This window comes from Paenibacillus hemerocallicola (genome assembly GCF_006265175.1).
Taxonomy (GTDB): domain Bacteria; phylum Bacillota; class Bacilli; order Paenibacillales; family NBRC-103111; genus Paenibacillus_AB; species Paenibacillus_AB hemerocallicola.
This window is the reverse complement of the sequence record NZ_VDCQ01000012.1, coordinates 57672-114456: the sequence shown is the minus strand read 5'-3', so window position 1 is coordinate 114456 and position 56785 is coordinate 57672. Positions and strand designations below refer to the sequence as shown.

The 56785-nt window shown below is 53.7% G+C and carries 62 protein-coding genes, 1 pseudogene and 1 riboswitch (2 of these 64 only partly in view); of the genes and pseudogenes, 16 read left to right on the top strand and 47 right to left on the bottom strand.

Annotated features, from left to right (window positions below):
- Positions 1–648 carry the 5' portion of a Cof-type HAD-IIB family hydrolase gene (locus FE784_RS11330; RefSeq protein ID WP_139602311.1) on the bottom strand. 126 nt of this gene lie to the left of the window's left edge, so only the first 648 of its 774 coding nucleotides appear in the window; it begins with the start codon at positions 646–648; the stop codon falls past the left edge of the window.
- 227 nt (positions 649–875) lie between these two features.
- On the opposite strand from FE784_RS11330, the gene FE784_RS11325 reads away from it, so the two are divergent.
- Complete coding sequence (locus FE784_RS11325) at positions 876–2030, top strand: RluA family pseudouridine synthase (RefSeq protein ID WP_246131988.1); 1155 nt, start codon at positions 876–878, stop codon at positions 2028–2030.
- Between the two features lie 71 nt (positions 2031–2101).
- Here FE784_RS11325 and FE784_RS11320 read toward each other — a convergent pair whose 3' ends face one another.
- The 14 genes from FE784_RS11320 to FE784_RS11255 form a co-directional block, all read right to left on the bottom strand.
- On the bottom strand, positions 2102–2467 hold the full coding sequence (locus tag FE784_RS11320) for a hypothetical protein (RefSeq protein WP_139602309.1): 366 nt from the start codon (positions 2465–2467) through the stop codon (positions 2102–2104).
- Between the two features lie 130 nt (positions 2468–2597).
- Positions 2598–4190, bottom strand: a complete 1593-nt coding sequence (locus FE784_RS11315) for a response regulator transcription factor (protein ID WP_139602308.1) — start codon at positions 4188–4190, stop codon at positions 2598–2600.
- Between the two features lie 32 nt (positions 4191–4222).
- Entirely contained in the window at positions 4223–6001 is a 1779-nt protein-coding gene (locus FE784_RS11310; RefSeq protein ID WP_139602307.1) for a cache domain-containing sensor histidine kinase, read from the bottom strand.
- A gap of 126 nt (positions 6002–6127) precedes the next feature.
- Positions 6128–6955 carry a carbohydrate ABC transporter permease gene (locus FE784_RS11305; protein ID WP_139602306.1) on the bottom strand — a complete coding sequence of 276 codons (828 nt, stop codon included), beginning with the start codon at positions 6953–6955 and terminating at the stop codon, positions 6128–6130.
- A gap of 9 nt (positions 6956–6964) precedes the next feature.
- On the bottom strand, positions 6965–7855 hold the full coding sequence (locus tag FE784_RS11300; protein ID WP_139602305.1) for a carbohydrate ABC transporter permease: 891 nt from the start codon (positions 7853–7855) through the stop codon (positions 6965–6967).
- Between the two features lie 15 nt (positions 7856–7870).
- Positions 7871–9052, bottom strand: coding sequence for an MFS transporter (locus FE784_RS11295; protein WP_139602304.1), 1182 nt, complete (start codon positions 9050–9052; stop codon positions 7871–7873).
- The gene (locus FE784_RS11290) at positions 9049–10179 is read right to left on the bottom strand and encodes a Gfo/Idh/MocA family protein (protein WP_139602303.1); all 1131 of its coding nucleotides are present in this window, start codon (positions 10177–10179) and stop codon (positions 9049–9051) included. The genes FE784_RS11295 and FE784_RS11290 overlap by 4 nt, the downstream gene beginning before the upstream one ends.
- A 68-nt stretch (positions 10180–10247) precedes the next feature.
- Positions 10248–11033 carry a sugar phosphate isomerase/epimerase family protein gene (locus FE784_RS11285; protein ID WP_139602302.1) on the bottom strand — a complete coding sequence of 262 codons (786 nt, stop codon included), beginning with the start codon at positions 11031–11033 and terminating at the stop codon, positions 10248–10250.
- A 92-nt stretch (positions 11034–11125) separates the two neighbouring features.
- Positions 11126–12466: an extracellular solute-binding protein gene (locus tag FE784_RS11280; RefSeq protein ID WP_139602301.1), complete on the bottom strand. Its 1341-nt coding sequence runs from the start codon at positions 12464–12466 to the stop codon at positions 11126–11128.
- Positions 12467–12763: 297 nt separating this feature from the next.
- On the bottom strand, positions 12764–13345 hold the full coding sequence (locus tag FE784_RS11275) for a nitroreductase family protein (RefSeq protein ID WP_139602300.1): 582 nt from the start codon (positions 13343–13345) through the stop codon (positions 12764–12766).
- A gap of 458 nt (positions 13346–13803) precedes the next feature.
- On the bottom strand, positions 13804–14859 hold the full coding sequence (locus tag FE784_RS11270) for a metallophosphoesterase family protein (RefSeq protein WP_139602299.1): 1056 nt from the start codon (positions 14857–14859) through the stop codon (positions 13804–13806).
- Between the two features lie 182 nt (positions 14860–15041).
- Complete coding sequence (locus tag FE784_RS11265; protein WP_139602298.1) at positions 15042–16103, bottom strand: M20/M25/M40 family metallo-hydrolase; 1062 nt, start codon at positions 16101–16103, stop codon at positions 15042–15044.
- Between the two features lie 209 nt (positions 16104–16312).
- Positions 16313–17338, bottom strand: coding sequence for an ABC transporter substrate-binding protein (locus FE784_RS11260; RefSeq protein ID WP_139602297.1), 1026 nt, complete (start codon positions 17336–17338; stop codon positions 16313–16315).
- A gap of 106 nt (positions 17339–17444) precedes the next feature.
- A complete protein-coding gene (locus FE784_RS11255) occupies positions 17445–18284 on the bottom strand; it encodes a helix-turn-helix transcriptional regulator (protein ID WP_246131987.1) in 840 nt (279 codons plus the stop codon).
- A 186-nt stretch (positions 18285–18470) separates the two neighbouring features.
- On the opposite strand from FE784_RS11255, the gene FE784_RS11250 reads away from it, so the two are divergent.
- From FE784_RS11250 to FE784_RS11235, 4 genes are all read left to right on the top strand, one after another.
- On the top strand, positions 18471–18764 hold the full coding sequence (locus FE784_RS11250; RefSeq protein ID WP_139602295.1) for a hypothetical protein: 294 nt from the start codon (positions 18471–18473) through the stop codon (positions 18762–18764).
- A 105-nt stretch (positions 18765–18869) separates the two neighbouring features.
- Positions 18870–19349, top strand: coding sequence for an Hsp20/alpha crystallin family protein (locus tag FE784_RS11245; RefSeq protein ID WP_139602294.1), 480 nt, complete (start codon positions 18870–18872; stop codon positions 19347–19349).
- A 14-nt stretch (positions 19350–19363) separates the two neighbouring features.
- Positions 19364–19570 carry a hypothetical protein gene (locus tag FE784_RS11240; RefSeq protein WP_139602293.1) on the top strand — a complete coding sequence of 69 codons (207 nt, stop codon included), beginning with the start codon at positions 19364–19366 and terminating at the stop codon, positions 19568–19570.
- A gap of 5 nt (positions 19571–19575) precedes the next feature.
- On the top strand, positions 19576–19893 hold the full coding sequence (locus tag FE784_RS11235) for a hypothetical protein (RefSeq protein WP_139602292.1): 318 nt from the start codon (positions 19576–19578) through the stop codon (positions 19891–19893).
- 18 nt (positions 19894–19911) lie between these two features.
- On the opposite strand, the gene FE784_RS11230 is transcribed toward FE784_RS11235, so the two are convergent.
- The 4 genes from FE784_RS11230 to FE784_RS11215 form a co-directional block, all read right to left on the bottom strand.
- The gene (locus FE784_RS11230) at positions 19912–20130 is read right to left on the bottom strand and encodes a double zinc ribbon domain-containing protein (RefSeq protein WP_139602291.1); all 219 of its coding nucleotides are present in this window, start codon (positions 20128–20130) and stop codon (positions 19912–19914) included.
- Between the two features lie 219 nt (positions 20131–20349).
- Positions 20350–20958, bottom strand: a complete 609-nt coding sequence (locus FE784_RS11225; RefSeq protein WP_139602290.1) for an Hsp20/alpha crystallin family protein — start codon at positions 20956–20958, stop codon at positions 20350–20352.
- 47 nt (positions 20959–21005) lie between these two features.
- Entirely contained in the window at positions 21006–21266 is a 261-nt protein-coding gene (locus FE784_RS11220; RefSeq protein ID WP_139602289.1) for a hypothetical protein, read from the bottom strand.
- A gap of 17 nt (positions 21267–21283) precedes the next feature.
- Positions 21284–21541 (bottom strand): hypothetical protein, encoded by a 258-nt coding sequence (locus tag FE784_RS11215; protein WP_139602288.1) that lies wholly within the window; start codon positions 21539–21541, stop codon positions 21284–21286.
- 151 nt (positions 21542–21692) lie between these two features.
- Here FE784_RS11215 and FE784_RS11210 point away from each other — a divergent pair, with 151 nt between their 5' ends.
- Together FE784_RS11210 and FE784_RS11205 are read left to right on the top strand one after the other, a co-directional pair.
- The gene (locus FE784_RS11210) at positions 21693–22169 is read left to right on the top strand and encodes a hypothetical protein (RefSeq protein WP_139602287.1); all 477 of its coding nucleotides are present in this window, start codon (positions 21693–21695) and stop codon (positions 22167–22169) included.
- Positions 22170–22221: 52 nt separating this feature from the next.
- On the top strand, positions 22222–22521 hold the full coding sequence (locus FE784_RS11205) for a hypothetical protein (RefSeq protein ID WP_139602286.1): 300 nt from the start codon (positions 22222–22224) through the stop codon (positions 22519–22521).
- 235 nt (positions 22522–22756) lie between these two features.
- On the opposite strand, the gene tatA is transcribed toward FE784_RS11205, so the two are convergent.
- The 5 genes from tatA to FE784_RS11180 all read right to left on the bottom strand — a co-directional run bounded on the left by tatA (position 22757) and on the right by FE784_RS11180 (position 26674).
- Positions 22757–22966, bottom strand: coding sequence for a twin-arginine translocase TatA/TatE family subunit (gene tatA / locus FE784_RS11200; RefSeq protein WP_139602285.1), 210 nt, complete (start codon positions 22964–22966; stop codon positions 22757–22759).
- 130 nt (positions 22967–23096) lie between these two features.
- Positions 23097–24122 carry a Gfo/Idh/MocA family protein gene (locus FE784_RS11195; RefSeq protein WP_139602284.1) on the bottom strand — a complete coding sequence of 342 codons (1026 nt, stop codon included), beginning with the start codon at positions 24120–24122 and terminating at the stop codon, positions 23097–23099.
- Between the two features lie 37 nt (positions 24123–24159).
- Positions 24160–24864, bottom strand: a complete 705-nt coding sequence (locus tag FE784_RS11190; protein ID WP_139602283.1) for a PIG-L deacetylase family protein — start codon at positions 24862–24864, stop codon at positions 24160–24162.
- Between the two features lie 21 nt (positions 24865–24885).
- Positions 24886–25836 (bottom strand): sugar phosphate isomerase family, encoded by a 951-nt coding sequence (locus tag FE784_RS11185; RefSeq protein ID WP_139602282.1) that lies wholly within the window; start codon positions 25834–25836, stop codon positions 24886–24888.
- 25 nt (positions 25837–25861) lie between these two features.
- Positions 25862–26674, bottom strand: a complete 813-nt coding sequence (locus tag FE784_RS11180; RefSeq protein ID WP_139602281.1) for a sugar phosphate isomerase/epimerase family protein — start codon at positions 26672–26674, stop codon at positions 25862–25864.
- Between the two features lie 231 nt (positions 26675–26905).
- On the opposite strand from FE784_RS11180, the gene FE784_RS11175 reads away from it, so the two are divergent.
- The 4 genes from FE784_RS11175 to FE784_RS11160 all read left to right on the top strand — a co-directional run bounded on the left by FE784_RS11175 (position 26906) and on the right by FE784_RS11160 (position 30704).
- Positions 26906–27802 carry an AraC family transcriptional regulator gene (locus FE784_RS11175; protein ID WP_176706117.1) on the top strand — a complete coding sequence of 299 codons (897 nt, stop codon included), beginning with the start codon at positions 26906–26908 and terminating at the stop codon, positions 27800–27802.
- Between the two features lie 38 nt (positions 27803–27840).
- Positions 27841–28737 carry an AraC family transcriptional regulator gene (locus FE784_RS11170; RefSeq protein ID WP_176706116.1) on the top strand — a complete coding sequence of 299 codons (897 nt, stop codon included), beginning with the start codon at positions 27841–27843 and terminating at the stop codon, positions 28735–28737.
- Between the two features lie 254 nt (positions 28738–28991).
- Entirely contained in the window at positions 28992–29486 is a 495-nt protein-coding gene (locus tag FE784_RS11165) for a cation:proton antiporter regulatory subunit (RefSeq protein WP_246131986.1), read from the top strand.
- Positions 29487–29489: 3 nt separating this feature from the next.
- Entirely contained in the window at positions 29490–30704 is a 1215-nt protein-coding gene (locus tag FE784_RS11160) for a cation:proton antiporter (protein WP_139602277.1), read from the top strand.
- Between the two features lie 59 nt (positions 30705–30763).
- On the opposite strand, the gene FE784_RS11155 is transcribed toward FE784_RS11160, so the two are convergent.
- The 8 genes from FE784_RS11155 to speD all read right to left on the bottom strand — a co-directional run bounded on the left by FE784_RS11155 (position 30764) and on the right by speD (position 36987).
- Entirely contained in the window at positions 30764–31765 is a 1002-nt protein-coding gene (locus tag FE784_RS11155) for a Gfo/Idh/MocA family protein (protein ID WP_139602276.1), read from the bottom strand.
- 16 nt (positions 31766–31781) lie between these two features.
- Positions 31782–31994: a hypothetical protein gene (locus FE784_RS11150; RefSeq protein ID WP_139602275.1), complete on the bottom strand. Its 213-nt coding sequence runs from the start codon at positions 31992–31994 to the stop codon at positions 31782–31784.
- A gap of 419 nt (positions 31995–32413) precedes the next feature.
- Entirely contained in the window at positions 32414–32989 is a 576-nt protein-coding gene (locus FE784_RS11145) for a class I SAM-dependent methyltransferase (RefSeq protein ID WP_139602274.1), read from the bottom strand.
- A complete protein-coding gene (locus FE784_RS11140; RefSeq protein ID WP_176706115.1) occupies positions 32986–33660 on the bottom strand; it encodes an ABC transporter permease in 675 nt (224 codons plus the stop codon). The genes FE784_RS11145 and FE784_RS11140 overlap by 4 nt, the downstream gene beginning before the upstream one ends.
- A complete protein-coding gene (locus FE784_RS11135; RefSeq protein WP_139602272.1) occupies positions 33647–34348 on the bottom strand; it encodes an ABC transporter ATP-binding protein in 702 nt (233 codons plus the stop codon). The genes FE784_RS11140 and FE784_RS11135 overlap by 14 nt, the downstream gene beginning before the upstream one ends.
- A complete protein-coding gene (locus tag FE784_RS11130) occupies positions 34345–34713 on the bottom strand; it encodes a GntR family transcriptional regulator (RefSeq protein WP_139602271.1) in 369 nt (122 codons plus the stop codon). The genes FE784_RS11135 and FE784_RS11130 overlap by 4 nt, the downstream gene beginning before the upstream one ends.
- A 727-nt stretch (positions 34714–35440) precedes the next feature.
- Positions 35441–36058, bottom strand: a complete 618-nt coding sequence (locus FE784_RS11125) for an NADPH-dependent FMN reductase (RefSeq protein ID WP_139602353.1) — start codon at positions 36056–36058, stop codon at positions 35441–35443.
- 113 nt (positions 36059–36171) lie between these two features.
- Positions 36172–36987: an adenosylmethionine decarboxylase gene (speD, locus tag FE784_RS11120; protein ID WP_139602270.1), complete on the bottom strand. Its 816-nt coding sequence runs from the start codon at positions 36985–36987 to the stop codon at positions 36172–36174.
- A gap of 309 nt (positions 36988–37296) precedes the next feature.
- On the opposite strand from speD, the gene FE784_RS11115 reads away from it, so the two are divergent.
- The gene (locus FE784_RS11115) at positions 37297–38439 is read left to right on the top strand and encodes a response regulator (RefSeq protein ID WP_139602269.1); all 1143 of its coding nucleotides are present in this window, start codon (positions 37297–37299) and stop codon (positions 38437–38439) included.
- Between the two features lie 955 nt (positions 38440–39394).
- Here the strand turns inward: FE784_RS11115 and FE784_RS11110 are convergent.
- From FE784_RS11110 to FE784_RS11090, 5 genes are all read right to left on the bottom strand, one after another.
- Positions 39395–40540, bottom strand: a complete 1146-nt coding sequence (locus tag FE784_RS11110) for a response regulator (protein ID WP_139602268.1) — start codon at positions 40538–40540, stop codon at positions 39395–39397.
- Positions 40541–40697: 157 nt separating this feature from the next.
- Positions 40698–41093: a hypothetical protein gene (locus FE784_RS11105; protein ID WP_139602267.1), complete on the bottom strand. Its 396-nt coding sequence runs from the start codon at positions 41091–41093 to the stop codon at positions 40698–40700.
- A 25-nt stretch (positions 41094–41118) separates the two neighbouring features.
- Positions 41119–42459, bottom strand: a complete 1341-nt coding sequence (locus FE784_RS11100) for an MFS transporter (protein WP_139602266.1) — start codon at positions 42457–42459, stop codon at positions 41119–41121.
- Positions 42460–42501: 42 nt separating this feature from the next.
- Entirely contained in the window at positions 42502–43113 is a 612-nt protein-coding gene (locus FE784_RS11095) for a GNAT family N-acetyltransferase (RefSeq protein ID WP_246131985.1), read from the bottom strand.
- A 13-nt stretch (positions 43114–43126) separates the two neighbouring features.
- Positions 43127–43876 carry a glucose 1-dehydrogenase gene (locus FE784_RS11090; protein ID WP_139602265.1) on the bottom strand — a complete coding sequence of 250 codons (750 nt, stop codon included), beginning with the start codon at positions 43874–43876 and terminating at the stop codon, positions 43127–43129.
- 70 nt (positions 43877–43946) lie between these two features.
- Between FE784_RS11090 and yiaK the strand changes: the two genes are divergently transcribed.
- A complete protein-coding gene (gene yiaK, locus FE784_RS11085) occupies positions 43947–44951 on the top strand; it encodes a 3-dehydro-L-gulonate 2-dehydrogenase (RefSeq protein ID WP_139602264.1) in 1005 nt (334 codons plus the stop codon).
- Between the two features lie 17 nt (positions 44952–44968).
- Here yiaK and FE784_RS11080 read toward each other — a convergent pair whose 3' ends face one another.
- The 7 genes from FE784_RS11080 to FE784_RS11050 all read right to left on the bottom strand — a co-directional run bounded on the left by FE784_RS11080 (position 44969) and on the right by FE784_RS11050 (position 50133).
- Positions 44969–45325 (bottom strand): hypothetical protein, encoded by a 357-nt coding sequence (locus tag FE784_RS11080; RefSeq protein ID WP_246131984.1) that lies wholly within the window; start codon positions 45323–45325, stop codon positions 44969–44971.
- Positions 45326–45414: 89 nt separating this feature from the next.
- Complete coding sequence (locus FE784_RS11075; RefSeq protein ID WP_139602262.1) at positions 45415–46221, bottom strand: protein phosphatase 2C domain-containing protein; 807 nt, start codon at positions 46219–46221, stop codon at positions 45415–45417.
- Between the two features lie 28 nt (positions 46222–46249).
- A complete protein-coding gene (locus tag FE784_RS11070; RefSeq protein WP_139602261.1) occupies positions 46250–46753 on the bottom strand; it encodes a metallophosphoesterase family protein in 504 nt (167 codons plus the stop codon).
- Positions 46750–47283, bottom strand: coding sequence for a mismatch-specific DNA-glycosylase (locus FE784_RS11065; protein ID WP_139602260.1), 534 nt, complete (start codon positions 47281–47283; stop codon positions 46750–46752). The genes FE784_RS11070 and FE784_RS11065 overlap by 4 nt, the downstream gene beginning before the upstream one ends.
- 177 nt (positions 47284–47460) lie before the next feature.
- Complete coding sequence (locus FE784_RS11060; RefSeq protein ID WP_139602259.1) at positions 47461–48558, bottom strand: tetratricopeptide repeat-containing glycosyltransferase family 2 protein; 1098 nt, start codon at positions 48556–48558, stop codon at positions 47461–47463.
- Entirely contained in the window at positions 48555–49418 is an 864-nt protein-coding gene (locus tag FE784_RS11055) for a glycosyltransferase family 2 protein (RefSeq protein WP_139602258.1), read from the bottom strand. The genes FE784_RS11060 and FE784_RS11055 overlap by 4 nt, the downstream gene beginning before the upstream one ends.
- A 16-nt stretch (positions 49419–49434) precedes the next feature.
- Positions 49435–50133 carry a class I SAM-dependent methyltransferase gene (locus tag FE784_RS11050; protein ID WP_139602257.1) on the bottom strand — a complete coding sequence of 233 codons (699 nt, stop codon included), beginning with the start codon at positions 50131–50133 and terminating at the stop codon, positions 49435–49437.
- A 110-nt stretch (positions 50134–50243) separates the two neighbouring features.
- A riboswitch (guanidine-I (ykkC/yxkD leader) is annotated at positions 50244–50347 on the top strand.
- A gap of 86 nt (positions 50348–50433) precedes the next feature.
- On the opposite strand from FE784_RS11050, the gene FE784_RS11045 reads away from it, so the two are divergent.
- On the top strand, positions 50434–50772 hold the full coding sequence (locus tag FE784_RS11045; RefSeq protein WP_139602256.1) for a DMT family transporter: 339 nt from the start codon (positions 50434–50436) through the stop codon (positions 50770–50772).
- Positions 50773–50774: 2 nt separating this feature from the next.
- Positions 50775–51089 carry a DMT family transporter gene (locus FE784_RS11040; RefSeq protein ID WP_139602255.1) on the top strand — a complete coding sequence of 105 codons (315 nt, stop codon included), beginning with the start codon at positions 50775–50777 and terminating at the stop codon, positions 51087–51089.
- A gap of 24 nt (positions 51090–51113) precedes the next feature.
- On the opposite strand, the gene FE784_RS11035 is transcribed toward FE784_RS11040, so the two are convergent.
- The 3 genes and pseudogenes from FE784_RS11035 to FE784_RS42805 form a co-directional block, all read right to left on the bottom strand.
- A complete protein-coding gene (locus tag FE784_RS11035; protein ID WP_139602254.1) occupies positions 51114–52202 on the bottom strand; it encodes a sialidase family protein in 1089 nt (362 codons plus the stop codon).
- A 411-nt stretch (positions 52203–52613) separates the two neighbouring features.
- Complete coding sequence (locus tag FE784_RS11030) at positions 52614–54119, bottom strand: FAD-dependent oxidoreductase (protein WP_139602253.1); 1506 nt, start codon at positions 54117–54119, stop codon at positions 52614–52616.
- Positions 54120–54730: 611 nt separating this feature from the next.
- Positions 54731–55504: pseudogene (locus FE784_RS42805) on the bottom strand (DUF2087 domain-containing protein); the annotation flags it as partial.
- A gap of 151 nt (positions 55505–55655) precedes the next feature.
- Between FE784_RS42805 and FE784_RS11020 the strand changes: the two are divergent.
- Positions 55656–56785: the 5' portion of a hypothetical protein gene (locus FE784_RS11020; protein WP_139602251.1), read on the top strand. It continues 280 nt past the right edge of the window; the window shows 1130 of its 1410 coding nt (coding positions 1–1130); its start codon is at positions 55656–55658; its stop codon lies beyond the right edge, outside the window.

Below are 56785 nucleotides of genomic sequence, written 5' to 3'. Positions count from 1 at the left end.
TTCGAGCATAGTAAGATCATTGTACAAATTCCCGACGGCCATCACTTCTTCCCGTTCAATACCGAACGACCGGACGAGCCGGGCAAGCGCTTCTCCTTTATTTACCCCGTGGTGCGTCACGTTCATGACATGATCCCTGATCACTTTCTTGCGCGTCGTCTCGATGTGCTGCCATCCGCCTACGCGTAGCCGGTCGTCCAGCGTAAATCTCAACAGCGGCTCTTCAATCTTAAGAATGTCATCGGTATACGAGAACGGAATATCGGATGTACGGGACAGCTCCGACTCGTACTCCCCGAACCGCTCCGTCAGCACATCGAACGCGGTGCTTGCATAGAAACGGATATCGAGGTTGCGGCATAATGCAATAAAAGGAGTCATCTCGCCGACGTCGAAGGTGTACGCGTTCAAAATCGCTCTTGTCCCCGGATGAATCGCCGCTGCTCCATTATGGGTAATGATCGGGTCGGTCAACGCAAGCTCGTCTATGAGCCACGAGCATTGATGAAAGCTTCTTCCCGTGCATAGCACGACTTTAACGCCGATCTCGCCGACGGCTCGGATGCTGTTCTTCGTAGCTGCGGTCAACTGTCCCCGTTCATTCAAGATCGTGCCGTCAATGTCGAGCGCAAGCAACTTATATGTCATTTGTGCCACCCCGATTAGCAGGCTCGCTCAGAAATGGATTTAGGAACTCCATATATTCCCATCTCCCGCTTCAGTTTACTGATCAGGCAACTCTATGTCAACAATTCATGCTGCTATATGAATCTATATGTAACAATTCGGCACCGATAAAATCCCATTTTTCTTTCCGGCCGATTTATCGTACAATTATCGGTATTGAAAAACGAGAGAAATGCGTGGTGCCTCCAGTGAGAGATTCCGGTCGAAATACGAAACGAAATGCGTCCGCCAAACAAGGACACAGACAAGAGCAACGGCAAAAGCCGGCTTCTGCCCATCAAAGCGGCCCGTATGACAAAAAAGGGACTCCGCCGGGACGCTCCGACCGAACCAAACCATTCGGCAAGCCAGACAGATCCCGCAGAAACGGCACCCCGACGGCAGACGCGCCAAAGCGCGGCGGTTCCCCTGAACGGAGATCAGCCGCTACGGCCCAGCCCAAATCGGCGATCAGCTTGAGTTCGGGACGACGCAAAGGGGAATGGTGGGAGATCAAGCTGCCGGAAGGGCTGGCCGGAGCGCCGGTTGCCGTCATTTTGAAGCAGCTGCCCGTTCCCCCGAAGCTGGCCTCAAAATGGATGGCCGCTAATGGAGCGGTCAAGCAGGGACAGCATCTCAGACTGAAGCTGTTTCCCCAAGAATCGCCCGGCTTCCCCGCCGATTGGGCGGAGCTGAACATTTTGTACGAGGACGATTTTACTCTCGTCGTGAACAAGCCCGCCGGCGTAGAGGTGCATCCGAGCGTGCAAGGACAGCGCGGTACGCTCGCGCATGCGGTGGCCGCTTACTATGAAGCGTCCGGACAAGCATGCAGAGTCCGCCATATCCACAGACTGGATAAGGAAACGACCGGGCCCGTCCTGTATGCCAAAAACGAATTCGCCCATTACGAGTTCGACAAGGCGATGCGCGAGAAAAAAATCGAACGCATTTACTTGGCCGTCGCGGAAGGCGTCTTCGAACAAAAGCGAGGCAAAATCGACAAGCCGATCGGACAAGACCGCCATCATTCCACGCGCAGACGCGTCAGCGAAACCGGCGAACAGGCCGTTACGTTGTTCGAAGTCGCGGAGTCGTTCGTCAACCATACGCTGGTCCGGCTCCGTCTGGAGACTGGACGCACCCATCAAATTCGCGTCCACCTGTCGTCCATCGACCATCCTCTAGCCGGAGACGGCATGTACGGCGGGACGAGAAGATATATCCACAGACAGGCGCTTCACGGGGAAAAGCTTGTATGGCATCATCCCTGGACCGGGGATCGGATGGAAGTGCGGACTCCGATGCCTGCAGACATGAACAAGCTGCTGCAAGATTTGCGCGAAGAGATGAACGGGCTGTAAAGGTGCCGTTCGATACAAAAGGCTGCGGAGCGCTCCGCAGCCTTTGTTCGTTTCCGATAAAACGACCCCGATTATAATCTTCTGAAGCCGGACGGCAGGTTTCCCGTATTGCGGATGTTGCGGATTTGCGCGAGCGTAAGCCGGACATTCGACGAAATCAAAGACTCCACGTCGTTTCCGCCGATAATATCGTCCAGATCGGCAATACTCCGGTTTCCTCTGAATACGCGGAACGCTCCCCTGAAATTCGTACGCGAAAACAGGACCAGCGTCGCATTCGCGCGTGTGGAGAAAAAGCGAAGACTATCCACCTCGCCGAATCGGGCATCCAGATTGCGGATTCCGACGTTTCCGCGCACAACCCTTACTCTGCCTCTGAAGTTTTCTTCGCTAAATAGAGTCAATCTGGGAAAAGTTTGCAAAATCGACTTTTGCATTCTCTTATCTCCTCCTCTACGGTATTCCATACCAAAATATGTGAGAAGGAGAATTCCGATTGGACGAGCAACTTATACGATTAACCTATTCTTTCACAATTCCGCATCTGCCAGGATGCAAGAGTATGGGCTATCCGACCTTCCCGGTTTCCAGGTTGCGGTATTCCGTCGGAGTAACGCCGGTTGTCGCCTTGAACACGGCCACGAAATATTTATAGTCTTTGTAGCCGACTTTATCGGCGATCTCGAACACGCGATCATGCGTATCGCTTAAATAGACCTTTGCCCGGTCGATGCGCAGGCCGTTCACGTATTCGGTGAACCCGCATCCGACGTGCTGCTTGAATATGACGCTGAAATAGCTTGGCGTAATTTTCAGCCAGGCCGACACTTCCGACGCCTTCAAGTCAATATGGGATCGGTCCCGAATATATCCTAGCGCACGCTCTACGAGCCAGCCGTTTTTGCCGAGTGTCCCCGGCTGGACCGCGGCCATCATGGCATGCATTTCGGCCGATATGAACGCGCCTGCCGTTTCGAACGTGTTGTACAGATGCAAATCGAACGTTTTCGCCAACGGAAATTCCGCCGCCTGATCGGCATTTTTCACACCGCTGGAACGCATTTTGCGCAGTACCACATGCCGAAGCTCCTCATATAGCCGAAACAGCTCGATTACGGGACAGCCTCGGGCACTAAGATCGGTGATCCATTGACGAATGCCGCCATCCATCTGCTCTTTGTCGTTTTGGATGAAGGCTTGCAAAATCCGTTTCTCCGTATCGGGAGCCAACTCGGACGAGAGGCTTCTGCATGAACCGTCGGCACCCGAGGCAAACCGCACCGAACGATCTGGATCGACTGTCGCAGCGTACAGCAAATGGACGGCGCTCATGCCGTATCGCTTCGTCTCCGCCAAATCCCGGAACGTCGCCGACACCGCGAATACGAGCTTCTCCCCCAACACCGAATGATAGGCAATTTCCGATAACCGCTCGGATAACAGCCGTTCGTCCGTCGTTTCCTGTTCGTGGCATAAGGTCAGAAGAACGTTCGGATGGTAATAAAACGACAGCGGCTGTGCGCCCAGTCGATTCAATGCCGAATCGACGCCGGTTTTCCAGCATTCCATAGCCGCAGGAGAAAGCGGTTCGTCGAGCTTATCCAGCCATTCCGCCCCCCGGACGATTTGGCTTGCTACAAAACGGTATTCGGCAGCTGCCTCATGCGGCTCCGAAGGCTCCGAGCTTGGCGACAGATTTGCCTCCGTTCCTCCAAGCATAAGCTCGCGAATACGCGCCAACCGTTGCTCCTGTCGCCGCGCAAAATCCAGCCTGCGTTCCTTGCGGATTTCTCCGGCTATCCGGGATATCATGCCGAGCATCTCCGGAATTTCCGCCGGCTTTAACAAAAAATCTTCGATCCCGAGCCGGACCGCTTGACGGGCGTATTCGAATTCGCCGTATCCGCTCAAAATGACGATCCGGACATGCGGCATCGTTTCTTTCACCTTCTCCGCCAACCGGAGTCCGTCCATGAACGGCATACAGATGTCCGTCAATACGAGGTCGACGTCCAGTTCCGCTATGAGCCTGAGCGCTTCCTCGCCGTCATACGCCTCACCGATGACCGTAACTTCCGCGTCTTCCCACTGGACCGTCTCCCGCAAGCCTCTGCATATGATCGGTTCGTCGTCGACAATGAGCAAATTGACATTATTCATACGTGCGCCCCCGTTCTACGATTTTATGGCGATCAAGAAGCTTTCGTCTCCCCGGTTTGGAGCCGGAACGTCAACGGCATTTTCAGACGTACGAACGCCCCGCTCCCTTCATGCTCCGGAAGCTCAACGCCGTAATTCGGACCGTACAAAATGGACAGCCGCTCATGAATGTTGCATAGCGCATGGCCGAGCAGCTCTTCCGTCGCTTTGCCTGTACCGAACATCCGCATGAGCCGCTTCGTCAGCTCCGGCTCGATTCCGCTGCCCGAATCGATTACCTCCACGATCAAATCCTGTTCCTGCCGGAAGCATCGGACGTAGATCGAACTGCCATGACGAGGGTGGAACCCGTGCTTGATGCTATTTTCTACCAACGGCTGAACGATCTTCTTCAATACGACGACCTGCTCGAGTCCGGCTTCCGTATAAATCGCAAATTTCAGCTTCGCGCCGAGCCTTTTGTGCTGCAAGTCCAAATACGATTGTACGAACTCCAGCTCCTGCTCGAGCGACGTCCACATCGAATGGCGGTCCAGCCCGGTGCGGAAAAAACGGGACAGCAGCTCGATCAGCCGGCTCGTTTCCATCGCCTTCTCCAGCCTCGCCGTCCAGCGGATCATATCGAGCGTATTGTACAAAAAGTGCGGGTCCATTTGCTGCTGCAATATTTTCAGCTCGGATTCGCGCTGGCGTATTTCCAGCTTGTATTTGTTGTCTATCAACTCCTTGATCGTTTGCACCATATGATTGAATTGGCGTCCCAATTCGCCGATTTCGTCCCGCGACCGCACTTCTACCTTGGCGCTGAAGTCGCCCTTCTTCAGCCGGTGCGTTTCTTTGCGCAGCTCGAGAATCGGCCGGATTATCGCCCAATCGAACCCGACGAGCGCCAGCAGTCCGAGTATAAGCATTACGATGACGAGCGTGCTGAGCGTCGCCTTGAGCGGACGCGTTTGGCTGACGATATTTTTCTCCGGTACCATCGCCACGACGCTCCAGCCCGTCACCTTCATTTGTCTGGCGAACACGAGATAGGTGGTCCCGCTCGATTCGTACCGAAACGGTACGTTTTTGTAGACGGCCAGTTCTTGAATCAAACGCTGCTCCGGATATGGGAATCCGACGCGCCCGTTGTCTTTGTCGAGCAGAACGCTGCCGTCCTTGCGCAGCATGAAAGCCGCTCCCAGCTCGGCCGGTACAGCCGCGTGCAGCAGGTTGGCGATGTCCGCCTCGTCCAAACGGATGGTCACCATCCCGACCGGCGTGACGAGATCGTCCAGCGAATTGATGACCCGAAACATCGACAGCACGCGCTTGTCTCCCGACCAGCCGCTCACGATCGGATAAGCGTCGCTCCATACCGGAAACCCTTCGCTTTCGTTCGCTTGCCTGATCCATCTCCCCTCTTCTCCCGTTACAGGCTCTCCGAGGTCGTACCGGTTGCCGTTGAAGCCGCGGATCGATATCGATTTGATATCTTTTTTCGACATGAGCTGAAACGTGACGAACGCCTCGATTTCTTTCTTCGCGGCGCGGATTTGCTCCGGCATGGACGCTTGCTCGGGCATCGTCATGAAGTCGCGGAATATATCTTTGTAAATCATATAGTCCGATATGTCTTCCACCGTTTTGATTTTTTCGGACAAGTTCATTTCGACCGTATTCAAGTTTTTATCCATCGAATCGGCGAATTGCCGGCTCAAAATCCGATCGTACTCCGAAAGCACAAAATTGCCGACAATAAGCGTCGGCAACGTGACTAGCACCACAAAGATGGCCGCGGATTTCCATTTCAGACTGAACAGTCGCAAGAAGACCCCATCCTCTCCGGCAAGCGCTTACAGCACCATTATAGTACATCCGGCAAACGATGTCGCAGGCAATGTCCACCATGTGACGAGGCTCCGGCAGGCCCGACTGCTCACAAGAGCATGCACTCAGCCTTTGACCGCGCCTGCCGTCATGCCCTGCACCAATTGCTTCTGAAGGGCGAGATAGAACAGCACGATCGGCACGAGCGCCATCGTCAGCGCAGCCATCTGCAGCGTCTGGTTCGTCGTTTCTTTGCCAGCGAAGTTGGCAAGCCCCAGCGGCAGCGTCTTGAGCGCCGAATCGTTGATGAGGACGAGCGCGAACAGAAATTCGTTCCAATTGTAGATGAAATTGAGGATGACGACGGTAGCGATTGCCGGACGGGTCATCGGCAGTATGATCGACCAAAATATGCGGAAGATGCCGCTGCCGTCCATGACGGCCGATTCCTCGATGTCTCTCGGGAACGTACTCATGAAGCCGACGAGAATGAACACGGTAATCGACAGATGAAATGCCGTATAGGGCAAAATGAGCGACATTCGCGTATCGAGCAGGCCGATTTTCTGCATGAGCAAAAAGATCGGGATCAGCGTAGCATGAATCGGGATGACCATGCCGAGCATGAACGAGCCGTACACCCATTTACGCCCCCGGAACTCGAATCGCGACAAAAAGTACGAGGCCAGCGCCCCCAGAAACACGGTCAGCGCGACAGAGGCCAGCGTGACAAAAATACTGTTCCAGAAATAAGTGCCGAGATGGGCGATTTCCCATGCTTTCTTGAAATTGTCGATAATCCATTGCTTCGGAAGGCCGACGGGGTGAAGCGCATATTCCTGCTCGGATTTGAACGAATTGACCGCCATCCAGAGCAGCGGCACGATATTGAACGCACTCATGACGGTCAGCAGCAGGGCGATCCACGTCGTTTTCCATCGTTGTCGGGTCATTTTCGCCTTCTACCTCCTCTCGCCGTCCGCTTCGCGGCTTCCGGTCAGTTTGTTCGCGCCGTAGATGACGATCAGGCTGAAGATCAGAATCAGCACCGACACCGCGCTGCCATAACCGAATTGAATGTTCGTGAACGTATTGATGTACATATAGATCGTCATGACTTCCGTATTGTGGGCCGGACCGCCGGCCGTCATCACATAGATGAGGTCGAATACCCGGAAGCTGTTGCTGATCGCGAACACGACCGTAACCCATATCGTCGGGCGGATCATCGGGATCGTAATGAGCAGTACACGCTTCCAGCCGGTAGCCCCGTCCATCATCGCCGACTCGTTGATTTCGGAAGGGATATTTTGCAGCGCCGCCAAGTAAATGACCATATACAACCCGCAGTTTTGCCAAATGTAAGTGACCGACAGCGATAGCATCGCCCAAGTCGTGCTGCCGAGCCAATTTTGCTTCCAGGCGTCCAAACCGATCAGGCCGAGAAACTGGTTAATGAGACCCGACTCCACGCCGTACATTTTGCTCCATATGAGCGATACGATGACGGCAGAGATGACGACGGGCAAAAAGCCGACGGTACGAAAAAACTGGATTCCCCGCATCGCGCGGTTCAGCGCCAGCGCCAGCAGCAGCCCGAGCGGCAATTGGCCGGCCAGGCCGGTCGCCATCATGATCAAATTGTTTTTGACCGCATTCCAAAATACCGGATCGGATAAAATATCCGTAAAGTTGTCCAAGCCGACGAATCGGACATCCGACAAGCCGTCCCAATCTACAAGCGAATAATAGAACGACATCCCGATCGGAACGACGGCAATGCCGATGTAAATGACCAGCGCCGGCAGCAAGCCGAGCGCGATAGCCCAGGATGTTCGCTTCAATGTGTGCATAACCGTCTCCCCTTTCTATGATCGTATTGCTGTGGCGCTGTCCGAAGTCGAACGTTCGGCTCGACGCATGATTTTCCACAGCAGCCAAAAGCCGAATGAGCCGGCTACCGATACGATTGCGCCGCCGGTATACAGGAAGCGCGGACCCATCTCCTGAAACAGCCAACCGCCGACCAGTCCCGCCAGTATTCCGGATAGTCCGTTCCACGTCAACGCGTATACCGCTTGGCCGGAGGCCCGGTAATGTGTGGGAACCAATCTCGCGGTGAGCTGCGTTCCGAAATAATAGTAGCAGCCGAAGGTGATGCAATGGCTCATCTGAATCCAAATAATCGGGACCGCGCCATCCGCCAAAGACATGAGCAGCCAGCGAACGGCGAACAGGGCACTGGCCGCCGATAGCGTAGCGATCATTGCGGACGTACTTCTCCCAACCCATCTGTCGAACAGCAGGAAAGCCGGCACCTCCAGCACCGTGGACAAGAAAACCGACCAGCCGATCAATGTTTCCGACCCGCCCAGCTCCGACATATGCAGAGATACGAACGTGGAGTTGACCGAATTCGGAACGGAAATTAGAACTCCCAGCGAGAAAAAGGCGATCAGCGTTTTATTGCCGAAAATGCGACCGTAATCGCGAAACGAGAAGGCACTGCCCTTTCCCCCGGATTGTCCTCTCGGCAGTAGGAAGGCTATGGCGATCGATACGAGCAGCATCGTGCCGTATACGATACCGAGCTTGCCGATTCCGAGCGATGCGAGAAGCGGTCCCGCCGCTACCGCCATGACCGACCAGCCGAGCGAGCCCCAGGAGCGGAACGACCCGAACCGGCCGCCCGTTCCTTCGATCGTATTCAGAATAAGACTGTTGCTCTGGGAGAACAGCGAGCTCTGGAAGAAGAAGAACGAGAGCATGGCCAAGACGGTCGCCGTCAAGCCGGATACGTGAAATACGGTTTGGGCGGCGATAAAATTTCCTGCCAGCATAATCAGCAAAACGAGCCTGATGTTTTGCAGCCTGTCGCTCCACAATCCCCAGAACGGGTTCCCGATAATGGAGATAAGCGGGCCGCCGGCCATGATCAAGCCGATCTCGATCTTGGACAGTCCCATCTCGCGGAAATGCAGCGGCAAAAACGTGAACAACACGGCCATCGCCCCGTAAATGGCAAAGGTGAACGCTCTCAACACGTTCATCCGAATGCTGCGGCTGCCGATCCGGACAAGGTCCGGATTTCTTCCGCCGACACTTCGCCGCCTCTCGCATCGGCCATATAGACGCCTTCGCTAATCAGCATCGTGTCCAAGGCGATCCGGGCAGTGGGGAGAAGCTCGACTCTTCCTTGCAATGCGGCAATCCAATGCTGCTGCGACGAATCGTATGCGTCTTCGTATGGATTCATCCTGTGCCGGCGCATATCCATACGCTCCAGATCGAGCGTACTGTCCAGATCCAGGTCGGCTACGGTCGAATGAAAGCTGAACGGAGCGGTAGGTTTGGCCGAATCGTAAGCCGGAAGGCGAATGCCGCCTTTGGAACCGACGATGCTGCTGCCCTCATAGCCTCCCAAGTGAATCGACCATGCTTCGTTAATATCCATCGTCAATCCGTTTGCGAAGGATACGAAGCCCAGAGCGAGCTCCTCCACGTCAAATCCGCTCGTCCGCTTTCTATCCGCGTCCATGTCCATTTCCTGATACAGCCTTCCGGTAACCCGACTCACCTCGGGCCCTCCCAGCAAATAAAGCAATTGAGCGATATGGTAGACGCCCATGTCGAGCAGGGCGCCACCGCCGGCCGTTTCCTTGCGGGTAAACGGAGCTGCGCCGAAGCCGTCCACGAATGGCCGTCCGCGACGGCGAAAACCGTTCGAGCGGGCATGATACAGCTTGCCGAGATATCCGGCATCGATAAGCGATTTGGCCGCCTTCGTTTCTTTTTTGTACAGCGTGTTCAATTGGATGTGCAGATGCTTGCCCGTTTCCTCCGAAGCCTCGCACATTGCCTTGCCGTCCGCGTATGAACCGGCAATCGGTTTCTCGCAGTACACATGCAGGCCGGAGCGCATAGCCTCGATCGCGACGGGAGCATGGAAATTGTTATGCAGGCATATGTCCACGGCGTCGATGTCGTCGCGCTGCAGCATATCCCGAATGTCGGTAATCGCATGGGGAATTCCGTACCGTTCGGCTGCTTGACGGGCTGCCGATTCATTGATATCGCACACGGCGACCATGTCCGCGCCCGGAATCGCGGAGTACTGCTCCATATGGGTCTTCCCGATAATCCCTGCTCCGATAATCCCGATTCTAATGCGTTGCATTACCAGCTTTCTCCTCTCTCTATTCGACACGATTTTTATTAATCTCATTAATTATTTGATTAATGTAATTAATTATAGGTTTGGACCAGCAATCGTCTAAGCGCTGCCAATGCCCATCCGATTTCAACGTATCGATTTGCAGTCGGGTTGTATTCGACCGCCCAATGCCCCCGATATCCCGAATCGCGCAGCATTCGAAAACGCTCCTCTATGCTTTGGTCAACGAGCGATTTTGCGTCGACATGGACATGGTAAGCATATTGCGCCACTTCCTCGTCTCCGCCCTCTTTCCACCGCCCGAGATGAAGCAGTATTCCGAATGCGGGGTGATCGACGGCCTCCGCCAATCGCCTTAACCAACGGGCATCGAGCGCTATGCCCATATGATTCTCCGGCCCGACGAGAAGACCGTATTCTGCCGCGATATCGGCATATTCGCGAAACGTTCGGACCGTGTACGCAAATGCCTCCTCCGACATTTCTTCCGTATTCCGGTAGCAGGCGTCTATTCGAACCGTTTTCGCTCCCAATAGTTTCGCGGCTTGCAACTGCCGAAGGGCGTTATGCTTTAAAGAAGCACGAATATCAGGGTCCGGATCCCACACATGCGCTCGATCGATCGCAATATTGGCAACGAGCAGCTTCCTCTCCTCGAGTGCGGCACGAATATTTAGCAAAACCTGATCGTCAGCCGGTTTCCATACGAATTCGTCGCGATCTTCGTAGAAACCGTTCCATAAGTCAACGGTATCTAGCCGGTATCTGTGCTTTACCGTTTCCAGATAGCCAAACGTGTTCATCCTGCCATCGTTCAGTTCGTTGAAAAACGAAAATGCTCCGAGCGAGACGTTCATCGCCTTCCCTCCCTGCTTATACCCGCGCGACTGCTCGGCCTAGGGAGCAGCGCGCGGTGCTGGCTACTATTCGCAAAACCGCGGAAATTCCATTACTTCGCTTTGTCTTGCGCGGCCTGCATGTCTTTCGCGACTTGCTCTGCCGTTTTCTGCTTCGTCGTAATAGCCTGCAATCCGTTCTCGAATACGTCCTTGACCGGAATGAGCGCGACCGAATCAAATACCGGAGCGGTCCCTTTGCTCGTCAGCTCCATCATTTCCTTCAAATACTTGTTCGCTCCCGACGGCATTTCCACGCGGGCCGGAACGACGATGCCTTTCGTCATCAACGTTTGGTACAGCTCCTTGCCGTAAAAGTATTGCAGGAACTTATAGGCGGCTTCCTTCTTGCTTCCTTCCAATTTGGCGTTCAGCCCGATACCGTACTGTACGACACCCGCGCTTTTCTTCGGATCCCCTTTTCCCCCTTCGACGCTCGGGAACAATGCGACGCCGATATTGTCGCCTTTCGGATTATCGTGCCGGAATTTGGAGTCGATCGTCGAGCTTGTAATATGAATGGCCGCCTTGCCTTGCATGAAGTAATCCTGAACCTGTACGACGTCCATCGTATTCATATCGGAATTGAACGCATCCAGCTTCGTAAACTCTTCGATCACGCCAAGCGCTTTGACGAACTCCGGATCGGTATATTTGGCTTCGCCCTTGTTGACCTTGTACAGGAAGTCGCTGCCGGTGAACCGGTCCGCAATGGCCGACATCCAGGACGATTGCAATGGCCAACGGTCTTTGTTGCCAAGCGCAAGCGGCGTTATGCCGGCCGCCTTCAGCTTTTTAATCAGCTCGATCAGATCGGAATACGTTTTCGGAAACTCGGCATAGCCGACCTTGGCCAGCAGCTCTTTATTGTAATACACGATGTCCACGAACGTTTGCTTCGTAGGTACCGCATACTGCTTGCCGTCGGATTTGAAGCCCGCCAATGCGTCGTCCGGCAGCATTCCTTTCCACGTCCCCATAATATCGTCGATCGGCAGCAGCACGCCGCCGGATACGAGCGGATCCATCTCTACGCCGGGGAACAGGACGAACATGTCGGGCAGCTTCTTTCCGGCGGCCAGCGTCCGCAGCTTGGTGCGGTATTGCTCGGAAGGAACGCCTTCCTCTTCGATTTTGATATCCGGATTTTCCGCTTGGAACTGCTTGATCCTGTCTTTGTATATGCCGTTATCCACATTCGGACTCGTCCAATTGTACATGATGGACAAGGTGACGGGTTCTTTATTCGCGTTATTGCCCGGGGAACTCGTTCCCGTATTGCTTCCGGAGGAAGCCTGATTCCCCGCACCAGACGATCCGCAGCCTGCCGCGGATAATGCCAGTACGGATGCGATGCTTGCAGCCAGACCCGTTTTGACCCATTTCGTTGCCATTCGAATCCCCTCTTTTCCGTGTTCTCGTTTACCGTTCCACGAACGCCTGCAGGGTATGCCGTGTGTTCCCATTATAAACGCTTTCATGAAAGCGATACCATCCGACTCCATTTCAATAATGTCCGAATTTTTTAACGGATTTCGGCAAAAACGATGAAAACCGGAGACGTTTGTCTCCGGCTGATTTATTTCCCCATTTCCCGGGGAAGCGCAAAAGTCGATAAAATCCATACGTTCGTGACAAGCGGCAAGCCCGTTTCGACTGTCGGCTGTCGATTCGTTGCGCTTTATGACCTATTAGCCGTCCGATTCGATCCAAACGGTCTTTTCCCGTACCGGTTTCCTGGTTCTTACGGGCAGCGGGAGCTGCGGAACGCCCAAATAGACCAATGCGACTACCTGCTCGCCTTCATTCAGCCCGAATGCCTGCTGCATCCTCGGATGGTACATCGGTTCGCCCGATCGCCAAATCGCCCCGAGTCCGTTGGCGTGGGCGGCCAACAGCATATTTTGCACGGCCGCGTGAACCGCCGCGAACTCTTCGACCCGGTTCACCTGCGGACTACCGCTTGGCGCGACGGCTACCGCAATGACGACAGGCGCGCGATTAGCCTTGGCCTGCTGCTTGGCTCTTATTTCCGCTTCGTTGTAATCGCCCGGGGATTTCCCGGCTTGCTCGAGCGCAATGTCCGCGTAAGCGTTCGCCAGCACGTTGCGGCCCTCTCCCGTCATGACGATAAACCGCCAAGGCTCCGTCATATGGTGGCTGGGCGCCCAATTTCCCGCCTCCAATATGCTCTCGATCTGCTCCCTGCTAACCGGTTCGTCCTTCACAAGACCTACCGATCTTCGTTCTCTAATCGCCTCGAATATGTCCACGCGCGGTCACTCCCAACTTTTATACCGTTCCTGATGCTACGATACCATATTCCGAACCTCATTGAAAATGCAAATCATTATCAGAGAAGGAGCGGGACGTCTACATGCCATTCTCTCATTTATACGGAAGTTCGAGTTCCTCTATTGATGAAAACGGAGCAGCAAATTGTGCTTAGAGGAACACTTTTTTCCTCTATTCTCGTTTTGCCGGGTAAAATCCGAGCGTTTTCCGGGAATAGAGGAACTAATTTTTCCGTTTGTCCCTTTTTCATGCCGATCTGCGCAAATAGCGGAACTAGTCGTTCCCTTTGTCCCTTCCCGAAGGGAACTGTCACAGAAAGCACACAAGCTTATGCTCATGCTTTTACGCATTGCATTTTACACATTGCATACGCATTGCATTTTACGCATTGCGTACTAATTGTGTACCAGCCTTTTCGGTCTGCACATTTCCTCGATTACACGAGCCGGACCGTCCAATCCGCTTCCTTGATCCATGCGCGGCCGATAAATTCCCTTCCCCGCAGCACGATTTTGTCGGCGAACACTTGGACATACAATCCTTGCGCGACATTTTCCCGGTATGGCCTAAATTGCGCATTAAGCACCCGGCCGACCGATGAATTGTGGAACCAATGGAACGTCTCCTTCACATAATGCGCACGCCCGTTCTGAAAGTCCTGATGCGTGTGGCCGGAAAATAGAAACACGTTCTGGTGCGGCTTCAAAATTTCCCGGAATTCGTTGGCCCTTATGAGCGAATGGCTGCCGCCGTTTTGGCCGATAGCCGGAAGCGGCTGATGGATCATGACGAACACCGGCTTGCTGTCTTTCCTCTGGGTCAGACGTTCTTTCAACCAAGCAAGCTGCTCGTCGGAGTACCAGGCTCCTTCGCTGACGTCCGGCTTTTCCTGGACATAGGTTTCCTGGGACATGAGCAATACCCGATACCCGTTGATGATCGCTTCCGAATAAGGCTTATCGAGCCGGAATTGCTTCATGAACGCAAGCCTGGAGCCCTCATCCGTCTTCCCGTTCGGCATCGTTTCCTTGCTCCATGCCCCGTCCTTGCTGATCCATATATTGTAGTAGTCGTGATTGCCCATGTTCGCGTGAATCGGAGGCAGCTGCTTGTAGCTTTTTAAAATGTTGCGGAATTCCTCGTAATCTTTATCCGTCGCCGATTCCGTAACGTCGCCGGTTATGAGTATAGCTTCAACCTTGGACTCGAATGCGATCATGTCGTCAATTGCACGCCGAAAGTTTTCGCTCGGGTAAGCAATTCCGCTGTTGATATGCAGATCGCTTACGATCATGAAGGAAAACAGAGCGCCCGAGCTGTCGTTTTTGTTGCCGAAAACAACGCTTTCGCCGTTTAGCCCCGGCAATCGTTCGCCCCCTTGAGCGGGGACGGCTCCATCTCGATCGAAGCCGAATTTCCATACGCCTCCGGCCGCTCCGACCGTAAGAACGCCTGCGGCCAATAGTCTTTGTAGAAACTTTCGTCTGTTCATCTCCGCTTCCTCCGGGGCCGCATTCGTTATATGGTTCGATTATAGCGCAGCTTTATTGGAATTAAAATATTTAATTATGTTAATCAATCAAGAATTATCATCAATTATTAATGCCATTAAATATAGCGCTTTTTGACAAAAAAAGACCCCGCTACAGCTTACCCGTGCGAGGTTCTTTCCCATTAAAGTTCATCGTCGATCGGATTCAAATTCTCGTTCCCGCTCAATCGGACGATCATGTCCGTGAGCAGCTCGATCTCCTGCTCCATATCGCGGAGACTCGCCGTTTCGACGGGCGCGTGCATATAACGGAGCGGAAGCGAGACAAGCGCAATCGGGACGCCTCGTCCGGTCGTGCGAATCATATCGGCGTCCGTACCCGTTTTACGCGGGGTCAGCTCGTACTGGAGCGGCATGTTCTGCCGTTCGGCGCTCTGTTCCAATAACCGATTGATCTTGCGGTTGATCGGAGCTCCCTTGGCCAACACGGGGCCTCCATCCAGCTCGATAACGGCATGATGGGAATTCGAGCCCGGATAATCGGTAGCGAAGGTGACGTCCAGGGCGATAGCCATATTCGGAGACAGCCCCGCAGCCGCGAAATACGCTCCTCCCATATTCGTCTCTTCATTAACCGTGCTTGCCGCATATAACCCGACCTTCGTCCCCCGCTCCGCAACCCGGCGCAGCGTCTCCGCCACGATAAACGCACCGGTCCGGTTATCCAGCCCGCGCCCGCTCAATCGGCCGTTAAGCAGCAGCTCCGGCTCCCTTTTGTATACGGCGAGATCGCCTACCTGAACGAACCCGGCAACATCCTCCTTGCTCTTGGCGCCGCAATCGATGCAAAGATCGGAAAATTCGAAGTTTTCCTTCAATCCGCCGTGATGCTGGGCGTTCGCTCCGATTACGCCGGTCAACCGTCCGCCGTATCCCAAAATGTCCACCTTCATGCCGACGGCCAGCTTCTGACTGATGCCGCCGAGCGCATCGACATAAATATACCCTTTGTCGTCAATTCTACTGACGATCAGACCGATTTCATCGCAGTGTCCGGCGATAAGCACCTTGAACGGCGCGTCCGGATTTACGATCCCGATAACGTTGCCCGCCATATCGGTTCGGATTTCGTAGGCGAACGGCTTTATGTACTCGATCCATTTCCGTTGAATATGCCACTCCTGCCCGGACGGCGAAGGAGTCGATAGCAGCTCCAGCAAAAATTGCTTGACTTGTTCGTTCATGTTGTGCAGCATCCCTTCCCTATGTAAATTGCAATATTCATTATTTCCATCATAGTATGAATACATAGTCATGAACAGCCCGAGTCCGAACATTCCTTTATCGAATCTATTTCTTATAGAAAAGATGCGCCGTCGGTGCGTTTAGAAACGCCATCGTACAAAGAAAACCGCCAGCCGAAGGCTGACGGCGTTGCTGTATAGGGGGATAATCATGGTTGCTTTAAAGCCTTCACGATGGCATCGACGCCGTATGCCTTGCCGATCGGTCCGAATCCGAGAGCCAGCTGCCCGTTGACCGGATATGTCTGTCCTTGTTGGACGGCCTTCAGCTGTTTCCATACCTCGCTCTTCTTCCATTCGTCCGTAACCGCCGGCAAAGCCGGATCCTCGTAGTTGAAGTGGCCGAGGAATAAATGGTCCGGATTCAGCTGGCTCAATCCTTCCAGGCTGAGCTGCCCGCCCTCCTTCATCATGGGCGCCTCCGGCGGCTTCAAGCCGAGGCCCGCATAGTATAATGACAGCGTAGTCGGAGACGAGAGCCACATATTTTTTTCTCTGACCTGGACGAAAACGACCGTGCCGCTAACTCCCGCCAGCTTCGCCTTGGCCTCCTGCGTTTGTTGGTCGAAGGCGGCAACGAAAGCCTTGGCATTTTCCTCTTGACCGAGAATACGGCCGAATTGGGTCATGACGGCTTTCCAATCCTCGAATACGTTCGTCTGCGCTTCGTCGATGACGATCGTCTGCGCAATCTGACCGAGCTGGCCAAGCTGATTTTTATTCGTGCTGCTGCCCGCGATGATCAGATCCGGTTCGTAGGCCAGCACGGCCTCCATGTTGACGCCGGTATTCTCGCCCACGATCGCGATCTCCCGGTGCTTGTACACGTACGGCTTGTATACATCCGTCTTCAGCACGGACTGAACGGCAGTGAAGGGCAGCGTAATCGCAACCGTATCCAGATCGAACGTCAGCATCACGTCGCTCAGTCCCCAATGAACGAGAGCGACCTTCTTCGGCTGCTTCTGGATCGTAACCTCCCCGGTTGCATCGGTGACCGTTCTCGGGAAGGAAGCCGACGAGCCTTCGCCCGAAGAACCCGTCGACGACTTGGCCGAGCCCTCTTTCGATTCAGGCACGCTGCTTTGTCGGGAATTGCCGGCAGTTCCCCCGCATGCGGTCAGCAGTACGATCCAGATCGCGAGCATAGCGATGAATAAGCTTTGTGTCTTCATTCTTATAAGGCAACCCCTTCGATCGTTCATATTCGATAACGATTCTCATTATCATCAATGATTGTATCATTCGGCGTTTGCCCGGCAAATGGAGAATTCGCCGATTTCAAGATGGACTATTTCCGCGGACGCCCGATTTGACTTCGTTCGGCGCAATCCCCTTGCGCTTTTTGAACAGTCTGCTGAAGTAATAGGCGTCCGTATACCCGACGCATCCGGCAATATCCCGCACGGAGGAGGAAGGATCCTGCAGCATCTCCTGCGCTCGGTTCATCCGGTATTCGATCAAGTAATTCATCGGACTTATGCCGGTATATTTATGGAACAGGTAGGAAAAATATTTCGGCTTCATGCCGAAGCTGCCGGCAATTTGCTCCAGCGTCAGCGGCTCCATATAGAATCGGTGGATATAATCGACGGCTTGTTCGATCATCGGCAAACTTTCGCGGTTTTGACGATTTCGCTCCGCGACCAGCACCCGGCCGAGCAGCAGATGGAACAGCGTCTTTTTCTCCAGCAGCTCCAATTGACCCGGTACGCCGGCCAAACCGATCATCCTGTCCATCATTTGCAGCATTTGCGGATCGACGTCAGCATGGAGTTCGGTTACTTCGGTCATACGGCGAAAAGCTACGGGCTGAGTATTCTCCGCCGGCAAATAATGAATGAGAACGTATTCGAACCCGGACGGACCGGTTTCAATCTCCAAAGTCATTCCCAAACCGCCCAAAAGCGCCTTTCCCGGCTCGAGCACCGCCTTTCGGGTGCCGTTAAATAGAAACGTCGCGCGGCCTCTCAACGCGAACAGCAGTGCGCAACGGGTCGTAGGCTCCTTTTTGTGGCCATTGTAATATGCGTTCGCGCCGAGGGATGTTCTGTACGCTCCGTGCACCTCTACCAGGGTCCGAACAAAAGCGGCGGCCAAATGATCGTAGTGGGCTTCCAACGCGTACCCTCCTTTCAATTGAGAATCGTTATCATCCATTATACCGGATCGAACGCCCTTTCTCTACCCGAATCGGGCGGCCGATCCGATCCTTGTCCAAAATAATGCCGCTATCCAGTGGATTCCCGGACCCTACATTTGGTAAGATGAATGTACAAAAAAGCATAACGAAGGTTGTGAACGAGCATGGGTGTCAGATTCAACCGCGAGTACCGCGATATCGTTCGCGACCTCGGAGCCGCATTGGGACAGATTGACAATTGCTATAGCGCGTTTGAGATGGAACAGTCGGATTGGGACGGGCTGGATCGCGAGGAGCAGATCGAATTTTTGCAGACGCTGGCCGACGATATTTTTTACGGTCTCGGGTCGGAGCCGCATATCGCGATCGGGGAAGGCAAGGTTCAGTACGACCCGACCAATCATTTGATCCGGGTATGGACGGATTCGCAGATCGTCCATTTGATCAAGCTGATTTAATTCGGGATCTCGTTGCGATCCGAAGCGATACGTCATGGGACGGCAACTTGGCTCATACGTATAGGAGGAGAACGTTAACGGCCTTTCGCCGTAAGGAGGCCGCATATGAGCGAAACTCCCAACAGCTTCTGGAAAAAGCTTAAATCCCAGTCCGACCGTACGTTAGGGGACCAATTCTGGAACGATATTTCCGGCTTGATCCCGAGTTCGCAGCCTAGAACGGATGTTTATATGACTGAAGACCGTCTGATCGTGGTGATCGAGCTCCCGGGATGCAAAGCGGAAGAAACGGTCAAACTGTCGGTACACAAAAACACGTTTCATGTAAAAGGCGACATCCCGTACCGATATCCGGTCGAGGAAGGCCAGTTGCTCGTATCCGAGCGATTCTTCGGGCAATTTCACCGTAAAATCGATCTTCCGCGCGGAATATCCGGCGAAGGCATGAAGGCCCGATTCCGGGACGGCCTGCTGACCGTCGAGTTTGTCCGCAGCAAGGAGCCGGATTCCATCATAAACATCGCCATCGATACGTCGGAAAGCGAAGGCGGAGCAGATCCGTCCCCTAACGATCAATCGGATTGAGGAGGCCGGCGGCCATGGTACGAATCCGTTTCGGTACGATCAAGATCGACAGCTTGGCGGACAGCTCGTCCGTCAATAGCGGAATCAATATCATTATCGGAAGATCGAGCCGGGAAGAAACGAACGAAGGAATGGGCTCGATCAATGGCAAAGACAACCGGGTCGAAGCCGGTCAGCACGTCATGCGCACGAATCGCAGCCCCGGCAGAGAGGAGGCATGATCGGTATGGCGTCATCGTTGTTTTCCCCCAATTTCGTTATCGGACGCATCGAGATCGGCAGCATAGAAGGCGCTTCGTGCTTGAATATGGGCAACAACTTCCCGTCCAATTTCCACAGCAGCAAGAAACATAACCAAGGATTCGGCGACGTGAGCGGGAACAACAACCATCTATCCGGCACGAAGTCCTCGCTGGACGACTCCGATTTTTTGGAATGGATGGCAGGTGATGCGGCCGAAATGATCCCGGAACCGGTGCGGGAATGGTTTGCCGAGTTAGTTCGTTCGTCCTCGCAGCAGCCTGAAATCGGAAAAAACGAGTAAAGGCGAACGGGCGAGTCGCTACAGCAGTCCCGATTCCCGGAACAGCGTCGGCTCTCCGCAGTCCGCGCAGTAAGCCGCATCTTGCTTGTTCACCTTGGAGCAGCCCCTGTGCAAAGGGCTTCTTTTTTTCGTGCAGCGGTTTACGAGAGGTGCTCCGCAGCGGACGCAGTATTTGTCGGATTTCTCGGGCTGATGTCCGCAGCGGACGCACGGCTCCTTCTCGGGTTGCTCTGCCATCCACGACCGCCTCCGCGCATTTTTTACGGAATATTGTATGCACGCGGCTCGACGACGGTTAATAGCAAACGCATACTCTAAGAAAAACTTCTGATCGAAGCCCATTCGATGAAGTGCGTCCGAGCTTTCCGAGATGGATCATTCTGATAGGACAAAAAAGCCGCGCAAACCAAGTCCGGCGGCCTCTCGGCAATGGGACGACTGTCGGCGAACTGCCGGTTACCCCCCTTCCATATGGCGAATCGGAACTTCAATGGCGGCCCTTTCTTCTTCCTTCGGTAGCGTGACCTCCACAATTCGCTGTTTGCAGATCGCCCTCGCTCCGTCCGTCCGCACCGCTGTCGGAAGCTTCACCGTCTTCTCTTCCGCTCCGGGAAGCCCCAGCACCTTCAATTCGTGCGGGGCCGCGAATAGACGAATGTCCCGGATCGAGACGTCTGCGGACAACCGAATGCGAACGATCAAGGCGCGGTGCGTCTCGAATACGTTGCAAGCGATCGACGTAAGCTTGGAGGAAAACGGCGCCGTCTGCCCGCTTTGCCCGATCTGTCCGGCTTCCTCCGCTTCCTCGGATTCCTCAGCTTGCTCGGATTGTCCGGTTTGCCGCGTACGCCCCGATTGCTTGGCAGATCTCGAAACTGCGACCGGTACGGCATCGGCCAATATGCCTTTCACATACCGGTCTACCCATGGGATCGTCCCGCTCGGCTTTCCGCCCCACGCCTCCTTCCATCCCCCTCCTCCGAAAAAATGGTTCTGAAAATCGTCCCAATCGAACAATCCCTCTCCCGTTCCGGGAATCGCATGATCGTCTTTGCTCCGACTCATGAATATCCCCCGCTTCCATTCAGATTACCGCATGGGGCAACCCCCGATTACGAAGCTCTGGCTATCTTCTGTCCGTTCAAGATGATGTCGCGGTCATCGATCGGCGTGTCGATCATATCGTTGTCGTAAATGACATTCACGTTCCGCGATACCTCGCTCCCCTCGCCCATACCCGAGAAGCTCGCGTTCGTCTTGTTATGCGAGCTCCAGCCGTACTGCAAATTCGTTCCGACAAATATGCCCGAATTCGGACCGATCGAATTGACGACGATGCGGTCGAATTGAACGAGAAATTTGGTATCCGGCATAACGACAGCCCCCTTCGTCAAGATTGGATGCTCGGTCCCCCCTCTTTCTCGAAGCCGTCGAGGATGAGCGTATCCAAAAAGTCGTTGTCGGACAACAAAAACAAATTTCCTGTAACGTTCTCGCCGGCGCCGAAGGCGTTATTGCTCTGTCCGTTCGACGTTTGGTTTTTATTGTGGGAATCCCAGCCCGGCGCCGACGTTTCGCCTACGAAGACGGCTCCGTTCGGACCTTGGCTGTTTACATAAATGCCGTTGAATATAATCGTACCCGGCATGTCTACCCCTCCCGTCTCTCGTCGTAAATCATATATATGCGGCCTTGCCGATGTCCTATTCGGCGTTTGTCACAACGAACGAATGCTTTGCTTAGTCCGGCCATATAATGTAAAAGACAGGTTGTCTAATTCGGACGAGCGAGGAATGGCCATGTTCAACTGGTTGCAAGGAAACGGTAAGACGGCGGCTGTCTCACGCGAAGGGGCGGAGAGGAGCCGTTTGGAACAAAAGATCGAACAGCTCGAGCAAACGATCCAGCACCTTGCCAAAGAGACGCGAAAACAAAACGTAGTCGTCCGCGAGCTCCATATCCACAACCCCGTTGTCGAAAACGTGACATTCCGTCTCGATGCGCTCGATATCGAGGAACTGAGCGGCTCGCTCAATTTGGGCAACAACTTCGACGTGCAGTTCGATCCGCAGCAGATGTTTCAGGGCGGCAAGAACGGTAAAGGCAAGCCGGATGATCCCGCCAAGCAGGGGGCCACGGCCGGCTCCGCCATGCGAGCGTCTTCCGAAGAGGCTGTCACGGACGATGCCGAGCTGCGACGTACGACAAAAGGATATTCGTACCGTGCGGCACCGTCCGCGCCCAACCCGGATCCTCCTCATTCGCGTAAGCTGTAGTAAAGGCTATAAGCTGAGGATTGTAGCTCGCACAAGAAAGGAAGCGGATCCCTTGTCCTATTCATCTATAGTGTTCCAGCAAATCAGCGTCAATGGGATGGGGCCGAACAGCGGGGTATTTATCGGGAACAATAAAGCCCCATTATGGGGATCGTTCAGCAAGCAGCAGACCGCGATGGAACTTACGAACGGAAGGGCGATCCGGAACCGGACCTTCTTCAGCGACAGGGATGTGGTGGACATTATTGCGACCGGACCGTTCGCAGTCCGCAATAAACGAAAAAAGAAAAAACGGCCAGATACCCGACTGGCCGGGGACGTCCGTTCTAAGCGTCGTTCTGCCAAAAAATGATACAAGGGAACTGCCACTCGATAATCATGCTCAATTTTGCCCAGCGCATGATCATCGCTATGGTATGCTCCGCCGTCGATACCGTGTTTACGGAAGGCGTGTGAAGTACTGTAATCGATTACGCTTCGCAAGCTAAATATTTCCTGAACAGTCCTATTTAGTGAGCGCTTACAAAAAAAAGAAAAACCGAATCCCTTGTACGGCGAATTCGGTAATCCGATGCGGTCGCGAACACTCAGTTGACCGACTTGCGTTCCGTTTCCTTTTTGCTCTCGACGGCGTTCGACTCTTCCGCCTCGGCGATCATTTGACGGCTTCCTTTGCGGAATTCCCTCATCGTATCCCCGATCGCGCGGCCCAACTGAGGAAGCTTGGACGGTCCGAACAGCAGCAGGGCGATCAATACGATTAAAATAAGTCCGGTCCAACCAATATTGAACGGCATGCAAATTCCCTCCTCTGTGAAGTGGATTCCGAATAGGTAACGGATAACTCTGCTTTAACCATAACAGACAGCCCGACCGTGGGCAATCCCCCCGGGCGGGCAAATCCGTATTTTTTTCAATATTTTAATATTACGCTATATCCACCAACTCGCCTCCGGATGTTGCGGAGCGGGCTTCCGCTTCGGCGATGGCCAAAGTCTGCAGCGTATGCTCCGAAGTCGCCCGTTCGATCGGACGGTCGTAAAGAATCGCCTCGGCATAATATTTAATCTCCCGATAATAGCCCGAATCGGCGGACAGCTCCGGTACGAACCCTTTACCGTCCATGGGATTGTCGCGCAGGACGCGTTTTTCGAACAACAGGTTGCCGCGTTCGAAATTGATCCGGTACGACATCTCGAATCCGAATTCGCCCGTTAAAGAACGGTCGCACTGCGTCGTGACTATTTTACGGTCCGGGTATACATAATTTGTGGAAATGATGTCGTAAGAGCTTCCGGGCAGAACGTCGCGCGCCAGCGTCGATACCGACTGCGGTGCGCCGAACAGCCAATTGACCATGTCGATATCGTGGATATGCAGATCGAACAAACCGCCTCCGCTCGTTTCTTTGCGGACCATCCAGTCCTTGTACGTCCACTTCGGCGGATGTCCCCCGCGGAAAAAATGGGCGGACAGCACTTGTCCATACCGGCCGCCGGCAACCGTTTCCTTCAAATATTCGTATTCGGGCCAAAAGCGCAGCACTTGGGCGATCATCAGCTTTTTGCCGCTCCGCTTCTCCGCCTCGATCATGAGGCGCCCTTCGGCCGTACTTAGCGCCATCGGCTTCTCGCAGAGGACGTGGACGCCCCGGTCCAACGCTTTGACCGTCATGTCGGCGTGCAGGTTGCTCGGCATGGCTATATCGACGATGTCGAGCTCCTCTTCGGCGAGCATACGGTCGTAATCGGTGTAGTGCTTATAGACGGAAAGGTCGAGCCCGTTGTCCGGATTCCCGATATTGCCCTCGGTAAAAATGCCGCGGAACTTTTTCTCGTCCACGTCGCAAATCGCGACAACCCGGATCGGAAAGCCCTCCTGCTCCAATCTTCTATAGTTCGTCAAATGCATGCGGCCCATAAACCCGAGGCCGACCAAGCCTACCTTCAGCATATTCGTTATCTCCCCTCGTGGAGCGCGTCCGCTCCCGCTATACCGGAAACCTTATTGCGTTCGGTCTTGTCCAGACGAGATGCTGGACGAATCCTTCCGCATAGGTGCAGCCTGCTTGTATCCCGCGCGTCTTGCCCAGCGTCGAGACGAAATCGACGATATCGACATTGTCGTGTTCTTTCAGCCACACCAGCTGGCTCTGATGCTTTCGCAGCATTTCCAGCTTCGTCTCCAGGTGGTCCGTCACGTCGACGTAAAAAGTCGGCTCGAAGCCAAGACCGGACAAATTGTCCATATAGTACAATCCCGGCACTTTATCCGCGGCTTCATTTTTCGTCCGGAACCAGGGCAGCGTGGAGAAAAACGTCGCGTGAAAGACGAGCTGGCTGACCGCGATATGATCCGGCATATAATCGTTGGGGGCATGGGTAATGACGATATCGGGGCGGGCATACCGCACGAGATCGATAAAAACCATCCGGTTTTCCTGATTCTCGGCGATGATCTCCCCGTCCCCGAAGCCTAAGGAGACCACCTCGCTGCCGATGACGGCCCCGGCCTCCCCGGCCTCCTTGCGGCGTATTTCCGTCAATTCCTCGGGAGGAATCGTATAATGGCCTTTGTCTCCCTTGCACGCGTGGCAGATGACGATATGATGGCCGGCCTGCTTCAGCTTGGACAACGTCCCCGCGCAGGAGATCTCGATATCGTCGGGATGCGCTCCTACCGCCAAAATATTCATGCAAACACTCCTTCCTTTTCGTCAATTCAGCTCGGGCTCTAGCGGCCCCGCCAGCTCCTGCAGAAAAAACAGCTTTCCGGGTATTGTCGGCATGTAGCTGGACGGCACCCAAGGGTCCGGGCCGTACTTCAAAGTCGTCAGAAGCGACATGCCTTGCCACATCATGCCCCGTCCGAGCGCGCCGTCCGCCCCGCCGATCGCATAGTCGGCCTGCAAAAACAGTCCCGGCCCGATCGTATTGGCGTAGCACGGTACGAGCGTCGTCCGGCTCTTGAAGCTCGTAATCGCGTTCTGCTCGATCGTAAGCGGATGGAGCTGGGCCGCGATCCGGTGCGTATCCACGCGCCATTCCGCCTCGGACCCGTATTCGCCGGCAAAATGCGGCTCCCAGAATGCGATATGGAATACCCGGCCGATACCGTATACGACGGCCAGCTTGGCGCCTTCGCTTCTCAAGCAGGCGATTTTTTCCTTATACGACGGCAAATTCTCCTTGGTGGCAAAATTGCGCTGCGCGGACGGCACCGTCAAATCGCCAAGCAAATCATAGAAGCTATTCTCCATGGCGTACTGAAACGATCCCGGATTTGTCGGAGGGAGCGTATTCCCTTCCGCGTCGCTCCATTCATCCATGTTGAAGCCGTGCACGTGCGAGGCGCTCACATTCCAAGCTTTCAGGAAATACACCGTCCATTTATACATCCCCATCGGACCGACGGGCAGGATGATCGCGAGCTTCTCGCCGCGATCGCGCGTCTGCTTGATCAGCAGCGCGATTTCATGGCCCATATACGTATCGAACTGCTCCAGGCTGGAGCAGCTTACCGGACGGAAATCGTCATTCCAGTGCGGCTCCCTTTTCAGCGCCTCTGCAGGAGGCAATCCCGCGCATCGGTCGATTTTTTGCAAATCCCAACCATTCGGGAAAAAGGACTCCATGAGCGAGCCTTTCAGCGTCGTGAACAAATTCATGCCCCGTTTCCTCCTTGACAGCCGGTCAAGCCAGCCACTTGTTCAAATTGTCGATGGTGGCGCGTATATCGCGCGCTTGCTCTTCCCCCGAAATTTCCCGTTCGATGATCAGTTCTCCGTCATACCCGATGGACCGAAGCTTTGCCAGCAATGCGGGAAAATTGACCTTGCCTGTTCCGACAAGCGTTTCTTTGCCGAGCAAGTCGCCGTTGGTCGGATAAAACCCGTCCTTCACGTGCACGTTGCGCACATAGGACCCGATGACGTCAAGCGCATCGATCGGATTCCCTTTGCCGTAAAGGATCAGGTTGGCCGGATCGAGATTAATGCCCAGATTCGGCGTACCGACGCGCTCGATCGTCCGGAGCAGCACGACCGGCGTCTCCTGACCGGTTTCGAACCAGAAGCCGAGACCCAAGTCGTCGCAATATTGCGCGACTTCCCGAATGGCGTCCACTACGCCGTCGTAGTTCGGATCGGTCATATTCTCGGGAATGAACCCGCAATGCGTCACCAGCGCCGGGGCGCCTATCCGCTTGGCGAAGTCGGCCCAATTTTTCAAGGTTCCGACCCGCTCCTCCCGGTATGCTTCCGGCACGAGACCGAGCGTAACCGGTCCTTCGGTAAAGTTCCATTTGCCCGGTCCGGCCACCCATCCCCACATGGCGCATATGCGAACGCCGTGCTTCTCCGATTCCCGGAGCACATTGTCGGCGATCTCCGTCGTACACAGCTCCGGATTCCAACCGATCAATTGGCACGTTTTCAAGCCGAATTGGCTTACATGCTCGAAACAGCTGCCGTTGTTTTTCAAAATATTGACGACGCCGATTTCCATCTGGAGCGCCTCCATTTCTTTATCGATTCAACGCAATCATACCGTGGATAAGAGTGCCGATCTTTAGACGATGACACGTCTTTTTTGCACCGTCCTGTACACTTTCGTCCGGAATATTTGGATTTTTTTGCTTTCGTGCAAATCTGCCCCGACCGAAGAAAGGATTTTTTATATTCGCGTTGAATGAAGAAAAAAGATAACGTTTCCACACAGAAAGGGAGACATCCGGCTATGCGGTTTCCACGATATGAAATTCGCGAAGACATTCAAATCCGCAAGTTAATTTCGTGCTATTATTTCGAGCTGTCCAAAAACTACAAGTATGCGGGAGAGAAGCACGACTTCTGGGAAATTTACTATGTGGACAAAGGCGAGATCGAAATCGATACCGATTTCGGCCATTTCAACCTGAAGCAGGGCGACCTTCTGTTCCACGAGCCCAACGAATTTCACAGCCCGAAAAGCAACGGAAAGGTGTCGCCAAACGTATTCGTCGTTACCTTCGAATGCGATTCCGAGCCGATGTCCTTTTTCATTCGCAATAAGCTGTTCCGTTTGGGCGAGAAAGAGAAGCTTGTGCTTGCCCATCTGATGGACGAGGGGTGGAATGCGTTCGGACCGAGTCCGGCCGGCAGCGGCAGAATATTGTTCCCCCGCGCGGGCGCTCCGTTCGGCAGCGAGCAGCTGTTCAAGGTTCATCTGGAAACGCTGCTGATCCATCTGATCCGTTCCGGACACGAAGAGCAGAAAACGACCCCTGCGCCGGTGCCCCGGGACAATCAGGAAAGCGGCGCAGCCGATAAAATTATCAAGTACATGATCGAGCGGTTGGGCGACAATTTGACGCTCGACGATTTATGCGACCATTTCGCGATCGGACGCACCCAAATCAGCATCATGTTCAAAAAGAGAGTCGGCTGCGGCGTAATCGAGTATATGAACCAATTAAAGATCGACCGGGCCAAAACGCACATCCGCGAAGATGTCTACAATTTGACCGAAATATCCGAGCTGCTCGGCTACAGCAGCGTCCATTATTTTTCGCGCCACTTCAAGAAAGCGACCAATATGACGCCTTCGGAATATGCGAAAACGTTGTCGCGCGGCTTCAAAAGGATTACGAAATAGCAAGAGCCGATTATCATCTTCCGAGGGGCATGGTGCGTATGACTCTGCAGCGGTACCCGATCGCTCGGGATATCGTCATCGACAAAGTGATTTCCTGCCATTATTTCGAACTGGCCATCAACTATTGGCACCGGGGAGAGCGGCACGATTTTTGGGAGCTGGTCTATATCGACCGCGGGGAACTGCGCGTCAGCACCGATTCGCGGGACTATGAATTGAAGCAAGGGGATCTGCTCGTGTACGAGCCGAACGAATTCCATCGTCCGAGCTCGAACGGGAAAATCGCCGCCAATATGTATATCGTCTCGTTCGAATGCAGCTCGCCGGCGTTGCGTTTTTTTGCGGACAACAAGCTGTTCCACCTCGGAAACGAAGAAATCGCGACCGTCTCCCTCATCATGAAGGAGGGCTGGAACACTTTCGGTCCCAATCCGGTCGCGGGCAAATTGGCCAGGCAAAGCGACTCGCCGTTCGGCAGCGAGCAGCTGTTCGTCTCGTATACGGAGATGCTCCTGCTGCAGCTGATGCGCAAGGCGGACGTGCTGAAGGAGAAAAAGCAGCGCGCGTCCGTCGTAAAGGGAAAGCAGGAGTCCGGGCTGATCGATAAAGTTACAGCCCATATGAAGGACAATTTGGTCGGCAATTTGACGCTGGCCCATTTATGCGAGACGTTTTCGGTCGGACGGACGCACTTGAGCATGCTGTTCAAGGCGAAATTCGATTGCGGCGTTCTGGAATATTGGAACCGGTTGAAAATCGACAAGGCGAAGGAGCATATCCGCCAGAACAACAACAATTTGACGGAAATATCCGAAATGCTCGGCTACAACAGCCTCCACTATTTTTCGCGTCAGTTCAAGAAAACGACGGGAATGACTCCTTCGGAATATGCGAAGGTTTTGCGGGAGAGGCTGTTCAAACAAATAACGGATTAGAAGCATCTCGCCTAACGTCTGTGCTCTTAAGCTTTATCCGATTCAAATAGCCTTTTATACCGCGATTTTCACGATCATTCACAATTTTTGCACAACTTGGCGGAAATGCGGCATGGACTTATTCGCCACTTCTGGTACACTTTAAGTAGACCTCCGACGAGAGGTCTATTTTAACAAGGAGGGATTCGTCATGAAACCGTTCGCTGGCTGTAATGGAAGACCTTACAGAGTGTGGAGAGGAGGGAATATATACTTTGAACCTTAGAGAATCGGATTTGCCCGGAATCGGCCGCAAATATTGCCTGGATACACGCAGCGGGGAGAAGCTGGTCATCGTCGTGCATAACGACGACCGGCGCGATTTGTTTCATATGAGCCCGGACGACCCCGACGAAGTTTTGTCAATGGTAACGTTGGACGACGAGGAGGCCAGAACGGTCTCGGCCATAATCTCCGGCATCTCGTATACGCCGAGGCTTGCCGAGAACCAGGAGATGGCTCTGGATGGATTAATTATTGAATGGCTTCGCATAGAACCTTCGTCAGGATGCGTCGGGAAACGGATCGGAGAATTGGACATCCGCCGTAATACCGGTGCGACCATTTTGGCTGTAACCGAGAAAAATCATCGGAAAACAATGAATCCCGGAGCGGACTATGCATTTGCCGCCGGCTCTACGCTGATCGTGGCCGGAGAGCGCAAACAGCTGCAGCAATTGAAGCACCTGCTAACGAACGGGAGCTTGTAATCGATGGATATGCTCATATTCGAAGTGGGTTTGGCCGTTGCACTCATTACGCTCGTAGGCTTTATTTCCACCAAGCTCCGCTTCTCGGTCATTCCCTTTTATATTTTGATCGGAATGGCCGTTGGTCCGCATGCGCCCCACTTTTGGATCATCGATCTCAGATTTATCGAGAGCTCGGCTTTTATCGATTTTATGGGACGGCTTGGCATCTTGTTTCTGTTATTTTATTTGGGCTTGGAATTTTCCGTCAAACGGCTGCTGAAATCCGGTAAAGCGATCCTCGTCGGCGGTTCCTTCTACGTCGCGATCAATTTCGTATCCGGTCTGCTGCTCGGCTGGATCATGGATTTGCCGCTAAAGGAAACGCTGGTCGTGTGCGGGATCATGACGAGCTCGTCTACGGCGATCGTCGCCAAAGTTTTGGTCGATTTGAAACGGACCGCCAACCCCGAGACGGAACTCATCATGGGGATGATCATGTTCGACGATTTGTTTATCGCCGTGCACATCTCGATATTGACCGGATTGGTATTGAGCGGGGCGACTACGTTTGTCGGGGTGCTGGTTATTTCCTTGACCGCTCTCCTGTTTATCGTCTTATTTCTTTTCATCGGCAGGAAAGTTATCAAATATATCGATATCGCCCTGAACATCCAATCCTCCGAGCTGTTTCTGTTGCTCGTCATGACATTGCTGTTTCTCGTCGCCGGCTTCTCGGAGACGCTTCATGTAGCCGAAGCGATCGGAGCGTTGATGATCGGGCTTGTTTTGGGGGAATCGGCCCATGTGAAGCGGATCGAGCATCACGTGCTGCCTTTCCGCGATTTTTTCGGTGCCGTATTTTTCTTCGGCTTCGGCTTGACGATCGAGCCCGCAACATTGGGCGGAGCCGTCGGAATGGCCCTACTCGCGGTAGTGCTCACGATAGTCGGCAATTATTTGGCCGGTATGATCGCGGGACGCTTATCCGGCATTTCGCCGCGAGCATCGTTAAACGTCGGCTTCACCCTCGTCTCGCGGGGCGAATTCTCGATCATTATGGCGAACATCGGGAAAGCGGGCGGACTGATTCCGGCTATTCAATCGTTCGCCGTATTGTATGTGCTAATCCTAGCCGTGCTCGGTCCGATTTTGACAAAGGAGTCGAAATCGATCTATCAATGGGGTCAGAAGCTTGTGCCCCGTAGTAAACGCAAAGGCAAACGAGAGAATATGTAGGATCGCGCCAAAACCCCATCTCCCCGCAGTACGCTGCGGGATGGTGGGGTTTTCGGGAATCAAAACAAGATTTCGCGGTGGCTCCGTTGCGACTCGTACGTGCCGAGAATGATCTCGAGCGAATGCTTCCCGTCGCGTCCGGTCACGACCGGCTGACGGTCTTGCAGGACGGCAAGCGCCATATCGCGGATTTGGACGGCATGACCGTCCGGAACGACGGCGAACGGTTCGAATACGGGAATTTCGATCTTCTCCCCGACCAGATCCAACGTCGTAATTTCTTCGCCCGTCAGTATTATGGTACCTTTGTCGCCATGCAGGACGATCCGGTGGTCCGGCTGCTTGTAAGCCGTCGTCGTCGCTTCGATCGAACCGAGTGCGCCGTTCTTGAACTGCAACGATGCGACGGCCGTATCCTCCACCTCGATGCTGCGAAGAACATTGCGGGCATAGCCGTGAAGCGACTCGACCGGTCCGGCGAACCATTGAAGCAGGTCGATCGTATGGATGCCTTGATTCATCATCGCCCCGCCGCCGTCCATTGCCCATGTTCCGCGCCAGCCCGCGCTGTCGTAATAGGCCTGGTCGCGATAAAATTTTACGTAGCCCGAACACAGACTGAGCTTGCCAAGCTTGCCTTCCTCCAGCAAACTTTTCACGAACCGCGATGCGGGAGACATTCGGCGCGGAAAAATCGTCGCCAGCTTGACGCCTATTATGTCGCAAGCTTCGACCATTCGCTCGGCATCCGCCAGATTGATGGCCATCGGCTTCTCGCATACGACATGTTTTCCCGCCTCCGCGGCCTGGATCGTTTGGTCCGCATGCATGCCGCTGGGCGTGCATAAGCAGACGACGTCAATATCCGGGTCCGCAAGCAGGCGGGCATAATCGGTATAAGCTTTCACGTTATATTTGGTTCCGAACTCCTCGGACCTCTTCTCGTTTGCGTCGCATACCGCCGCAAGCTCGGCTTCCTCGGCCCGCTCGATCCCGATAAAATGGCTGAAAGAAATACCGCCGCAGCCGACGACGGCAAATCGCACTTTGCGTTCGTTCATTTGCTTGCCTCACCCTTCATGTCATTAATAATAATGGCGTATGCCTATCCAATTCTTTTCGCCAAGTGACGATCGGCTTACCGAGCATCACATGCTTGCCATGCCGCTCGCACCATTCGATTACCCGGATTTTCTCATTGTCGACGGCATACGAGCCGATAATGGCGATCGAAACATCCGTGAGTGATTCTGCGCTATCCAGCAATGCAATGCCGTATTGATCCGCCAATTCGAATCTTCCATTTGATGTTCGAATTGTGCTACCGTAATGATACTAAGCGTTCCATGCAAAAGATTTAGCGGATTGACCGAAGTTTTTGCATTCCGATTTGGACAATCGTTCGGATTAGTTGTACTAAAATTCATGTCGAAATAACGAACGCTAAGACGGCAAATAAACGGCTCCGATTACGCTCGATAACAGTAAGCGCTTACAACTATGCTGTTGTCGTTATCATATCGGTATCGCGAGCTGAATTCTTTGTAAGTTTCACCGTTCTTTTTGCACATCGGGTAGTACAATGGTTCAGTTTATTTGCACATTTGTTTACCGCTTTCCCAAAATGCAGAAAAGCTCCGGAAACAGCCGTTTCCGAAGCTTTGTCGCGATACCAAGCGAAGTTGATTTAGAAGTTCATTTATTGAAAATCAACCATTTCCCGATCTTCGCTCGGACTGTTTCCTGCATGTAAATACCCAAGCCGGCGGAACGTTCAACCAGGTGTGCCCCGTATCCATCGTCGGAAAATGGGTCTGAAACTTTCTTCTGAGCCGCAGCGTATATTGAAAAGCGATAAACGTTCCGTTCGGCGCCAGAGCTTCATGAATGGTTCGAAACAGCCGCTCCTGCAGCTCGTTCGGGAAATTGGCGAATGGAAGTCCCGATACGATCAGATCAAACGGACGCCCCGTCTCCTTGACGATGTTCTCCAAATGCAACGCGTCTTCAAGGATCGGGAGTCCGGGATATTGTCGTTTCAACGTCTCCCGAAACGTTTTATTTTTCTCGAACAAGACAAGCTCGCTCGAGCCGCTCCTTCTCGCCTGCAAATACCTGGTAAACACTCCAGTGCCTGGACCGAGCTCCGCTATCCGTTCCAGCTTGTGCCATGGTATTGCGGGCGGAAGCATTTTGCGGGTCAAAAAGGTCGAGCTTGGAATTACGCTGCCTACTTGTGCCGCATTCGTAAGAAATTGTCCGAGAAACGAAGCTTTACCCTTCATCCGACCCCCACCTTCTTCTCCAGCAAATAGACGCTTCCTCCAAAGTACCCCAGACCAAAAAAAGCAAATACGAAAAAAGGTTGAATATTAGCCATTGCCACGATCGTCACGACTAGACCGACCGCAAAGACGAGACATGTAATCAATAACGACAGCTTCCCGAAGCATGCCCCGAGCAGCGTGCTGAAGAAGCACAGGAATACGAGACAAGCAGCGGCCAGCAAAATTCGGAGCATAAACCATATTTTCGCCGCATTTAACGTGATCAACGGCTCCGTACGGAACAGCAGCCCGTCGCTTATTCCGTTTTGTATGGTCAGCCCTGCCGCCATAACCGCCGAAATGAGCAGGATCTCCCACCCGACCGCGAGCGATTTGGACATCAACAAATGGGTTCTGGGAATGGGAAGCGATAATAACAAATAGATCGAACGTTGTCTCCGCTCCTCGCGCCAAGCCGTGAAGCAATAAACGAATGGAAGCAGCATCGCGGAGAAATAAACGGCGATATTCAATGTGCTTACGAAGCTCAACTGCGCCTTGTCGAAGTTTTGCTGCATTATTAACAGCGCAAGCGCCGCATGCACCGGAACGAGTGCTCCGAGCGTAATCAGAATCGTATTTCTGCGGTTCCGCAGATCGGTTTTCAACAAGCGGCTAAACGCGTGCACCGTCATACACCTCTTTCAATATGTCCATCAAGGACATGCTTCTTTGATGCTTCATCGTCTCCACATGTCCTTGAAGCAGCAGCTTCCCTTCGTGGATGAACACGACCTCGTCCAGCATCGTTTCCACCTCCGGCACTTCATGCGTGGTAATAATAACGGTCTGCCCTTCCTCCATGAAGTCTTCCACGATCGCTTGAGCGACCTGCCGTCTGGCAAACGGATCGATTCCCGATAAGGGTTCGTCCAACAGCAAATATTTCGCTTGCCGGCCAAGCGCCAGCAGCAGCTTCATTTTGGCGCGAGTGCCTTTGGAAGCTTCCGCCATAACCGAATCCGCTCTAAGTTCGAAAAAATCGAGGAGATGGCCGACCTTCTCATCGTTCCAATCCCAGTACATATCTTTCATATAACGAATCGCATCGGACAATCTCATCCACGGATACCAGACGTCGACGTCGGGCAAATAGGTGATCATGCCTCTTGCCGACAATCCGGGCTTATCGCCGTCGATCGTAATCTCTCCTCGATCCAATCGCAGCAAGCCAGCCATCGCCTTGAGCGTCGTAGATTTCCCGGCACCGTTCGTGCCGAGAAGTCCGATGATTTTTCCTTCTTCCGCGGCAAAGGTCAGTCCATCCAGCGCCTTTTTCTTGCCGAACGTTTTGACAGCCCCGTTCACTCGTATCATCGCATTCCGCTCCTCTCCAGCGTCCTTCTCACATAATCCAATATTTCCTCGTCCGATTTCCCGAAAGACCGCATCATCCCGACGCACTGGCCGACGGACGCGTTCAGCGCTTCTTCCCGGAGCGAATCCAGCATCCCCGTGTCGCTTGTCATGAAGCTTCCTTGTCCCCTCGCCGTGACAATCAGGTTCATATCCTCCATCTCCCTGTAAGCTCTCTGGATCGTGTTCGGATTGACTCCCAAGCTTTTCGCCAGCTCGCGACGGGACGGGATTTCTTGCCCCGGCTTGTAAGTGCCGTTCATAAACTTGAATTTGATGTCGTCTATAATTTGCGCATAAATCGGTTCCTTCTGATTGAACTCCATGTGACCTCCGTTTATCAACACAGTATTACTGTATTAATTAATTAATACAGTAGCACGTAAAAAAAGAGGTGTCAATGAAAAAAAGGAAACAATCCCGTCGGTTTGTTTTTCGACTTATTCTCACTTTACAGTCTGGTGCGGCTCCGGAGTCAATCCTGAAATGGAAAAAAGACCGTCGATTGTCGACGGTCGACGATTGCCTAAGGCAAACCTGCCGCCCCTTGTACCGGTAACATACGGAAGCGGGCGCTTCATCGCATAGTTCATGCGTAATCATATCCGGCACTTGCATCATCTTCGCATACGACAAATGCCCCTTCACGTTGATCGTGCAAATCAATCTCGTGGGGCATCCTAGAACGGATTTTGCATCGCTTCCTTTGTCCATATTTCCTGCCTAGCTCCAGGACATGAAACCGTTGCTCCTCAGCACTTCCTTGAGCAAGGCTATTTCCTGTTCAAGCGAAGCATAAGCCGATTGGCTCGCCTCGGCACCGTTCTGCCGCTTGCCACCGTAAACAAACGGCGTAAATACGGGCGCGACGAAGGAGATCGGACTCGGTGTCGATACGTCTGCGGTCACGATGGCGCGCAAAAAAGGGACGCAAAAGAAAAGCGTCCCTGGTGGGTCTCGATCGCGCCAAACGCTTCGTCGCGATATCCGCGCAAAACGGCAGCACTATATTTTAGTATCCGTTATTCGAATCATCGTTCTCTTATTGAAATATCATTTTTGTCTCAAGGTTTTTAATGCACCACTCCAAGCAATAACTTGATCGAGCATTAACTTAAGGTTGTCCTGGTGCAGGTCCTGCGGTTTAAACACTGAAAAATTCTCAAAATCGGTGAACAAGGATAAAGTTGGATGTGTCCGAACATCAGCTACCATCAATTCGCCCAGGATTCCACGCAGATGCTCTGCTGCGCGCGCTCCGCCCGTTGAACCATAGCTTACGATACCCGCAGCTTTGTTGTTCCAAGCTTCACGGGCAAAATCAATAGCATTTTTTAAGGCGCCCGTAATACTGTGATTATATTCTTGCACAATGAATACGAATCCGTCTAAGTTAGCCAGTTTTTCATTCCAAGCTGCAATGCCCGGTTCTGTTCCATCCGTTGTTCCCAAAAACGGTAGTTGAAAATATGCAATATCCACAATTTCATAGTTTGCATCGCCACGTTTGTCGGCAATTCCTTTTACCCATTCTCCTACTTGCGGACTTACCCGTCCTTGTCGGGTGCTTCCTAAGACGATACCTATATTCAGTTTCTCGTTTGTCAATTGTCTTCCTCCTTTGGTTGGGTTGCCAAATATTTTTTTAGCATACCCACTCCAAGGCGCCATAATGCATGAATGGACCGACGTATTCCAAGTTTTCTCGTAGGGAAGAAACGTCTGGTTCGCCGGGCTGCGCACTTTCATCTGGATACCGTTTTCGAGTTAGCGCTCGATTGCGGCTACGTGCTACGATTCATATTTTTGCCGTAAAAAATTTCGTCCATTTCCGTTTTCAGTCGTTCCGTAATTTCCGCCTGCTCCTCCGGACTCAGCTTATCCTTCGTATAGCCGAACAAATAGTTGTTCAGATCGAACCGTTTCAGCTTGCATTTGGTATGAAAAATATTTTCCTGGTAGACGTTGACGTCGATGAAATCGTAATGGTTCAGCACTTCGTCCGGAATATAGTTTTGGATAGAGCTGATCTCGTGGTCGATGAACAGCTTCTGTCCGTAAATGTCTCTCGTAAATCCCCGTACGCGATAATCGATCGTCATAATGTCGGTGTCGAAGGAGTGAATCAAATAATTGAGCGCCTTGAGCGGGGAAATCTCTCCGCAGGTGGACACGTCGATGTCCGCCCGGAACGTGCTGATGCCTTCGTCCGGATGGTATTCGGGATAAGTATGGACGGTTATATGACTCTTGTCCAGCTGCAGGACGACCGATTTCGGCAGCGGACCGGGAGATTCGTCGAACGACTCGTTCGGCACTTCCACGGTCGGCCCTTCGGATATGAGAAACGTAACGCTCGCCCCTTGCGGCACATAGTCTTGCTGGGCAATATTCAAAACATGCGCGCCTATAATATCGGTGACCGATTGCAAAATCCCCTTCAAACGGTCGGAATTGTACTGTTCGTCGATATATTCGATATAGGCTTCGCGTTCTTCCTTCGTTCTCGTATAGCATATATCGTACATATTGAAGCTAAGCGACTTGGTCAAATTGTTAAAGCCATGCAGCGTAATCCGCTGCTCGTGCGTCAGTTTCATGCTTCATACCCTCTTTCCGTAGACTCGATATTCCGGCGCTTGATCTTCCGTCGGCATATTCCCCTGCACCATTATTCACCAAATTGGCGATTCATAGCGCATCTCTCCTTTATTTACCCACTTTTCGGGTTTTCAAGTCGCTACTCATTCCGATCCGTCAATGCTATTGCGAATGAAGATGCCGCGATGAACGCCATTATGTCGGTTAACTGTCATTTGCGGGTTATCATTGCCCGGCGGAATAGGCTATAATCGGTAGTAAACGGTCGATCGGAATGGTCGGATTCGTACGGAAGGAGGCGTGCCGGAATGAAAGTGATCTTGGTGGACGACGAACGTCTTGCCCTTATGAAGCTGGAGAAAATGTTGTTGGAGTTGGGCGACTGCGAAGTAATCGGCACATTCCGGAGCGCCGAGCAAGCTATGGAGCAGATCGGCTCCCTTCAGCCGGATGTCGTCTTTCTCGACATCCATATGCCCGGTATGAACGGCCTGCAGGCCATTGAAGCGATGCGCGCCATCGTACCCGAGACGGAAATCGTGCTCGCTACCGCTCACGAGGAATATGCGCTTAAGGCGTTCGGCTTGGACGTGCTCGATTATGTGATGAAACCGATTGGCCGGGAACGGCTGAAACATACGGTGCAAAGGCTGCAAAAGCGCATTACGTCCAGACCCGCTACGGAACCGCCGCAAACGTCCGCACATATCCATTGTCTGGGCATGCTTCGCATGCAAAGTCCGAACGGACAGCCTCAAGTTTTGAGCTGGCGTACGGCCAAAATCAAAGAGCTGTTTTCATATTTGCTTCATCAGAGAAACAAAAGAGTGAGCATGGACAGCTTGATAGAGCTGCTGTGGCCGGAGCTTGACGAGGAAAAAGGCAGAATGAATTTGCATACTTGCATTTACCAGCTGCGCCGCACATTGAAAGAATCTATCGGAGAATCGTACGTCACGATCCGGTATTCGAGCAGCGGTTACATTTTGGAGACGAAGCAGGTCTGGATCGATGCGGTCGAATGGGAACGGCAGCTCCATCGGCTGCCTCCGATGTCCGTGCAGCAATTGATGAGGCACCAGAAGCAATTCGACCTGTATGACGGCGTCTATTTCGGGGAGGATCGCTATTCGTGGGCGGAGATCGAACGGCAGCGGCTTCATGTGCTTTGGTCGCAGCACGCCGAGCGGCTCGCGCAGTTTTATAGCGAGCAAGGAATGGACACCGAAGCCATTTCCGTTTATTTTCGAATGCAGCAACTGGACCCCCTCCTGGAGCAAAGCTATATCGGGCTGATGAATTTGTACGCCGGCTTGAAGGATATGGACGCCTTCGAAGCGCAATACAATTTGGCCATCAAAGTAATTCGGGAAGAAGCGGGAGCCGCGCCCGGTCCGGAAATAACGGCCTGCTACCAGCGCTGGAAATATGCCGACTCGGCAATATCATGAGGCTGCGGCTCAGCCTCCCATCGGTATAACCCGCTTACAAGCCGGAGTCGTTTTGATGGTCGTGACGACACGCAGCCCGTATATATTGCGGCGCTTGCTTCCGCTATTTCGATCCCTCGAGGTGAAATGGGGAGTGAACGGCGGAATAGAGGAATGGTATTCCGTTATTGTCTCGAATTCCGCTGTACCCTTGAATTTATCGGCACAGCCTTCCGCTATTTCGATCCTTCGCGGTGAAATGGGGAGTGAACGGCGGAATAGAGGAACGGTATTCCGTTATTGTCCCGTATTCCGCCATACCCTTGAATTTAACGGCACAGGCTTCCGCTATTTCGATCCCTCGGGGTGAAATGGGGAGTGAACGGCGGAATAGAGGAATGGTATTCCGTTATTGTCCCGAATTCCGCTGTACCCTTGAATTTAACGGCACAGGCTTCCGCTATTTCGATCCCTCGGGGTGAAATGGGGAGCGAACGGCGGAATAGAGGGATGGTATTCCGTTATTGTGCGGTCTGTGCTGCTTTTTGGACCAAAACATACGCCGGTTCCGCTATTTGACGGATAGGTCTCGCGAGCGCCGGCAAATGCGGCAAGCCTTCGCCGAGCATGCGAGGTGTGTACTTCCGTGTGCGAAATATACACAAAAACCACAAAGCGGAGTTTCTGTTCCGATGCTGCCCAGGTACTTTACGCGGACTACCGAAACTTATAAATTCAGCAAAAAAAAGCGACCTTCAGGCCGCCACCGCTCCAAACTATATATTGAACTACAGGTATTAACGTTCAATCCATTCCTTTATGGATTACATTTAGGGATTACCTTGCTGCTTCAGACAGGTTGGTTTGAGTTTCCTTGATTATATAGGCCTTCGGCAAGGTTGATATTCAAAGCCAAAACTCGCTCACAAGGCAATTCCCTTCTTCCATAGCATTGCGCTTCTTCTTAATTGCTTCTTTAGTTCATCGCAATATAGGAGGACGAGCTTTTCTTCCATTCCTCCCACCACTCCGTGATGCAAGAGCTTGGATTCTCATTCAGCTCCTCCATCAGAATATCGGTTAATAACCGGTACTGCCTGACCACCGAGACGTGATTGCCCGCCGATGCGTACAGCTTCATCAAGGCAAAATAAGCTTCTTCCCCGAGCGGGTGCCGGGAACAAATTTCTTCGTAGCAGGCGATCGCCTCATCGGCTTGCCTGGAATCATACCATGCGGCTATCTGTAAAGCAGCCCGCAGCCATAACAGCTTAATCCGGTGCCGCTCCGGCTCCGCCCACCAATAATCGTACTCCTGCAAATATTCCCCGTCGTTCAGCTTCATCATCTCTCTGTGCGTTTGGATCGTGTCCTGCGTCAAGGGCGTACCCGATACGATGTGCTGCTCCCATTGGTCCACATCGAGCAGCACGTTTTGAATGTGCAGCACGTAGCCTTCCAAACTATTTGCAATGTGGAACCGTTCACCAAACTGCGATAACGTCTTCCGAATGTGATAGACCGTCGTATACAATTGCGGATATGCTTTGGCGGGCTCGAACTCCGGCCATAACATTTCGACCAGAAACGACTTGCGTACCATTTGTCCGCGGTGCTGCAAGATGTACAGGAACAGCTCCTGCGCTTTGGCCGTGCGCCATTGAATCGCGGACATCTGCCCGTCGTTCGCCTCCACGGCAAATTGCCGGAACATGTTCAGCTTGACAGGCTTGCCGCCGACGGCCGTCTCGCCGTCTTTAATCCCCAGCCGATCCCGGACCCGCTGCGTCGTCTTCTTCAATCTCTCCATGCTTACCGGCTTCACGACATAATCCAACGCATTCAGCTCGAACGCTTGAACCGCAAAATGGTCGTAAGCGGTAACGAACACGATATTCAAAAACGGTTTTATAGCCAATAGCTGCTCGGCAAGCTCCAAACCGTTCAATTCCGGCATATGGATATCCAAAAAGACGACGTCGACGTCCTCTTGGCCGATTTGTTCGATCCCTTTGCGGGGATCCATATGCTTGCCAACGATTTCGACTTGACCTAGCTTGGCAAGACGTTTCTCCAGATGGTTCAAAGCAAGGCGTTCATCATCAATCAATATCGCTTTCATTCGATTAACTCTCCCTGTACCTGCACCTCATGTCCGTACTACTTAATCGCATCAATATACCAAACCGGACTATACGAAAACTATACGTATCGGAAAAGAATGAAAAATCCCGCCACCCAAAGGGACGGGATTTTGGATGAAAAGGTTGCAGTACGTCTTATTTCCTTCTCCTCCGTTTCAACAGCCATTGGACGCCTTCAGCCAATAGTCCGAGAGCGAAGCCTATGACGACCCCTTCCGCGAAAGCGAGAAAACTGGCCAAATCTTCCCAGCCAGACATATCCCGGGACGCATAGACGAACATAAGAACAACGCCCGCCAGGATGCCCAGCGTCGTAAAGCCCCATACCCAACGGGCGCCAAACCAGCCGAAGACGTTCACGGCTATCGACAACGCAAAAGCCAGCAATGCGAATCGCAAAGCTATGTTCGCTTCGAACATCTTCCCGGCCGCGATGAACCGGTTCAGACCTAACAGCAGCGACAGAAGCGTTCCATAAGCGAGCATCCACCACAACCAGCCGGAGCTTCGTCTTTGGGGCAGCATCTTCATACGCTTTTCACTCCTCGCAAAAAAGTCAGGTTGCCGTACGCTCTCCGGCCCTGGCCGACTGTGCCGATTGGATGAACAGGCAGGACAGAAAAGCGAGCAGCGACATCCAGAAGCCGTATACGAGCAATTGATGAATTCCGGCCATCGTATCCGCCGCCCTCGTAAGGAAGGCTCCCATTAGTGTCGTACCGACTGCCGTCCCGATATTCCGCGCAAAAAATTGCATCGAAGTGGAAATCCCTTTCTGATGCGGTTCGACCAATTCCTGCGCGCCTATCGTCGTTACCGTGAAAATAAGGCCATAGGCCAATCCTTGCAAAAACATCATCGAGAACACGTACGCGAAACCGCTGTCCGCATTCATCATGACGGCCGCGATGCCGCATACGATCAGCAAGGCATTGCCGCAAAGGAGCAGTCTCCGGTAACCGTACCGGATGACCCACTTGCCGGCAGGCACCGAGACGAGCATCCATCCCACCGCTTGGCCGAGCAGCGGAAGGCCGCTGACGAACAGCTCATTTCCGCGAACCTCTTGCATGAACAGGGGAATGTAGCTTGCCGTACCGAACATGGAAGCGCAGGCCAGGAACGTGTTGCCGATCATCCAGGCGACATTTCTTTTGCGGAATAAGGCCAGCGGGATGAGCGGCGATTTCTGTTTGAGCTCGAAGGCGAGGAACGCACCCAGCAATAGGACTCCTCCCGCCGCATACAGCCATATTCCTTTCTCTACCACGGTCAGCAGCAGAAGCAGGCTAATGCTTGCCGTAAACAACGCGGCGCCCCCGAAGTCGATCGGAGCCCTCTTGGGCGTATACGTTTCCTTGTAAGGAATGAGCATTACGATTGCGGCGATGCAAACCGGGATATTGACGTAAAAAATCCAGCGCCAGCTGGCATACTCGACGAATAACGCGCCGAGCAGCGGCGCGAGTACGGCGGAAATGCCCCACATGCCGGAAAACAACGCCTGTACGGTCCCGCGTTTCTCGACCGGGAGAAGATCTCCGGCGATAATCGAGGGGAACGGGTTCATAATTCCGGCGCCTATCCCTTGTACGGCACGGAACAGCACCAGCTGAAGCATCGTTTGCGCGCTGCCGCACAATAACGATCCGAGCAAAAACACGATCATACCGGTCGCAAATACTTTCTTCCTCCCGAACATGTCGGACAAACGGCCCGCGATCGGCGTCAAAACGGTGGACGTTATCATATAGGCGACGAAGCTCCATGCATACAGCTCGAAGCCGCCCAACTCCTTGACGATGTGCGGCACCGTCGTATTCGTGATAGTCGAATCGATCGACGAAATCAATACGGCCAGCACGATGCTGGTCATGACAAACCATTTGCTCTTCATGCTCCGCCTCGTTCCGTTGCAATTCTATGTGCCTATGTCCGCTCAAATACTCTTGCCGAGCAATTGCCCGATCAGTTTCCATCCTTCGGTACATTCCGGCGTCTGCATGACGGGCTCGAAACCGTAGTTCAAATACATGCCGACCGCCTTATAGCTTGTCGTTTGCGTAGTCAAATACGCTTTATCGTGAAACTGGGCCAATGTCCGCAGCGCGGCCGACAGCAGCGGCTTGGACAGCTTCTTGCCCTGCTGCTCCGGCACGACCGCCACCCAATGGATGCGGCCGATCGCGCTGCCGTCCAGCATGCCGTGCCAAGCCGTAGTCGTCCCGATAGGTGAACCATGCTCGTCGATCACGAATAAGCAGCGCTTCTCCATCTCGGCAAGATGCGGGGCGAACTCTTCCCGGAACCGCCGCATGGCCGCTTCCGTCGATTTGAATTCATCGACCGCATGCTCGATTCTCGCCCAATGCTCTTCATCCCCGGAGCGGAATGTCCGCAAGGAATAGCCTTCCGGCAAAGGCGCCTCGGGAATGTCCAGCAAATTCGGCCGGAGCATCGTCAGCTCGATATAAGGGATCGTTGCGGGTTCCGCAGCGTAAGAAGCGCCGGCTCTTCCGGTTGATTTTGCAATTTGGATTTCATCGCTCATAATAGTGATCCTCCTATTCCTCATAGACCATCTTTCGGGTCATTCCCCCGTCGATAACCAGATGGGCTCCGGTAACGAAATCGTTGTCCGGATCGGTTAAATAACGGCAAGCTCTGGCGATGTCGTCAGGCTTCCCGACGCGTCCAGCCGGATGCTGGGCATGATCGGACTCGCGCAGCGAGCCATAGTCGCCGTTCTCGATCCAGCCGGGACTGATGCAGTTTACCCGGATCCGATCCGGCCCGAGCGACACCGCGAGCGCATGCGTCAGCGCTGCCGTTCCGCCCTTGGAGGCGGCATACGCCTCCGAGTGGGGCTCCGACATCATCGCACGCGTCGAAGCGATATTGACGATCGCGCCGCCCGCCGGTTGCAGGCGCATGACTTTCGCAGCTTCCCTCGCGCACAGAAACATGCCGCGCAAATTCGTATTCAGCACGTCGTCCCATTCGTCCGCCGTCAACTCGTAAACCGGCTTCCGACGGGAAATTCCCGCGTTATTGATCAAAATGTCGACCGTACCGTATGTCTCCTTCGCTTTATTGACCAGAGCAACGATATCCCGCTCTACGCGGACATCCGTCCGAACGAATAAAGCCGAGCCCCCGAATTCCCGAATGGCGGCGGCATGTTGCTCCCCTGCTTCCGCATTCGCATCCGCCACGATTACAAACGCGCCGCGCTTCGCGTAATCAAGCGATACCGCTTTCCCTATCCCGTTCCCGGCGCCGGTTACGACAACGACCCGATTCGAGTACTCCACTTTTTTCCGACCTTTCCTCTACGAAAGATGAGTATATTTGGTATACTGGTATAAAAAGGAGCTGATCTGCATGAGAGTTTCATTCGACCTGATGTGCCAACGATTCCGTTCCGTGCTGGAACGGCAAGGTTTCACCGCCGAACGGGCGGAGCTGTGCTCTCGACTGTTCGCCGAAGCGAGCCGGGACGGCGTTTATTCGCACGGCCTGAACCGCTTTCCGCTATTTATCGATTATATTCGCAATGGCTATGTACGCGTCGATGCCGAGCCGGTTCTGGCCGAGCAGTTGGGCGTGCTAGAACGTTGGGACGGCGGGTCCGGTCCGGGCAATCTGAACGCCCATTTCTCGATGAACCGCGCCATCGAGCTGGCCAAGCAGCACGGGATCGGCTGCGTTGCCATCCGCAACACGAACCATTGGATGCGCGCGGGCAGCTACGGCTGGCAAGCGGCGGAGTCCGGCTGCATCGGCATATGCTGGACGAATACGATTCCGAATATGCCGCCGTGGGGTGCCAAAGAAAACAAGCTGGGCAATAATCCGATCGTGCTCGCCGTCCCGCGCGAGGAAGGACCGATCGTGCTCGATATCGCGATGTCCCAATTTTCGTACGGCAAAATGGGCATCCATGCGCAAAGCGGGGAGCCGCTTCCCGTCGACGGAGGATTCGACCGGGACGGGAATGCGACCCGCGACGCGTCCGCCATCCTGGAAACGAGACGAGCGATGCCGATCGGATTTTGGAAAGGCTCCGGGTTGTCGTTCATGCTCGACCTGATCGTGACGATGCTCTCCGGAGGCAACTCCTCCATGGATATGGGAAAGCTGGGCGCCGAACGGGATTTGTCGCAAGTGTTCCTCGCGATCGACGCGGGCCGCTTGCCGGATTCCGATGCCATTCGAGATAAAATACAAGCGATGATCGATGATCTCCACGCCGCCGCCCCGGATGAGAAGGGCGGAAAAGCCCGTTTTCCCGGAGAAGAAACGGTCCGCGTCCGCGAACGAAATTTGCGGGACGGAATCCCCGTCGACGAAGCATTGTGGCAACGCGTATTGGAGCTGGACGCGTAAACGCCGGCTATCGAACCTTACATATCCAGAGCGACGTCCCACTTGCCGAGCTGGCCGATCGTCTTCATCAGCTCGTAATGGATCGGGATGACGAAGCGCATCGTTCCGAGCGTAAACAACCCGCTCCGATTATGGATCGTCGCCTTTTTGACAAAGACGTTATAATGCTGCGTGCCGTCATCGGCATGAACGACTTCTTGCTGCGTATTTTGTTTGTTTACGAACCGGACTTGCGTAGCCCCTTTCGTCTCGAAAGGGGTTATGCTAACGATATCCTCCAAATATAAATAGTAGTTGACATGCGGCTTGTGCAGCACCACTTCCTTCGTCGAAACGGTTATGCCGAAGTTCGTTTTTTTGTGCGACAGCTTCAATTCGCCCTCCAGCGGCTTCAGCTTCATAAAATCGGGGTTGATGACATTCGACCTCCTCTGCCGTTTCGACGGCGATTATGGGTGTGCGGCTACCAGCTCAGCAAGACGGCCGAACGGTCGTCGGGGATCATGTTTTTGTTCCGTTCCGCCTCCTCCACGCGCTCCACGTAACGCTCGATCCCTTCGCTCAGAATAAGCTCCATAGTCGTTTCGAGAGGCAGTTCCGGGTGGAACATTCCATCGGATATCAGCAGCAAATGCGTCAGCCCTTCGATCGGCACGAAGCCGGATTGAATATGATCGACGGCTTCCTCCGTTCCGTTGGCAACTCCGTAGCCTTCGGGCGTATTCGCCATCGAGGCGCGGTTGTATGCCATGACGCGATACAGTTCCGCGAAGCCGGTTTCATCCTCGACCGTTTCCCCGTTTTGCCTATCCCGCGCTCTCTTTGCCTTCGCTCTGGCGCTAACTCCCTTTACCCGATTTTCCGTCAATGCGCTTATCCGGCCGTCATGATAACGCGCCACAACCATGCAATCGCCCAGCTGAGCGTATCGGACTCCTTCCGGAGTGACGTGTGCCGCCGCTATGCAGGATGCCCATAGCTCGTGCTTCTTGACCAGGTCTATGCCATTTCGCAGCATCGCTTGCCTTAGCTCCCGGTTGGCCGCGACTACTTCCTCGACCAGACTGCCGTGCGAACCCGCCCTCTCCATATGGGCTTTTATCGTATTCGAGGCCAAATAAGCGCCATTATGCCCGTTCTCGTCTTTATAGTCCGCAATCGGGGTAACGCCATCCATGACACCGTAAATGTGTCTGGCCGGATTTAGCAGAAGAGCGTCTTCGCCTTCCCGCTTCAACGGACTCGGCTTCGTAAAGTGTCGAATATGCATGTGTACGCGCTCCTCCTATGTTCCCGCTTCAATTTTTATTGGAATAATAACGATGCTCGGCGTGCAAGCTGCCTCCCTGTATCGTAACGAGGCCGAACGAATAATTCGGCTGCCTTCTTTTGTCCGTCGGCGAGCCCGGGTTGAACAGCAACGTCTCGCCCGTCCGCTCCGAGAGCGGGATATGCGAATGGCCGAACACAATAAGGTGCTGCGGATCGTCGCGGAAGGCGAGCAGCGCCCTTTCCGGAGTCGTTCTTCCCGTGCCTTCATGACCGTGCACGATACCGATCCGGACTCCCCCGAATTCGACCGTGCGCTTCATGCCGAACCGGCGGATCAGCTCTTCGCCGTCGCCATTCCCGGCCACTCCGTAGACCGGAGCCAATCGGGACAGCTCCTCGTAAACGTCCATCGCGACCCAGTCTCCGGCATGAAGGATGGCGTCGCAGTCCCTTAGTCCCTCGATCAAAGCATGGGGCAGCTTCCTGCCGCCGCCGGATAGATGCGTATCGGATACGATGCCGATCTTCATGGCCGATCGCTCGTTTCGATTATTTGTTTTGCCGATAAATCGTTCATTTGCCGGAATATATCGGTAATTTCCCCGGTAGACATCCGGACAAGCCCGCTAGAGGATGGCGCGACGAATTCCACTACACCCGGAACGAGCGACTCCGGCTGTTCTCCCCAAGCTACACCGGTTTTGCCGCTGTAATGCTCGTACACGCCTTTACCGACGAAGCAGGCGATTTTCGGACGGTACTTCTCAATCGTGCCCATGAGCCGTAAACGTCCGGTATTGTATTCCGCCTTCGTTATTTCCGCAGCCGTCTTCGTCGGCCTGGCGACGATGTTGGTGAAGCCGTATCCGAGCTTCAGCAGCTCGCCGTCTTCCTCGGGCTTATATTTGCGCGGGGTAAGTCCCGCTTCGTGGATAATTTTCCAAAACCGGTTGTTCGGATTCGCATAATGATGCCCTGTCTCGCCGGAACGTATACTCGGATTGTAGCCGATGAACAGGACGGCCAAGCCGTAATCGAGATGATCGGGAATCGGATTCATGAACGCCTCCTCCTCGTCCGGACCTGTCGAACGATAAATGTCATTCCATTATACCACAATGTGACAAGAAGAGGGCGCTTACGAAAGCATTCGGCCGCTTCTTGGTCCGATGCCGGACGCAAAAAAGAGACCCGCAAAAGGTCTCGTCGTTTTACTGTGTGCCGGGTCGCGGGCAAACTATTCCTTCCCGCCGGAATTCGTGCTGCCGCCCAGCTTATGGAGCAAATAATTACGGTTATGCAAAATGCCCGGATGATCCGGATTATAGCCGCGGGCCGCTTCGTTGTGACGAAACGCCGACTCGAAGTCTCCCAATCGATCATAACAGACGCATAGCTGAAGATGCGGCAGCCATGTCGAGCAGATCGGGCTCGAGAGGCCCCAGCCGTCGCTCGCCGGTTTCATGCCGGCCGCCAGCTCATACCAAAATATAGCGGTGCGGACATCGTTCGCCTGCAAAAAGGAATAGCCCAGTCTGCAGCAAAATTCGGCCCGCGGAGCGCCATACTCGAAGGAGCGCAAGGCGGAAGCAAGCTCGTTCTTCTTATCCCGCAAGCCGTGGTAACAGTCCGCCAGCTTGCCGCAAGCGGCTATATTGTCTTCGATCCAGCCGAGTCCGCCCACGAGAAATTCATCGTAGCGGGCAGCCGCCTCTTTCAACCGGCCGTGATCCTTAAGCTCGTTGGCGTAATAATACAAATCTCTGGGGGAAAACCGTTCGCCCGCGGCCAGACGTTTTTCGTAAATATTTATATTCCTGTCGCTGTCGTGACGTACGCTCCGGTGCGTTACCGCGATGTCGCCGTTCAAAATATTGCCGTATACCTCGAGATATTCGTGAACCGCGCCGATCCATCGAAATTGTCTCTCCCGCTTGACGAGGCGGTTCCGTCTCAGTCGGGCCGACACGTTGCCGTACCGGTCCTCGCTCAAAATCAGTTCCATCGATACCGCGTCGACGGACGGATCCAGCCGCTTCTTCAGCTCCAAAAACTTGAGCCTGTCGTCCGGCTTCAGAACGTCATCCGCATCCAGCCACAAAATGTAGGCTTGTGTCGCCAGACTGAACGCATAGTTGCGCGCGGCGGCGAAATCGTCGATCCATTCGAATCGGTAGACGAGGTCCGTAAACTTCTTGGCCTCGGATTCCGTCCGGTCCGTCGAACCGGTATCCACGATGATGATTTCATCCGCGATTCCGGCAACGGAGGATAAGCATCTGGGCAAAGTATCTTCTTCGTTTTTCACGATCATGCACAAGCTGATAGTGATCACGGGTTCCCACCCGCTGTCCATTCCGTGTTCCGCTGACGGGAGAACGGTACATAGTGAAGCTCGGGCAAAAAGGTCGTTTCCCGATAAACGATATCCGACGGATTGTAGCCGATCCGGTCGATTTCGAAGGCGGACAATCCCACGTTCCACTTTTTGCGAAACTGCTCCGCATTGAATATGGAATGCATGTAGTAGTTTTCCTTGTTGGCGCGGTAAGTGCCTTGCCCCTCGTGATGGATGAATACGTCTGTGGCCACCCATAACCGTTTCCCGCTAATTCGCGTACGGATGCTGAAGTCGTCGTCTTCGTAGTTGCCCGGATAAAACCGTTCGTCCAGTCCGCCGATCCGATCGAGCAGACTTTGCCGAAACAGCATGCAAAACCCGATCAGCCTGTGGGCGTAAAAGCCGGCTCCGCGGTTTTTGGCATGATGCTGCAAGGCGAACGTATCCAGCTCGGACAGCGTATGATAGCCGACCTCGGCGACGCGTTGGATAGGCGCCACATTATTGGACACGGGACCGATAATGCCTATCGTGGGGTCGAGCTCCAGCCGTTCCAGCATGCAGTCGAGCCAACCGGGCGTCACGACCGTATCGTTGTTCAGCAGCACGATCGTATCGCCGGCCGCTACGGTCATCCCCTGATTGTTGCCTGCGGCAAAACCTATGTTGTCCTTATTGCGGATCAGCTTGATATTGGGTAGAGATTCCCAATATTCGACTGTTCCGTCCGTCGATCCATTGTCTACTCCTATCAATTCATAGCTTCGGGAAGTATGTCGCCCGATGCTCTCCACGCAGCGGCGCGTCATATCGAGCCCGTTCCTCGTCAAAATGACGATCGATGTCAAAGGCATGCCTTAGGTCTCCTTCCTACAGGCCCGACGTGTCGAGAATATAATCCAGGACGTCAAGAATCGGATGATCATCCGGGACGATCATGCCGAGCCCGTTATTCGAATACAGCTGATACCATTTCAGCTTGAAAGGGGATTCCCGCATAAAATCTTCAATCGCGGTCAGTACTCCGTTCCGTTCCCCGTGCTCGTGCAGCGCATTGTGGACGGTGGCGTTCCAGCCTCCGGACTCCAGCAATTCGGACTTGCCCGCTTCAATGCCTTTGAGCGCATGGGGCTGCCGCATCGATTCGGGAATCGAGGACGGGAAATAGTACATGTCCCGCCGTCCGTAAGGCCATTGCGTATCGTGCAGCATAACGATCGGGAACGTCCCCATATTCACGGCCGTCCGTTCCGCCTGCTTGAGCTCGTTGTAGACGGTATACCAGTTGTGGTCGCCGTCCAGCAGCAGAACGTCATACCGCTCGATCAAAGGCAATGCTTCGAGACTCAGCTGGCGCATCAGCTTCAAGCCGTCGCCGTAAATCAGCTGCAGCAATTCGACGTCGAACTGCGGGGCCGGCTCGACAACGACGCATTGCGCCTTGCAATGCTTTCCGTAATCAAGCAGCTTGAACGTGTTCTTCCCGCTCAACGAACCGACCTCTACGATGACGGAAGGCTTCGCGGCGATCAGGACCGGCTTGATCACCTTCTCCCAAAAACGATGCATGTTCAACTCACCTCCCCACACGATATTCACGCTTTTGCGGGGATGCAACCGCCAATCCCCCGGAACAAACGTTCGCTTGACTATCCGATAGCCGTCACGTATCATGATGGGGACTCGTTTTCTAGGGTTCCGCGGTCTCGATGGCCGGTCTGGTCCGAGAGAAGACGCGCAGGAGCAAATTCTGCGGACACGGAGGGACAAAAGCCCGGGAGGATATCATTCGATGATATCGCCCCGGGCTTTTTCCGTTGGTTAAAGAAACAATCTCGGCAAATAATAGTAGGGAAAGAGGTGCTTGCAATGAACCGGAATTGGACATTGATCTTGATTGCGGGAATATTCGAAATCGCTTGGGTAAGCGGGCTAAAGCACGCAGATGATGCGCTCGGTTGGATCGGTACGATCGTCGCGATCCTGATCAGTATGGATTTGCTGATCAGGGCATCCAAGCAGCTTCCGATCGGGACGGCTTACGCCGTTTTTACCGGAATCGGGACGGCCGGCACGGTGCTCATGGAAATGGTCGTTTTTCGGGAGCCGTTCAGCATCGGCAAGCTGCTGCTTATTCTCCTGCTGCTCGCAGGGGTTATCGGACTGAAAACGATCACGAAGGAACAATCTTCGAAGGAGGTGCAGTAATCATGGATTGGCTGGCACTCGTCCTGGCCGGCTGCTTCGAAGTCGTCGGCGTATCGGGAATTAATAAAGTAAACAAATCCAAAACCGTTTTCTCTTATTCGATCCTTGCCTTCGGCTTCATTGTCAGCTTCTTATGCCTATCCTATGCGATGAATACGATCTCGATGGGAACCGCTTATGCCGTATGGACCGGAATCGGCACCGTCGGCAGCGCGCTCCTGGGCATGTTCGTCTACGGAGAATCGAAAGAATGGCGTCGAATCCTTTTTATTTCGATGGTGCTGTCCGCCGCTGTCGGACTGAAGCTGATAGCTTGACGCATCCGTGCTGCGTTGTCATGTTCAGGCGTAAAGCTCGGCAAGGTCCATTTTTCGTATTTTTAACCGGGTTAGGCATATATCGTCTTCCGCTTCGCCAGCGCAATAGGCTAGAAATACGGAGCTTCCGGTAAAATGGATGGCGACATAGCAGCAGCCGTTGCCGTCCTCTTCCCGCTCCACGGCAAAGTGCCTTTCCCACGTTTTCCCCTCGTCTTTGCTGATCGCCCCGATCAACGGCGTGCGGCCCCAGCTGTGCTTCTCGAGTCGCCGGGTATTATAGGCCGGAATCGGATTCCATACCGCGAGCAAATGTCCGTTGTCCGGATTGCGCTTCATCGATAACGGAGAACACGGGGAGCTGAATTGCGATGGAACAGGAGTGCTCCATGACACGCCCCCGTCATGAGAGTACGTCTCGTATTGACAGCCAAGGTCGGTGCGTGCCCATCCCCATAACACTCCGTCATGCAGCTCGATGACGCCGGGCTCCTGCATATCGCTTCTCGTGTTCGGAACTCCGATCGAGCAATAGTTTCTGGCCTCCCGCCACGTTGCTCCATCGTCATCGGACAAGAAGAAAAACGTAATCCCCCTGCTGTCGAACTGGCCCCAATCCGATTCTTCGTTCGATTTCACCCGGTGTAGGGCCGCCGGGACGACCAATCTCCCCGAGGCGAGCCGGATGACCCTGTCGTTGTTCGTCACATAATATCCTTTGCCCTGCACGCAGCAAACAGGATCGCCCCAGGTCGTCCCCTCGTCGGCCGAGCGCCTGAGATGGAGCCTCATATCGTGCCAGCCGAAGCGAAGCAAATAAAACAAACCGATATCTCCATTCCCGAGCCGAAGCAGCGAAACGCTCATAATGTTGATGGCGTCGTGATCTTCCGGCCGGGCAATGATCTCGTCCCCGGTCCAGGAGCCCCCCTCGTCCGAAGAGAAGCGGACCGCAATGCACGCTTTGGCGTTGTCGTGGGAAGAATCCCCGTTGAATCGACTGTAAGCGAACATCAGCCGACCGTCCCGCAAATCGAGGAATGCCCCTTCGCTGTTTCTCGGGTTGCCCGGTCCCGGACGCAAATCCAATACGATTGTTCCTTTTTGATCCATGATTGCTTCACTCTCCCCTATTGATGGACTCGCAGCGTTTGTTGCCGGTAGCCTGGCACAATATATATTATGGTATGACCATAATAGTAATACTGCTTTTAGAGTAGCCTAACGCCGATAAAGATTCAACCCCTATTTTATCCAACGGCAAAAAAGGATTTCATGATTATCGGAGACGAATCGGAATTCATTGAGTCCGCTGTCTTGAAAAATTGAGAAAGGCTTTCCGGAGGAAAGCCGACGGTACGTCGTGCGGGACGTCACTCCAATACTTTGACTACTTTTTCTTTAACGATTCAATCTGCAGGTTCACCAGTTCTTCCGTGAACGAAACGGGACTGCCAGGATAAAATGAACAGGCTGCCGATCGAGATGATCGGCAGCCTGCTGCTGTGCTGGAGCGGAACGGATTTATGGCAGCGTAAGCTTTCCTTCATTGAACTGGCGCCGCTGCTCTTCGGACAAGTTCTCGATTTTATTTTTCCCTTTCACGCCGCTCAATTGGATGTCGTACTTTTTCTGGATGTACCGGTGCAGCTCGTTCATCTCTTTTTCCGTCACCTCGGACAATCCGCCTTCGTTCGTCGTTTTGGCGAGCATGATGCCGATGACCTCCCCAGCAAGCGAAGTATTCGGCTGTATTCGGGCGCTGCCGTATGCGACGGCTGAGGCTCCGACATTTTTACCGGCGATAATGACGTTCGAGTAGCCCTTGGGCAGAAACGAACGAAGCGGCATTCCGTACTTGTCCGGTACGCCCTTCCGCTCGCCCCAAGTGTGCTCCATCGTCCCTTGCAGGTCAAGCGGATAACCGGCAATGCTGACGTTGTCCCAATGCATCGCTCCGCCCATCAGATCGGTAGCTTGGAGAACATATTCCGTTTCGTACCGGTCGTAATCGCGGATGTACAAATAATTGGGAAATCCGTTCAGCTCCGCATGTTCCCAGCCGGGAAGCTCCGCCCGGAGATGGGGTACGATCCGTTCGGTTTCGCGTTTCCCGTTCTCGATCGCCCTGCGGACGCTTTCGTCATCGGACGGATTCACGCCGTAGATGAGAAGCGCGTTGATCAACACTTCCCCGTCCCCTTGGTTGACCGTATTCAATCCCCGCAGGAACACTTCCTTGCTGCTCGGGGTGAATCTCGCTCCGACGTTGCCGAATCCCCACGTGAACGTATCGGTGACAGTCGTTTCCGACCCGTACTTTTGTTCGATTTCCTTTTTGCCGAGTCGTCCGACTTCCTTCCGGAACTTGTCCCAATCCACGTTGCGGAATTTCATCATTAGCGAGGCCGCCATATGGTCCTTTTCTTTCGTAGACGTAAACACCGTCTCGATGCCGGGAATCCGTTTCAATCCGAGTCGGCTCGTCAAGGCGGCGAAATCGGTGTTTTCGACCCAGTAGCGGGCCGTTATCGTTTTGTCCTGACCGTCCTTCGTACGGTAAGAAATCGACCGAATGCTTTTCTTTGCCGTCCCCGCTCCGCCGGCAATCTCAACATTCGTAATGGAAATGCCGGACACGATCGGGATGCCTTCGGTTAGCGTACGATAATAAGCTTGGAATTGCTCGGGCTTGCGGATCTCGCCCTTCTTGTAAACCGTAAACAATTGCTTCACTTTGCCCTGAAGCAGCGATTTGCCGCCTTCGGCGAACGGCTCGTCCAAATACAGCATTTCGCCTTGTATCAGCTGTCCCCCCGGCTTCTCCCGCGGATCGATCACGAGCACGGACAACCCTTCGTCTGCCGCGGCCCTGGCCAAATACATCCCCTCGATCTCCGAGCCGATGACGACAACATCGGGCTTATCGGGGTTCATCGCGGTTTTCTTGATCGGCTCCCGCTCCTCCTCGCAAGCCGATAACATCCACACCAACATCAACGCTGCGATCCCGCTCAAAAACTTTTTCATAACTCCCCCTAATGTGAACAATATGTACCTTATCATTAGACGAAACAAAAGCCGATTCGTTTCATTTGCATCTTTTGTTCTGCGCAAAATAGCCCCACAAAGTGGGGCTTATGCTCCGATGCTTATCCAGTTGCTTTGCGGGGACACCGAATCTTATAAATTCCATACTCTAAAAAAAGCCCCGATAATTTGATTTATCGGAACTTTCCTTTGGAAGCGGGCGAATTATACCCGCGCTCCCCGTAAGGCTGGAGCTCCTCGAGCCGAAGCCGTTCCATCTCCTTCAGTTGCAGCCGTCTTTCCTTCGTATTCGTCTCGGCGCCTTCCTCCGGCTTCCAGACGTCCAATACTTCGAACTCGAATTGTTGTTCCCCGTATTCGTTCCAGTCCCGCTGCAGCTCCGGATTGTCGAGCAGGCCGGTCTGCAAACCGAAACGGAGACGGTTCCAGGCGCCGTGCATGTTGGCGGTCGACTCCACCAGCATTTTTCCGTTCGCCCGATTGATCAAGCGAAATACGCCCGCTTGCGCACCGGCTTCCGTATCGGCCTTTTCCTTCGCTTTACCGCGCGGCCTGCCGACGGCCTGCTTCGGCTGTTCTCCGTCCGGCTCCTTCACCCAATACTCGCTGCCGTCATCCAGCCGATCCATAAATCCGAAATCGATCAAATAGCGGCGAATCGTAACGAAGTCGTCGTACGCCGACTCGATGATTTCGTTCACTTCTTTTTCCGAGTAACGCTTTTTGCGTTCGAAACGGTTGATCAGCTGGGTCAGAACAACGAATTTCCGCTTGTCCTTGCGAGGGAATTCGACCAATTCGCCTTCAGGGCCGTTCGGGAAATATTTGTTCACGATCGACTGACGTTCATCCTCGGTAATGGCGAATCGATTGTCGGGTTCGGTCGCAGTATGCGAAACGGGCATCGCTTTCGATTTCGCTCTAGGCGTTTTCTTCTCATTGAGCAGCTCCATCAGAACAAGGAACAGCTTGGCCTGCTTTTCCTTTTCCCTAAGCATAAAACGGTGATTGCGGATCGTAGAGGCGCTGCCTCCGTTCAGCTCGGTAACGATGTCCTTGTCGTTCATGCCGGCGTAAAACATACGGAGCAGCTGCTTCTGCAGGTCGGACAAGCCGGTCAGCTTTTTGTCGAGCTGAAGCAAATAATCGAACATCGAGCCGTGTTCATCGGCCAGATGAAGGGCTGCCGCTTTCTCCGCTTCGTAATATCGGGAATCGCGCGGGTATACGACTCCTTTCTCGAACCGTTCGTTGCAAACCAAGCATATGAAATGTTCGGAATCCGCCTCGAAGACGTATCCTCGCTTCATCTCCTCCACCGAGGCATCCCAGAACAATTCAACGAGTTCTCTCACAAACACCATTCCTATTCGTCTAATTATTTATAGACATACTATCATTTCGTTTTATCAGTGTCAATCTTCACATATTTTTTCTCCGCAAACACACAATTTCCCGCCCGGCATACACTACAGTACGGTTCGATTGTAACCCCTTACTCGGAGGTGTACCTTTATGGACGTCTCGCTCTTATCGCTGCATTGGGTCTATCTCGCATTCGTCCTGCTGATCATCGGATTCATGGTCATGCGGCGCGATACGACTATCGTGTGCATAATCGGCATACTGGCCCTCGGCCTGTTGGCCACCCACTCTGTCAGTCATTCCGTCGGCGGCGTCTTTTCCGGCTTTATTTATGCCATTAAAGAATTGATCGGGACCATTCTCGTCATTTCCTTGATCGTCGCCTTGAGCAGGCTGCTGATCATAACGGGAATCAACGAGGTGATGATATCCCCGGTCAGCCGGCTGATCCGCTCTCCCGCGCTGGCGTTCTGGATCATCGGGATCGTCATGATGGTCATATCGTGGTTTTTCTGGCCATCCCCGGCCGTAGCGCTCGTCGGCGCCGTGCTGCTCCCGGTTGCCATTCGCGTTGGCTTGCCCGCACTCGGCGTGGCGGTCGCCATGAACTTGTTCGGTCACGGTATCGCCTTGTCCGGCGACTTCGTCATCCAGGGCGCGCCGAAGCTGACAGCGGATGCCGCCGGTATTCCCGTTTCCGATGTGCTGTCGGCAAGCGTTCCTCTCGTAATCGTAATGGGCATCGTGACGACGGCAGTAGCTTACTGGTATATGAGACGCGATATGCAGTCCGGCAAGCTGACGATGGAAACGGGACGGACTGCGCCCTCGGCTGCGGATACGGAACAATCGCAGCAGCCTTCGGGAAGTCTCCTCACCCCAGCCGTCAAAAAAGCGGCAGCAATCGTAATTCCGCTCCTGTTCGCCTTGGACATTGTAGCCATGTTCCGTCTTGACCTCCAGGGCGGCGACGCAACCGCGCTGATCGGCGGCACCGCTCTCATCATCATGATCGCTCTGTCTCTGCTCGCCCATCGCAATAACGGCTTGGAACGGGCAACTTCCTATTTGATCGAAGGCTTCTTGTTCGGCTTCAAAGTATTCGGCCCGGTCATTCCGATCGCCGCCTTCTTCTATCTCGGCGACTCGGCCTTTACCGACATTTTCGGGAAAGTGCTTCCCGAAGGCTCGCACGGCATCGTAAACGATCTCGGGCTGGCACTCGCCCAAACCGTGCCGATCAACACCGGCGTCAGCGCCGTTACGCTTACGACAGTCGG

What these genes read in the sequence shown, in the direction of transcription:
- FE784_RS11265 (WP_139602298.1), bottom strand. Translation starts at nt 16,103, where the DNA reads ATGAACGAACAAGTCAAGCAATTTTTGCTGGAGCTGCTATCGACTCCT.
- FE784_RS11105 (WP_139602267.1), bottom strand. Translation starts at nt 41,093, where the DNA reads ATGAAGATGCTGCCCCAAAGACGAAGCTCCGGCTGGTTGTGGTGGATG.
- FE784_RS11245 (WP_139602294.1), top strand. Translation starts at nt 18,870, where the DNA reads ATGAGCGAAACTCCCAACAGCTTCTGGAAAAAGCTTAAATCCCAGTCC.
- FE784_RS11260 (WP_139602297.1), bottom strand. Translation starts at nt 17,338, where the DNA reads ATGAAGACACAAAGCTTATTCATCGCTATGCTCGCGATCTGGATCGTA.
- FE784_RS11125 (WP_139602353.1), bottom strand. Translation starts at nt 36,058, where the DNA reads ATGGCGCCTTGGAGTGGGTATGCTAAAAAAATATTTGGCAACCCAACC.
- FE784_RS11225 (WP_139602290.1), bottom strand. Translation starts at nt 20,958, where the DNA reads ATGAGTCGGAGCAAAGACGATCATGCGATTCCCGGAACGGGAGAGGGA.
- FE784_RS11185 (WP_139602282.1), bottom strand. Translation starts at nt 25,836, where the DNA reads ATGAATTTGTTCACGACGCTGAAAGGCTCGCTCATGGAGTCCTTTTTC.
- FE784_RS11155 (WP_139602276.1), bottom strand. Translation starts at nt 31,765, where the DNA reads ATGAACGAACGCAAAGTGCGATTTGCCGTCGTCGGCTGCGGCGGTATT.
- FE784_RS11130 (WP_139602271.1), bottom strand. Translation starts at nt 34,713, where the DNA reads ATGGAGTTCAATCAGAAGGAACCGATTTATGCGCAAATTATAGACGAC.
- FE784_RS11295 (WP_139602304.1), bottom strand. Translation starts at nt 9,052, where the DNA reads ATGAACGTGTTGAGAGCGTTCACCTTTGCCATTTACGGGGCGATGGCC.
- FE784_RS11070 (WP_139602261.1), bottom strand. Translation starts at nt 46,753, where the DNA reads ATGAAGATCGGCATCGTATCCGATACGCATCTATCCGGCGGCGGCAGG.
- tatA (WP_139602285.1), bottom strand. Translation starts at nt 22,966, where the DNA reads ATGCCGTTCAATATTGGTTGGACCGGACTTATTTTAATCGTATTGATC.
- FE784_RS11045 (WP_139602256.1), top strand. Translation starts at nt 50,434, where the DNA reads ATGAACCGGAATTGGACATTGATCTTGATTGCGGGAATATTCGAAATC.
- FE784_RS11210 (WP_139602287.1), top strand. Translation starts at nt 21,693, where the DNA reads ATGTTCAACTGGTTGCAAGGAAACGGTAAGACGGCGGCTGTCTCACGC.
- FE784_RS11035 (WP_139602254.1), bottom strand. Translation starts at nt 52,202, where the DNA reads ATGGATCAAAAAGGAACAATCGTATTGGATTTGCGTCCGGGACCGGGC.
- FE784_RS11160 (WP_139602277.1), top strand. Translation starts at nt 29,490, where the DNA reads ATGGATATGCTCATATTCGAAGTGGGTTTGGCCGTTGCACTCATTACG.
- FE784_RS11215 (WP_139602288.1), bottom strand. Translation starts at nt 21,541, where the DNA reads ATGCCGGGTACGATTATATTCAACGGCATTTATGTAAACAGCCAAGGT.
- FE784_RS11235 (WP_139602292.1), top strand. Translation starts at nt 19,576, where the DNA reads ATGGCGTCATCGTTGTTTTCCCCCAATTTCGTTATCGGACGCATCGAG.
- FE784_RS11170 (WP_176706116.1), top strand. Translation starts at nt 27,841, where the DNA reads ATGACTCTGCAGCGGTACCCGATCGCTCGGGATATCGTCATCGACAAA.
- FE784_RS11135 (WP_139602272.1), bottom strand. Translation starts at nt 34,348, where the DNA reads ATGATACGAGTGAACGGGGCTGTCAAAACGTTCGGCAAGAAAAAGGCG.
- FE784_RS11285 (WP_139602302.1), bottom strand. Translation starts at nt 11,033, where the DNA reads ATGAACGTCTCGCTCGGAGCATTTTCGTTTTTCAACGAACTGAACGAT.
- FE784_RS11040 (WP_139602255.1), top strand. Translation starts at nt 50,775, where the DNA reads ATGGATTGGCTGGCACTCGTCCTGGCCGGCTGCTTCGAAGTCGTCGGC.
- FE784_RS11195 (WP_139602284.1), bottom strand. Translation starts at nt 24,122, where the DNA reads ATGCTGAAGGTAGGCTTGGTCGGCCTCGGGTTTATGGGCCGCATGCAT.
- FE784_RS11180 (WP_139602281.1), bottom strand. Translation starts at nt 26,674, where the DNA reads ATGGAAATCGGCGTCGTCAATATTTTGAAAAACAACGGCAGCTGTTTC.
- FE784_RS11175 (WP_176706117.1), top strand. Translation starts at nt 26,906, where the DNA reads ATGCGGTTTCCACGATATGAAATTCGCGAAGACATTCAAATCCGCAAG.
- FE784_RS11250 (WP_139602295.1), top strand. Translation starts at nt 18,471, where the DNA reads ATGGGTGTCAGATTCAACCGCGAGTACCGCGATATCGTTCGCGACCTC.
- FE784_RS11030 (WP_139602253.1), bottom strand. Translation starts at nt 54,119, where the DNA reads ATGAAAAAGTTTTTGAGCGGGATCGCAGCGTTGATGTTGGTGTGGATG.
- FE784_RS11145 (WP_139602274.1), bottom strand. Translation starts at nt 32,989, where the DNA reads ATGAAGGGTAAAGCTTCGTTTCTCGGACAATTTCTTACGAATGCGGCA.
- FE784_RS11115 (WP_139602269.1), top strand. Translation starts at nt 37,297, where the DNA reads ATGAAAGTGATCTTGGTGGACGACGAACGTCTTGCCCTTATGAAGCTG.
- FE784_RS11110 (WP_139602268.1), bottom strand. Translation starts at nt 40,540, where the DNA reads ATGAAAGCGATATTGATTGATGATGAACGCCTTGCTTTGAACCATCTG.
- FE784_RS11220 (WP_139602289.1), bottom strand. Translation starts at nt 21,266, where the DNA reads ATGCCGGATACCAAATTTCTCGTTCAATTCGACCGCATCGTCGTCAAT.
- FE784_RS11320 (WP_139602309.1), bottom strand. Translation starts at nt 2,467, where the DNA reads ATGCAAAAGTCGATTTTGCAAACTTTTCCCAGATTGACTCTATTTAGC.
- FE784_RS11315 (WP_139602308.1), bottom strand. Translation starts at nt 4,190, where the DNA reads ATGAATAATGTCAATTTGCTCATTGTCGACGACGAACCGATCATATGC.
- FE784_RS11300 (WP_139602305.1), bottom strand. Translation starts at nt 7,855, where the DNA reads ATGCACACATTGAAGCGAACATCCTGGGCTATCGCGCTCGGCTTGCTG.
- FE784_RS11050 (WP_139602257.1), bottom strand. Translation starts at nt 50,133, where the DNA reads ATGCATCGTTTTTGGGAGAAGGTGATCAAGCCGGTCCTGATCGCCGCG.
- FE784_RS11240 (WP_139602293.1), top strand. Translation starts at nt 19,364, where the DNA reads ATGGTACGAATCCGTTTCGGTACGATCAAGATCGACAGCTTGGCGGAC.
- FE784_RS11055 (WP_139602258.1), bottom strand. Translation starts at nt 49,418, where the DNA reads ATGCCTTTGACATCGATCGTCATTTTGACGAGGAACGGGCTCGATATG.
- FE784_RS11305 (WP_139602306.1), bottom strand. Translation starts at nt 6,955, where the DNA reads ATGACCCGACAACGATGGAAAACGACGTGGATCGCCCTGCTGCTGACC.
- FE784_RS11290 (WP_139602303.1), bottom strand. Translation starts at nt 10,179, where the DNA reads ATGCAACGCATTAGAATCGGGATTATCGGAGCAGGGATTATCGGGAAG.
- yiaK (WP_139602264.1), top strand. Translation starts at nt 43,947, where the DNA reads ATGAGAGTTTCATTCGACCTGATGTGCCAACGATTCCGTTCCGTGCTG.
- FE784_RS11280 (WP_139602301.1), bottom strand. Translation starts at nt 12,466, where the DNA reads ATGGCAACGAAATGGGTCAAAACGGGTCTGGCTGCAAGCATCGCATCC.
- speD (WP_139602270.1), bottom strand. Translation starts at nt 36,987, where the DNA reads ATGAAACTGACGCACGAGCAGCGGATTACGCTGCATGGCTTTAACAAT.
- FE784_RS11190 (WP_139602283.1), bottom strand. Translation starts at nt 24,864, where the DNA reads ATGAATATTTTGGCGGTAGGAGCGCATCCCGACGATATCGAGATCTCC.
- FE784_RS11095 (WP_246131985.1), bottom strand. Translation starts at nt 43,113, where the DNA reads ATGAGCGATGAAATCCAAATTGCAAAATCAACCGGAAGAGCCGGCGCT.
- FE784_RS11270 (WP_139602299.1), bottom strand. Translation starts at nt 14,859, where the DNA reads ATGAACAGACGAAAGTTTCTACAAAGACTATTGGCCGCAGGCGTTCTT.
- FE784_RS11075 (WP_139602262.1), bottom strand. Translation starts at nt 46,221, where the DNA reads ATGCATATTCGACACTTTACGAAGCCGAGTCCGTTGAAGCGGGAAGGC.
- FE784_RS11100 (WP_139602266.1), bottom strand. Translation starts at nt 42,459, where the DNA reads ATGAAGAGCAAATGGTTTGTCATGACCAGCATCGTGCTGGCCGTATTG.
- FE784_RS11065 (WP_139602260.1), bottom strand. Translation starts at nt 47,283, where the DNA reads ATGAATCCGATTCCCGATCATCTCGATTACGGCTTGGCCGTCCTGTTC.
- FE784_RS11230 (WP_139602291.1), bottom strand. Translation starts at nt 20,130, where the DNA reads ATGGCAGAGCAACCCGAGAAGGAGCCGTGCGTCCGCTGCGGACATCAG.